Origin of the sequence: Williamwhitmania taraxaci, assembly GCF_900096565.1 — a bacterium.
Classification (GTDB): Bacteria; Bacteroidota; Bacteroidia; order Bacteroidales; family Williamwhitmaniaceae; genus Williamwhitmania; species Williamwhitmania taraxaci.
Map to the genome: position 1 here is coordinate 1 of NZ_FMYP01000020.1, position 56,081 is coordinate 56,081.

The 56,081-nt window shown below is 42.2% G+C and carries 49 protein-coding genes and 1 tRNA gene; 24 read left to right on the plus strand and 26 right to left on the minus strand.

Features of this window, described 5'->3' with window-relative positions:
* Positions 1–125 precede the first annotated feature (125 nt).
* The gene (locus BLS65_RS06905) at positions 126–1,688 is read right to left on the minus strand and encodes an ArnT family glycosyltransferase (protein ID WP_092437311.1); all 1,563 of its coding nucleotides are present in this window, start codon (positions 1,686–1,688) and stop codon (positions 126–128) included.
* A gap of 56 nt (positions 1,689–1,744) precedes the next feature.
* Here BLS65_RS06905 and BLS65_RS06910 point away from each other — a divergent pair, with 56 nt between their 5' ends.
* A complete protein-coding gene (locus tag BLS65_RS06910; protein ID WP_092437313.1) occupies positions 1,745–2,476 on the plus strand; it encodes a glycosyltransferase family 2 protein in 732 nt (243 codons plus the stop codon).
* Positions 2,477–2,600: 124 nt separating this feature from the next.
* Here the strand turns inward: BLS65_RS06910 and BLS65_RS06915 are convergent, their stop codons facing one another.
* Complete coding sequence (locus BLS65_RS06915) at positions 2,601–4,271, minus strand: formate--tetrahydrofolate ligase (RefSeq protein WP_092437315.1); 1,671 nt, start codon at positions 4,269–4,271, stop codon at positions 2,601–2,603.
* A 20-nt stretch (positions 4,272–4,291) separates the two neighbouring features.
* Positions 4,292–5,299, minus strand: a complete 1,008-nt coding sequence (gene gldB, locus BLS65_RS06920; protein WP_125869796.1) for a gliding motility lipoprotein GldB — start codon at positions 5,297–5,299, stop codon at positions 4,292–4,294.
* Between the two features lie 305 nt (positions 5,300–5,604).
* Between gldB and BLS65_RS06925 the strand changes: the two genes are divergently transcribed.
* Both BLS65_RS06925 and BLS65_RS06930 read left to right on the plus strand, forming a co-directional pair.
* Positions 5,605–6,258: a porin family protein gene (locus BLS65_RS06925; protein WP_092437319.1), complete on the plus strand. Its 654-nt coding sequence runs from the start codon at positions 5,605–5,607 to the stop codon at positions 6,256–6,258.
* Positions 6,259–6,455: 197 nt separating this feature from the next.
* Entirely contained in the window at positions 6,456–7,157 is a 702-nt protein-coding gene (locus BLS65_RS06930; protein WP_092437321.1) for a Crp/Fnr family transcriptional regulator, read from the plus strand.
* A gap of 30 nt (positions 7,158–7,187) precedes the next feature.
* Here the strand turns inward: BLS65_RS06930 and BLS65_RS06935 are convergent, their stop codons facing one another.
* Genes BLS65_RS06935 through BLS65_RS06950 form a run of 4 tightly spaced genes read right to left on the minus strand, consistent with a single transcriptional unit; the run spans position 7,188 to position 11,966 of the window.
* A complete protein-coding gene (locus tag BLS65_RS06935) occupies positions 7,188–8,078 on the minus strand; it encodes a glycosyltransferase family 2 protein (RefSeq protein WP_092437404.1) in 891 nt (296 codons plus the stop codon).
* A gap of 58 nt (positions 8,079–8,136) precedes the next feature.
* Positions 8,137–8,904 (minus strand): glycosyltransferase family 2 protein, encoded by a 768-nt coding sequence (locus BLS65_RS06940; RefSeq protein ID WP_092437323.1) that lies wholly within the window; start codon positions 8,902–8,904, stop codon positions 8,137–8,139.
* 4 nt (positions 8,905–8,908) lie between these two features.
* Positions 8,909–11,374 carry a bifunctional UDP-N-acetylmuramoyl-tripeptide:D-alanyl-D-alanine ligase/alanine racemase gene (locus tag BLS65_RS06945; protein WP_092437325.1) on the minus strand — a complete coding sequence of 822 codons (2,466 nt, stop codon included), beginning with the start codon at positions 11,372–11,374 and terminating at the stop codon, positions 8,909–8,911.
* Between the two features lie 10 nt (positions 11,375–11,384).
* The gene (locus BLS65_RS06950; protein WP_092437327.1) at positions 11,385–11,966 is read right to left on the minus strand and encodes a thymidine kinase; all 582 of its coding nucleotides are present in this window, start codon (positions 11,964–11,966) and stop codon (positions 11,385–11,387) included.
* Positions 11,967–12,042: 76 nt separating this feature from the next.
* Between BLS65_RS06950 and BLS65_RS06955 the strand changes: the two genes are divergently transcribed.
* Both BLS65_RS06955 and rsmI read left to right on the plus strand, forming a co-directional pair.
* Entirely contained in the window at positions 12,043–12,783 is a 741-nt protein-coding gene (locus tag BLS65_RS06955) for a hypothetical protein (protein WP_092437329.1), read from the plus strand.
* Between the two features lie 9 nt (positions 12,784–12,792).
* Positions 12,793–13,509: a 16S rRNA (cytidine(1402)-2'-O)-methyltransferase gene (gene rsmI, locus BLS65_RS06960; protein ID WP_092437331.1), complete on the plus strand. Its 717-nt coding sequence runs from the start codon at positions 12,793–12,795 to the stop codon at positions 13,507–13,509.
* Between the two features lie 103 nt (positions 13,510–13,612).
* On the opposite strand, the gene BLS65_RS06965 is transcribed toward rsmI, so the two are convergent.
* Positions 13,613–14,752 (minus strand): DEAD/DEAH box helicase, encoded by a 1,140-nt coding sequence (locus tag BLS65_RS06965; RefSeq protein ID WP_092437333.1) that lies wholly within the window; start codon positions 14,750–14,752, stop codon positions 13,613–13,615.
* A gap of 95 nt (positions 14,753–14,847) precedes the next feature.
* Here BLS65_RS06965 and BLS65_RS06970 point away from each other — a divergent pair, with 95 nt between their 5' ends.
* Positions 14,848–15,561 carry a YjjG family noncanonical pyrimidine nucleotidase gene (locus tag BLS65_RS06970; RefSeq protein ID WP_092437335.1) on the plus strand — a complete coding sequence of 238 codons (714 nt, stop codon included), beginning with the start codon at positions 14,848–14,850 and terminating at the stop codon, positions 15,559–15,561.
* Positions 15,562–15,676: 115 nt separating this feature from the next.
* On the opposite strand, the gene dnaB is transcribed toward BLS65_RS06970, so the two are convergent.
* Both dnaB and BLS65_RS06980 read right to left on the minus strand, forming a co-directional pair.
* Entirely contained in the window at positions 15,677–17,251 is a 1,575-nt protein-coding gene (gene dnaB, locus BLS65_RS06975; protein WP_394331455.1) for a replicative DNA helicase, read from the minus strand.
* Between the two features lie 110 nt (positions 17,252–17,361).
* Complete coding sequence (locus tag BLS65_RS06980) at positions 17,362–18,033, minus strand: hypothetical protein (protein ID WP_092437337.1); 672 nt, start codon at positions 18,031–18,033, stop codon at positions 17,362–17,364.
* A gap of 284 nt (positions 18,034–18,317) precedes the next feature.
* Between BLS65_RS06980 and ispE the strand changes: the two genes are divergently transcribed.
* Positions 18,318–19,142, plus strand: coding sequence for a 4-(cytidine 5'-diphospho)-2-C-methyl-D-erythritol kinase (gene ispE, locus BLS65_RS06985; RefSeq protein WP_317039059.1), 825 nt, complete (start codon positions 18,318–18,320; stop codon positions 19,140–19,142).
* Between the two features lie 47 nt (positions 19,143–19,189).
* Here ispE and BLS65_RS06990 read toward each other — a convergent pair whose 3' ends face one another.
* The 4 genes from BLS65_RS06990 to tgt all read right to left on the minus strand — a co-directional run bounded on the left by BLS65_RS06990 (position 19,190) and on the right by tgt (position 23,523).
* Positions 19,190–19,555, minus strand: a complete 366-nt coding sequence (locus BLS65_RS06990; protein WP_244500671.1) for a biotin/lipoyl-containing protein — start codon at positions 19,553–19,555, stop codon at positions 19,190–19,192.
* Between the two features lie 12 nt (positions 19,556–19,567).
* On the minus strand, positions 19,568–21,112 hold the full coding sequence (locus BLS65_RS06995) for an acyl-CoA carboxylase subunit beta (RefSeq protein ID WP_092437341.1): 1,545 nt from the start codon (positions 21,110–21,112) through the stop codon (positions 19,568–19,570).
* Between the two features lie 192 nt (positions 21,113–21,304).
* On the minus strand, positions 21,305–22,396 hold the full coding sequence (locus tag BLS65_RS07000; RefSeq protein WP_092437343.1) for an LptF/LptG family permease: 1,092 nt from the start codon (positions 22,394–22,396) through the stop codon (positions 21,305–21,307).
* The gene (gene tgt / locus BLS65_RS07005) at positions 22,393–23,523 is read right to left on the minus strand and encodes a tRNA guanosine(34) transglycosylase Tgt (protein ID WP_092437345.1); all 1,131 of its coding nucleotides are present in this window, start codon (positions 23,521–23,523) and stop codon (positions 22,393–22,395) included. Before tgt ends, BLS65_RS07000 begins: the two co-directional genes overlap by 4 nt.
* A gap of 364 nt (positions 23,524–23,887) precedes the next feature.
* Here tgt and BLS65_RS07010 point away from each other — a divergent pair, with 364 nt between their 5' ends.
* From BLS65_RS07010 to BLS65_RS07050, 9 genes are all read left to right on the plus strand, one after another.
* A complete protein-coding gene (locus BLS65_RS07010) occupies positions 23,888–25,018 on the plus strand; it encodes a glycosyltransferase (RefSeq protein WP_170830024.1) in 1,131 nt (376 codons plus the stop codon).
* Positions 25,009–25,614 (plus strand): RNA polymerase sigma factor, encoded by a 606-nt coding sequence (locus tag BLS65_RS07015; protein ID WP_092437349.1) that lies wholly within the window; start codon positions 25,009–25,011, stop codon positions 25,612–25,614. Before BLS65_RS07010 ends, BLS65_RS07015 begins: the two co-directional genes overlap by 10 nt.
* Before the next feature lie 2 nt (positions 25,615–25,616).
* Positions 25,617–26,237, plus strand: coding sequence for a 16S rRNA (guanine(527)-N(7))-methyltransferase RsmG (rsmG, locus tag BLS65_RS07020; protein WP_092437351.1), 621 nt, complete (start codon positions 25,617–25,619; stop codon positions 26,235–26,237).
* A gap of 129 nt (positions 26,238–26,366) precedes the next feature.
* Positions 26,367–26,525, plus strand: coding sequence for a 50S ribosomal protein L34 (rpmH, locus tag BLS65_RS07025; protein WP_092437353.1), 159 nt, complete (start codon positions 26,367–26,369; stop codon positions 26,523–26,525).
* 182 nt (positions 26,526–26,707) lie between these two features.
* On the plus strand, positions 26,708–27,820 hold the full coding sequence (locus BLS65_RS07030) for a radical SAM protein (protein ID WP_092437355.1): 1,113 nt from the start codon (positions 26,708–26,710) through the stop codon (positions 27,818–27,820).
* 47 nt (positions 27,821–27,867) lie between these two features.
* The gene (locus BLS65_RS07035; RefSeq protein ID WP_092437357.1) at positions 27,868–28,746 is read left to right on the plus strand and encodes a PASTA domain-containing protein; all 879 of its coding nucleotides are present in this window, start codon (positions 27,868–27,870) and stop codon (positions 28,744–28,746) included.
* A 33-nt stretch (positions 28,747–28,779) separates the two neighbouring features.
* Positions 28,780–30,720: a T9SS type A sorting domain-containing protein gene (locus tag BLS65_RS07040; protein ID WP_170830025.1), complete on the plus strand. Its 1,941-nt coding sequence runs from the start codon at positions 28,780–28,782 to the stop codon at positions 30,718–30,720.
* A gap of 6 nt (positions 30,721–30,726) precedes the next feature.
* Entirely contained in the window at positions 30,727–31,794 is a 1,068-nt protein-coding gene (locus tag BLS65_RS07045) for an RluA family pseudouridine synthase (RefSeq protein WP_092437361.1), read from the plus strand.
* A 163-nt stretch (positions 31,795–31,957) separates the two neighbouring features.
* Positions 31,958–32,944, plus strand: a complete 987-nt coding sequence (locus BLS65_RS07050) for a D-alanine--D-alanine ligase (protein WP_092437363.1) — start codon at positions 31,958–31,960, stop codon at positions 32,942–32,944.
* Between the two features lie 52 nt (positions 32,945–32,996).
* On the opposite strand, the gene BLS65_RS07055 is transcribed toward BLS65_RS07050, so the two are convergent.
* Positions 32,997–33,200: a CDGSH iron-sulfur domain-containing protein gene (locus tag BLS65_RS07055; protein WP_092437366.1), complete on the minus strand. Its 204-nt coding sequence runs from the start codon at positions 33,198–33,200 to the stop codon at positions 32,997–32,999.
* A gap of 4 nt (positions 33,201–33,204) precedes the next feature.
* Positions 33,205–33,684 carry a (4Fe-4S)-binding protein gene (locus BLS65_RS07060; protein WP_092437368.1) on the minus strand — a complete coding sequence of 160 codons (480 nt, stop codon included), beginning with the start codon at positions 33,682–33,684 and terminating at the stop codon, positions 33,205–33,207.
* A gap of 251 nt (positions 33,685–33,935) precedes the next feature.
* Here BLS65_RS07060 and BLS65_RS07065 point away from each other — a divergent pair, with 251 nt between their 5' ends.
* A complete protein-coding gene (locus BLS65_RS07065) occupies positions 33,936–34,541 on the plus strand; it encodes a DUF4294 domain-containing protein (protein ID WP_139180952.1) in 606 nt (201 codons plus the stop codon).
* A 303-nt stretch (positions 34,542–34,844) separates the two neighbouring features.
* Here the strand turns inward: BLS65_RS07065 and BLS65_RS07070 are convergent, their stop codons facing one another.
* Both BLS65_RS07070 and BLS65_RS07075 read right to left on the minus strand, forming a co-directional pair.
* Positions 34,845–36,251: a sugar transferase gene (locus tag BLS65_RS07070; RefSeq protein WP_170830026.1), complete on the minus strand. Its 1,407-nt coding sequence runs from the start codon at positions 36,249–36,251 to the stop codon at positions 34,845–34,847.
* Positions 36,252–36,433: 182 nt separating this feature from the next.
* Positions 36,434–37,231 carry a hypothetical protein gene (locus tag BLS65_RS07075; protein ID WP_092437373.1) on the minus strand — a complete coding sequence of 266 codons (798 nt, stop codon included), beginning with the start codon at positions 37,229–37,231 and terminating at the stop codon, positions 36,434–36,436.
* A 126-nt stretch (positions 37,232–37,357) separates the two neighbouring features.
* Between BLS65_RS07075 and BLS65_RS07080 the strand changes: the two genes are divergently transcribed.
* From BLS65_RS07080 to BLS65_RS07100, 5 genes are all read left to right on the plus strand, one after another.
* Positions 37,358–38,047, plus strand: a complete 690-nt coding sequence (locus BLS65_RS07080; protein ID WP_244500672.1) for a protein-L-isoaspartate(D-aspartate) O-methyltransferase — start codon at positions 37,358–37,360, stop codon at positions 38,045–38,047.
* 12 nt (positions 38,048–38,059) lie between these two features.
* A complete protein-coding gene (locus BLS65_RS07085) occupies positions 38,060–38,707 on the plus strand; it encodes an MBL fold metallo-hydrolase (protein WP_092437377.1) in 648 nt (215 codons plus the stop codon).
* A gap of 122 nt (positions 38,708–38,829) precedes the next feature.
* The gene (gene gcvP, locus BLS65_RS07090) at positions 38,830–41,697 is read left to right on the plus strand and encodes an aminomethyl-transferring glycine dehydrogenase (RefSeq protein WP_092437379.1); all 2,868 of its coding nucleotides are present in this window, start codon (positions 38,830–38,832) and stop codon (positions 41,695–41,697) included.
* A 194-nt stretch (positions 41,698–41,891) separates the two neighbouring features.
* Positions 41,892–43,157 (plus strand): arginine deiminase, encoded by a 1,266-nt coding sequence (locus BLS65_RS07095; RefSeq protein ID WP_092437381.1) that lies wholly within the window; start codon positions 41,892–41,894, stop codon positions 43,155–43,157.
* Positions 43,158–43,279: 122 nt separating this feature from the next.
* Positions 43,280–43,471 carry a YgaP family membrane protein gene (locus BLS65_RS07100; RefSeq protein ID WP_092437383.1) on the plus strand — a complete coding sequence of 64 codons (192 nt, stop codon included), beginning with the start codon at positions 43,280–43,282 and terminating at the stop codon, positions 43,469–43,471.
* A gap of 68 nt (positions 43,472–43,539) precedes the next feature.
* Here BLS65_RS07100 and sucC read toward each other — a convergent pair whose 3' ends face one another.
* Entirely contained in the window at positions 43,540–44,724 is a 1,185-nt protein-coding gene (gene sucC / locus BLS65_RS07105) for an ADP-forming succinate--CoA ligase subunit beta (RefSeq protein ID WP_092437385.1), read from the minus strand.
* 91 nt (positions 44,725–44,815) lie between these two features.
* Here sucC and BLS65_RS07110 point away from each other — a divergent pair, with 91 nt between their 5' ends.
* On the plus strand, positions 44,816–45,346 hold the full coding sequence (locus tag BLS65_RS07110) for an RNA methyltransferase (protein WP_170830027.1): 531 nt from the start codon (positions 44,816–44,818) through the stop codon (positions 45,344–45,346).
* Between the two features lie 134 nt (positions 45,347–45,480).
* Here BLS65_RS07110 and BLS65_RS07115 read toward each other — a convergent pair whose 3' ends face one another.
* The 7 genes from BLS65_RS07115 to BLS65_RS07145 form a co-directional block, all read right to left on the minus strand.
* Positions 45,481–47,199: a tetratricopeptide repeat protein gene (locus BLS65_RS07115; RefSeq protein WP_092437389.1), complete on the minus strand. Its 1,719-nt coding sequence runs from the start codon at positions 47,197–47,199 to the stop codon at positions 45,481–45,483.
* 76 nt (positions 47,200–47,275) lie between these two features.
* Positions 47,276–47,914 carry a deoxynucleoside kinase gene (locus BLS65_RS07120; protein ID WP_092437392.1) on the minus strand — a complete coding sequence of 213 codons (639 nt, stop codon included), beginning with the start codon at positions 47,912–47,914 and terminating at the stop codon, positions 47,276–47,278.
* A gap of 55 nt (positions 47,915–47,969) precedes the next feature.
* Entirely contained in the window at positions 47,970–50,081 is a 2,112-nt protein-coding gene (locus tag BLS65_RS07125; protein WP_092437394.1) for a prolyl oligopeptidase family serine peptidase, read from the minus strand.
* A 163-nt stretch (positions 50,082–50,244) separates the two neighbouring features.
* Complete coding sequence (locus BLS65_RS07130; RefSeq protein WP_170830028.1) at positions 50,245–52,386, minus strand: polyribonucleotide nucleotidyltransferase; 2,142 nt, start codon at positions 52,384–52,386, stop codon at positions 50,245–50,247.
* 111 nt (positions 52,387–52,497) lie between these two features.
* Positions 52,498–52,770: a 30S ribosomal protein S15 gene (gene rpsO / locus BLS65_RS07135; protein WP_092437398.1), complete on the minus strand. Its 273-nt coding sequence runs from the start codon at positions 52,768–52,770 to the stop codon at positions 52,498–52,500.
* Positions 52,771–52,875: 105 nt separating this feature from the next.
* Complete coding sequence (locus BLS65_RS07140; protein ID WP_170830029.1) at positions 52,876–53,787, minus strand: SDR family oxidoreductase; 912 nt, start codon at positions 53,785–53,787, stop codon at positions 52,876–52,878.
* A 74-nt stretch (positions 53,788–53,861) separates the two neighbouring features.
* A complete protein-coding gene (locus tag BLS65_RS07145) occupies positions 53,862–55,136 on the minus strand; it encodes a DUF2851 family protein (RefSeq protein WP_092437402.1) in 1,275 nt (424 codons plus the stop codon).
* A gap of 98 nt (positions 55,137–55,234) precedes the next feature.
* On the opposite strand from BLS65_RS07145, the gene BLS65_RS07150 reads away from it, so the two are divergent.
* Positions 55,235–55,309, plus strand: a tRNA-Pro gene (locus BLS65_RS07150).
* The last annotated feature ends 772 nt before the right edge of the window (positions 55,310–56,081 follow it).

Genomic DNA, 56,081 nt, shown 5'->3' on the forward strand with positions numbered 1-56,081 from the left:
GCCAAAAGAGTTGATGGTGTCGCTAGAATATGTAATTTTCATCCGCTACGATGTTTTCACCTAAGTAGGTGAAAATATTTTAATCGGGAAAGCCTTGTGATGATTATTATTACAGGGGTTCCCGATTATTTTATGCTTTTATGTTGCGGATATAAGGTATGCTCAAGAATCAAAGCATTGCTATCTTGATAAAAGAAGGTATAGAACAGTGATGGTTCAATCTCTTTACCATCGATACAGGACAGGGAGGTCTTTTCGTTATTGAGGTCGTCTTTTGGAAATACAATATAGCGAATACCAAGACTATCCGCTCTGGAAAAAAATTCTTGCTGGGTTAATTTTCGACCAATTGCACTTTCATGATACTCAAACCCCTTATATACTGCTAAATTATAATTGTCGAGTCCGTCAAACACAAACTGATAAGGAACGAGTATCTTCTGTGTCCGATCTGGAATTCTTGAAAAAACAGCTTCGTGCTTAAGTTGGTAATTGTCATTACGCTTAAAGATATCTATTGCCATTACTGCAAAGAAACTTATGTGTGCAATAACCAGCAGTAGATATATAACGCCGAGACCACTCCTCCATTTCTCAAACAAGCGATGGATTCCAATAGAAATAATAATAGCCATAAATGGTAACAGATAGATCAAGTATCTCTCCGCGATTTGACTTCCTGCAACATTAAGAACTATAATCAGCGTAATTGTGTAAATTAGTAAAGATCGATATTCTTTAAGAAAGAATTGGAAATTGAATATTAACGCAGTGAAAAACAACAACGAAACGCTCCAAACCTTATAACTCCAGAAAAAACGCTGATGCTCGCTCAACAGCTTTAATACAACATTTTTGAGTAGGCCAACAATCCCAATTGATGTGTAATTTGTAGTGTTGTTGTCGGGCCAATTCGTTAGCTGATACATCCATGCTTGGAAGTGTCCAGGTTGCCATAAGTCCCAGAAGTAAAATGCAGACACAATAACTGTGACCACAGAAAAAAGAAGAACTTCGCGATATTTTCGATAAACAATAAGCAGTATGAAGCCTGCAACAGGAAATATTAATCCGTTGAGATGAGTTAGAAAAGCGAAACCCGCACATACACCGGAAAGAGCAACCATTGCAATGTGGCTCTTCGTCCTTATACAATTATCAATAAGGAGGAACGAACTGAATCCAAAGAAAGTTACCCAAATTTCTGGTCTAAAAGTATACCCATACAGAAGTATTAAAGGATTGACAAACAAAACAAACGCAGCAATCACAAAATGCTTATTCGAAGAATCAGGTTTAATATTCTTAAAATACAGCCACGTCACATAGAACAATGCACCCATAAAAAGGACAGTAACTGATCTCAATGGTATAATAGACCAGCCAAAGAGCTTAATCAAACCAGCACCTACAAAAATATTAAGTTTATGGTAAGAGAAGAGCTGAATGTCGCAGCCAAGAAAATTAATTAGGCATGGAATTTTCACCACACCTTCCTTTGCGAGATAATAGGCTTGCTCCCCAAAAAAAGCATCATCAATGTATATATACCTGTTCCACATGGAGCCAAGAAAGACAACCAATCCGAACAAACAAATTATCCCAAGAAACCGAGTTTTAAAAATAAAACTGAATGTTTTTGAGATTAACTCATATCTTTCTACTTTTATCCCCTTATATTTCGCCATTATTCAAAGTATCAGATAACATACAAATATAAGTTAACAAATAATAAAAACACAGCATGTACGTTAGAAAACTCTCAATTGTTATTCCCGCATACAATGAGGGAAACACTATACATCGAATACTTAATAAGGTTAAAACAGTTCAGTTAATTAATGATATACAAAAAGAAGTAATTATCGTAAACGACTGTTCTTCAGATCATACAGAAGAAGCCATACTAGATTATCAAAAACAAAATCCTGAGTTCATCATACATTACTATAAACACGAAGTTAATAAAGGCAAAGGAGCTGCTTTACATACCGGAATTCAAAAAGCCACAGGCGAATATCTAATTATTCAGGATGCCGATTTAGAATACGATCCAACCGAATACAACCTTCTTTTAAGACCCGTGGTCGAAGGACATGCAGATGTCGTATATGGATCAAGATTTCAAGGTGGTAAACCACACCGCATTCTCTTTTTCTTCCATACAATGGGCAACCGATTTCTGACATTTATATCGAATATGTTCACAAACATGAACCTTAGCGATATGGAAACCTGCTATAAACTATTTAGAACTGAAATAATTCAGAAGATTAAGTTGCAGGAGAATCGTTTTGGTTTTGAACCGGAAGTAACAGCAAAAATAAGTCGTGTTCCAAACATACGCGTTTACGAAGTTGGTATTTCATACTACGGTAGGACGTATGAAGAGGGAAAGAAAATAAGTTGGAAAGACGGATTTAGAGCACTCTATTGCATTCTCAAATATAATATTTTCTGCAAAAAACCTTGGTAGTAATGCTAAGCAAGAGCAATAGCCTAATTGCTCAGCATAGATATTAAACTCACCTACGTTACGAAAACAGGAATAAAAGAGGACCTACTTGTCCCCTTTTATTCATAGTTCCATATTGCGATAGTTAAAACAGACCGATAATATTGCCATCGTTATCAATATCGATACTCTCAGATGCGGGAAACTCAGGTAACCCCGGCATACGCATAATATCACCAGTGATTGGGATAATAAATCCGGCACCGGCAGCTATTTCAATATCCCGAACGGTAATGATAAAATCCTTAGGACGACCGAGTAACTCCGGGTTATCGGAGAGTGACTTCTGTGTTTTTGCCATGCAAATGGGCAACTTATCAAGCCCAAGGCTATAGACCTTTCTAAGACTAGCCTTGGCTTTACTCGTATAATCCACAGCCTCGGCTCCATATATCTTTTTGGCAATGGTCTCAATCTTCTTCTCTACGGTCCACTCCCAATCATAGAGTGGAATAAATCGAGAGTTACACAATTCTACCGTTTTTACTACCTTGGTGGCAAGATCAATAGCACCCTCACCGCCCTTAGCCCAAACATCGGCAACAGAAACCTGAATACCCTTGTGCTTACAATAATCTACGAGGAAATCAACCTCCTCATCAGTGTCGGATACAAATCGATTGATAGCCACAACGGAACAAATATTGAACAACTTTATATTCTCAATATGCTTTTCCAAGTTGACAAAACCCGCCTTCAAGGCTTCGAGGTTGGGCTGTTTAAGATCAGCCAACGGCATTTTTCCATGGTACTTTAGAGCGCGGATTGTGGCAACAAGCACAACTGCATGAGGGCTCAACCCGGAGGATAAGCACTTAATGTCCAAAAATTTCTCGGCACCCAAATCAAAGCCAAAACCTGCTTCAGTAACCACATATTCCGAGTAGGATAACCCCATTTTTGTGGCAAGCACAGAATTGGTACCTTGAGCAATATTGGCAAATGGACCTCCGTGAATAATGGCCGGAGTGCCTTCGGCTGTTTGAACCAGATTTGGCTTTATGGCATCCTTGAGCAGTACCGCCATTGCTCCATTAGCTTTTAAATCGCGCGCATAAATCGCTTTTTTATCGAAGGTGAAGCCTATAAAAATATTACCAAGCCGTTCCTTTAAATCATTGAGTCCCGATGCCAGGCAAAGAATAGCCATCACCTCTGAGGCTGCTGTAATATCGAACCCCGATTCACGCGGAATACCCGATGAAGACCCGCCCAAACCCACAATAATGTTACGGAGCGATCGATCGTTCATGTCCATTACGCGCTTCCAGGTAATGGTCCGTGGATCAAGCCCTATATTGTTCTTTTTGCTCTGTATATTATTGGCAATAATTGCAGCCAATAGATTGTGGGCCTTTTCGATGGCGGCAAAATCACCAGTAAAGTGCAAGTTTATATCCTCCATGGGCAAAACTTGGCTATATCCGCCTCCAGTTGCTCCGCCCTTAATGCCAAAGACAGGGCCTAGTGAGGGCTCGCGTAGCACCACAGTCGCCTTCTTGCCAATACGGTTTAACCCCTGCGAAAGACCTATGGAAATTGTTGTTTTTCCCTCGCCAGCAGGCGTTGGCGAGATTGCTGAAACTAAAATAAGTTTAGCACGATGAACCTTTTCCTCGTCGATAAGATGGAGAGGGAGCTTGGCCTTATACTTACCATAAAGTTCCAACTCATCGCGTGAAACACCAAACGAATCGGCTATTTCGCCAATAGGTTTTAGATTGATTCCCTTTGCAATTTCAATATCAGTCATTATAGTAAGTTTTAATTATTAATCTACTGAGGTCGGTATTTAGCCTGCCGAAAGATCTCTTCATAGTCTCGCCTATTCATCAACTTGTATAAAGTAGTGCTTGGGTTCTGCTTCATATAGCTGGAAACGATTCTATAACCAAGCCAAACAGCGGCTCTTCCTGGTGATTCGGGCGAGAACTCATTTGTAAATGGTGCTTCTTTGACTAATCTACTAATGAGCAGGTGATCGGTAGAAAAAAGCATTTTCTTCTCCATCATTGCGGTCCACATAGACTTTTCGTTATTTTGGCACCAGTTCATTTGCTGAGGAGTAAGACCCAAAACAATACTATCGGCAACTTCTGGCAAAAGTTGGGCTGCCAGGTAAATAATGGTTCCCTCATACACCACGCGCGAGATGAGGTTGTTCACCGAATCGGAAAAAGAAAACTCTCCTGTTGTCCAACCGCGAATGGCATCGGATGGAATCCGATTTGGCTCATAGTTGTAAACTAAATAGCGAGGAAAGCTGAGTTCCGAATAGATTCTATTGTCGCGTCCCAAATACTTATCGAGGCCAATAGCCAAAACCGAATCGGTAATGACGATAGATTGATTGAATCCTGCTATAAAACTAATCACGCGTGGAATAGTTTTTTGGGGGAAAGTTTCACGATACTTGCTAAATGCGCTGGAGAGCTGCTTCTCTTGTTCATCCAAATTTGGGAAAACCCTCTGAACGTCGGCATAACCCTTACTCACAACATAATCGTTAACAAAACGCTGCATCATTCCCCCAAATTGCTTTTGGTTAGGACTTCCTAACCCAACCATTTTATAGGTGTACAGCGACAAGAAATTGCCATACTTAGCCTCTAATGGGAGAAGATCCATATAAAGGCTGTCGGGATTCATGGCAAAGAAATCGCGGTCGAATCGATCAATTTTCACCGTCAATGCAACCTTTGGTGAAATAACAAGCCTAGGCTGTTCGTTACTGCAGGAGATAAACAAAATGGAGAAAAGCGCAATGGTTAAATAACGATACATAGTTTCAATTGTTTTCTTTTTCACTTCAAAGGTAAGCCGATTAAGATTATCATGTGTCACATATTTTGTTAAATGGCCTTAAAAAATGCAGCGATGAGATGAGTTATCGGGATCATCGCTAATGGTAACACAGCCAAACAGGAGTGAAATATTAACGTTACCGTAATAAATGCAATAAAACACAAACTATTTTTGGTTAATCACTTAATCTGGCGTAGTTTTGAACTCAGAATAAACATTTCGTTAAGACACTGAGAGATAACGCTCATGTGTAATTTACTAGGTCGTTTAAAAAATATTTTGCTATGAAAAAGATATATTTTATTGCACTCCTTACAATGGTTGGGTTAAGTGCGTTTGGTCAGGAGTACCGATTCGGAATATTTGCAGATCCACAGTTCTTCTGGTTAAAGACGGACAGCAAAAATCTAGAATCAAATGGAACAAGAACCAACTTTAACGTTGGAATGGCCTTAGAGAAATATTTTGCCAAGCGTTATGCTTTTTTAACTGGAATCTCCATGAACGGTGTTGGCGGACAACTTAACTACAATGTAGCCACAACTATCCACACAAGCGATGGCGATAAGGTGTTGACACCCGGAACTGGCGTACTCTATAAACTGCAGTATTTAAGCATTCCACTTGGCCTCAAGTTCTGCACCAACGAGATAGGTTACTTAACCTACTATGCACATGTTGGAGTAACTAACCACGTACTAATTCGCGCTAAAGCAGACATTGACGCTCAGAATGTATCGGGCGAGAATGTACGCGATGAAATTAACCTATATACAGCAAGCTATCAAATTGGTGCTGGCGCAGAATACTCGTTGGGTGGTAGCGCAGCCTTACAACTCGGCGTTACATACTCCAATGGTGTAATTGATGTGTTAAAATCGTCTGACTTCAATGCAATTAGTAGTGGTGTTTCAATTCGTGTAGGAGTAATGTTTTAACGAGTAAGAGAACCCGCAACGAATGCATGTATTTTTAGGTGATACTCAATTGAGGGATATGTATCTAAAAGATGTGGTCAAGAAGATACAGTGCTCCTAAGTGCTCGATGTAGACGTTAGGAATCATGCTAAAAAACATTTTTATTTTAAAATATTGCATACCTTTGTACGAGTAAAACACAATTACCTAAGTAAACATGGCACACTCCGATATAGATCCTAATGTTTGCCTCGAATCAATATACTCTCTCTTTCAGGAACTTACTGATCCTGAGAAAGAGAAAATAAAAGAGACCTTCACGAGTTCGAAGTATAAGAAAAATGAGATTATTTTCAAGGAAGGCGATAAGCCATCTGGCCTAGTATGCCTTATCAAAGGAAAGATAAAACTTTTTAAGGAAGGTGTTGGTGGTAGAGAGCAAATTGTGCGTATGGCAAAACCGGTAAGCATCATTGGGTACCGGGCCCTATTTGCAGAGGAAAATTATATTGCATCCGCCCAAGCCATTGAGGATTGCGTAATAGCGGTAATAGATAAAACTGTGCTGCTTGACATACTCCACAATAATCACCAGCTTACCTTCAGCATTCTTAAATCGTTAGCTACAGAGTTGGGCTTCTCCAATAATCGAACGGTAACCCTCACACAAAAACACATCAGAGGCCGACTTGCCGAATCGCTTATTTTCCTGCGGGATACATATGGATACGAAGATGATGGTGCAACACTAAAAGTATACCTATCGCGAGAAGACATCGCAAACTTGTCGAACATGACAACCTCAAATGCCATTAGAACGATGTCGAGCTTTGCGCAGGAAAACGTAATTGCGCTCGACGGTCGAAAGGTAAAGATCCTTGATGCCCACAAGCTGGAACGAATAAGCGATATGGGTTAAAATTGAAAACTTCAATTTACAAACAGCTTATTACAATCCGATTACACTTTTCGCTCCTTTAATGGAGTAACCAATGAATTTAAGTTTATCGCGGAAGTTCGATACTCGAAATGCAAAGGAATGCTTTGGTTCAACCAGTTTACATGCAGGCGTTCCCATTTGAAGATAGAATCTATAAAAAGCAGAATTTGAAATTCCCCATTTTCTAAAAAACTCAACTCTTCCATTGTTTCGTTTAATTTTCCCGGTAGTTTTGGATATGAAATGATACACTTTACTTTTTCCAATTCCTTTAAAATTACGAACACCAGCCATCCACAACTTCATTGAGATATCGGGGTCGGAATACATTCCGGGAGAGAACTCAATACTAAAACCACCAATCAGATGCCAAAGTTTTCGGTGCATTAAACTGGGAGGCCAAGTTCCACCATTCCAATCGGAAGAAGGAATGCTTGGCAATGCAGCTATCAGTTCCGATTCGCGAAAGGTTTGTACACTCTTTCCAAAATCATACGGCGAAAGGATGCATTTGCTAGAGGATTGAGAGTGTTCAATCATTGTTGAAGAAAAGTAGAAATACTCATCCCCTTGCTCTACAACTTCATTCCAAATCCACTTATCCCAATCGGGACAAACATACATATCATCATTAAGATAAAGAATATAATCTGTATTTGCCAGTGCTGCAGCCTCATTCATAGCCTTACAAATACCTATATTCTCATTACTATGGGAGTAATTCAACCCAATGCTTTTTACCCATTCGAGCGTTCCATCATTTCCGTCGTTTACATGTACAATTATTTGATGCTTGTAAAACGAATTCTTTTGAATACTTTCAATACATACTTTCAAATACGGCAAGTTATTCCATGAAGGTATTAATATGGAAAACTTAATTTCTTGTTCTGAATTCATGCTAAATTGGTTTGTTATAATTAGTAGAGACATTTAATTTTACTGGATGGACTCTGATTTAATTTTTTATTTCTCGCCTCTGTATATCCAACATGTAAACATACTTTAAATAAGTAGAAAATGCAGTCGTTTTAGCAATTACATATCCGTAATACCCATCCAGAAACCCCAACTTAATAAAATACAACTTAACGAATTTGGCGCGTGGGCTTACCAAAATTTTAAAATAAGAACTTCTTTTCCCCTCCTTGAGCGCCTTCATCGCAGACATACTTGCATACTGCAATAATACACTCATATGCTGATGTATACTTTCTGTTGTATAATGAAGCAAATCACCTTTTAAGTGCCGAACAACAGCTCCTTCTTGCATTTCTACACTTTCGTGCACAACCGCACTGGACCAATCACCCTTATACTTATCCCATAATCGTAGTTTAATATCAGGATACCATCCGCAGTGATTAATCCATTGGCCACAATAACTAGTTAATCTATTGAATGAATAACCATCTGCATCCCAATGATGCTTTGCCTCTAAAACTGATGCGCGTAAATCATCCGACAATGCTTCATCTGCATCAAGGGATAGAATTACAGGATAAAGAGCCTGCTGAATTGCCCATGCCTTTTGGGCACCATACCCCTCAAACTTATGCTTTACAAACCGAACTCCCATAGCCGAGCAAATCTCCTCAGTCCGATCGGTAGAGAACGAATCAACCACAACCACATCATCGACAACACCCAAAACGGAGGTTATGCATCGCTCAATATTTTTTTCCTCGTTAAGGGTAAGGATTACCGCTGATATCTTTACTTCCATATCGTTATTCTTGAAAATAAACTCGCTTCACTCGCCGTGAAATACCAGTGAGCACTTCGTAAGGGATAGTATTTAACTTTTCTGCCATTTCGGTAATCGACGGGGTTTCCCCAAATATAATAACCTCATCACCCTCCTCTGCTTTTACATCAGTGATGTCCACCATGCACAAGTCCATACAAATATTTCCAATAATGGGAACCCGGTGCCCTCTTATTAAGAACGAACCAACGCCGTTACTGAGCAACCGATTCAATCCATCAGCATAGCCAATAGGTATGGTGGCGATTCTGGAAGGCCTATCGACCCGCCCCTTGCGCCCATAACCCACCGATTCGTCTGGGGAAATATCTTTAATTTGAACAATCGTGCTTTTGAGCGTGCTTACAACCCGCAATGGATTATTGGGTAATGCGCTAATTCCGTAGAGACCAATACCCAATCGTACCATATCGAACTGAGCTTGAGGGAATCGTTCAATACCGGAAGAGTTTAGGGTGTGTCGGATGAAATCGTAGCCCAACTCTTGGCGTAGAAGAGCGGTGTTCTTCTCAAATATTGTAATCTGTTCCAAGGTAAATGCGTCGTGCTTGGCCTCATCCGCACCAGCCAGATGGGCAAAAACCGATTTTACCAGTATGCTACGCGAAGATTTAAGGGCTGTAATCAGACCCGAAAGGTGTTCCGAAATGAAACCAAGACGATGCATCCCGGTATCCAACTTTATATGAATAGGATAGTCCTGCATCCCCAAATGCTCAACTTCGCGAGCGAAATCGGTCAAGGAGGTGAGGTTAAATATTTCGGGTTCCAGCTTATGCTCCACCATTGTTGCAAAGCTACCAGCCTCGGGGTTCAAAACAAGGATGGGCATGGTAATGCCTGCCTCACGTAGCGCAACTCCTTCGTCGGCAAAAGCAACAGCAAGGTAGTTAACCCGATGAAACTGAAGTACGCTTGCAATTTCGTATGAGCCACTTCCGTAGGAGAATGCCTTTACCATGGCCATCAACATCGTTCCAGGGTGGAGTAGACCCCTGAAATGGTTGAGATTGTGGATTATCGCATTGAGGTTGATGTCCAGAACAGTGGTGTGAACCTTTCGCTCTAAAAAGGCAGAAATACGCTCAAACCCAAAATCTCTTGAACCTTTTATCAGAATGGCCTCGTCCCTAAAATCGGACTTGGAGGCGCTGGCCAAAAACGCCTCCGTGGTCAAGAAGAACTCAGCTGGTTGAGGAAATAGTTTTTCGTTCTTATATATAGCTGGGCCAATACCTATTACCTTAGTGACCCCTTTTGCGACTGCTAGGCGAGAAACCTCCCTATAAAGGGCAACTTCTTCCTTACCGCTTTGCAGTATATCCGAAATAATGAGGGTACGAGCAGAGTGTTGCACCTGGTTCTTTAAGAAATCGAGGGCAATGGTTAGAGAGTTGATATCCGAATTGTAGCTGTCGTTTATAAGCGTACTGCCGTTTACAGCCTCTTTCAGTTCCATCCGCATGGCTACTGGAGCCAAGTTACTCATTGAGCCACGTTCAAGAATATTGCCGTGACCAAGGTAGAGCAGTAGCGCAATGCAATGCAAGGAATTCTCGATGGAGGCGGCGTCGCTAAAGGGTAAGGGAATTTGAAGTTGTCTTTTTTCATAGGTAACTTGAAGTTCAACCCCTTTACCTAAAGACCTCCGAACAACAATAATATCGGCTTCTCCACCCTTTTCAGACCAAGTGAAAAGCTGTGTACCAGTCAGTTTTGTCGCAGCTAAGGCTGCATTGTATACCAAATCGTTATCGACACTACAAATTAAAACCTTTGAATTTTTAAATAAAATTAACTTCTCCCTTACCTTCTCCTCCATGGTTGAGAAGTTCTCCTGATGCGCTTGACCCAAGTTCGTGATAATACCTATTTCGGGGGCAATCATGGGCCGAAGGCGCTCCATTTCACCGGAAAGTGAAATTCCCGCCTCAAATATTGCCAGTTGTGCATTATGCTCAAGCAAGAGCACAGAAAGAGGAACACCCACTTGGCTATTGAAGCTGCGAGGACTACGAACGACCTGAAACTCATCATGGAGTAACTGGTATAACCACTCCTTGACAATCGTCTTTCCATTCGATCCGGTAATTCCAATAACAGGAATATGGTATTGCTTACGATACCACACAGCCAACCGCTGCAATGCATCGAGGGTATCTTCAACTACAATAAAAACCGCTCCCACCATTTTTGCTAGATCGTGAGGAATATCGGAAACGACAAAGGCTCTTACCTCTTTCTCGTATAGGTTAGCAATAAAACGATGCCCATCTTGGTGTGTCCCTTTTATGGCAAAGAAAAGAGCCCCTTTAGCCGAGTTTATAGTACGGCTATCAATAGTAACATAGTCAACCGATGGGTTGGCTTCACCGTAAATAGTTCCGCCAATAGCATTGGCTATTTCAGTGATTTTAGTTGCGTCCATCTTTTATAATCTACTTTTTCTCAGTAACATTTACAAAGCAACTTCGACAGAGCGGTTCGTATGTATCCTTTTCGCCTAACACTACCAGCTTGTCACCAGCTGTTTTTCGGTGCGAAAATTGTGCTAAATTTCCACAGCGCATACAAATGGCATGCACCTTTGTAACATACTCTGCTGTAGCAATAAGTGCAGGCATTGGACCAAATGGGTTTCCCCTGAAATCCATATCAAGCCCAGCAACAATCACTCTAATACCTTGACTTGCAAGATTATTACACACATCCACGATACCAGGATCGAAAAACTGAGCCTCGTCAATTCCAACAACATCAACCTCGGAAACAAGCAGCGAGATATTACCCGAAGAAGTTACTGGCGTGGAGTGAATAGAATTGGCATCATGCGAGACAACTTCCGACTCGGAATAACGAGTGTCTAATTGCGGCTTAAATATCTCAACTCGTTGATTTGCAAACTTAGCGCGTTTCAACCGCCGGATCAACTCCTCGGTTTTTCCACTAAACATTGAGCCGCAAATGACCTCAATCCATCCCCTCCGACAACCATTACTAATTGAATTTTCCAAAAACATCCCGTAGAGTTTAGGCAGATTAGTTACTTTTACAAAAGTAAATTTTCTAGCAACAAGCACACTAATTTTTTTTCAGATGAGCCAAAAAACTATCCTTACTGAAGTAATTGAAGAATTAGAGAAGGCCATCACGGTGGCCAAAAGGATGGAGCACTCCGGAAATCAACCGACAATTGAGGTTGCCATATTGCTCGGAAAGTTGCAGTTATGCTACGAAAAAGTGCTTTTCTCGCAAGGAAAAGCACAACCAATCTATCCCGAAAAAGTGGAGACTATTCATACGACCATTGCAACCGAAGCAAACAAAAAAAATCTCTCAGAGGAGCCTTTAATAGCAAAGAGAACCCAAGCACTCGAGCCCAAACAGTCGTCGAATGGTTCCGTTGATGAGCCTATTATCACGATATCAGACACAAGGAAGAATCCAGTTGTCGAGCCAAACAAACCACAAATAACTAAGGAAGAAGAGCATAAACACACAAGAAAAACAGAAATTCTTGGTGACAAACTCTTATCAGGGAAGCGATTTCTGAGCGATTTTATGGCTGAAAACAAAGATAGACAAGATGTAACATCGAAAATGCAGGCAAAACCGATTAAGGATCTCTCCAAAGCGTTTGGTATTAACGACAAATTTCAATACACCCGAGAACTTTTTAATAACGACAATACCCATTTTCAGAACACCATTATCACCATTAACCAAATGGGATCAATTGAAGAAGCCCTAATACACATTGGAGCGCATTTCGATTGGCAGGCCGACGATCCCATTGTCATCCAATTTATTGATATTCTTCAACGTAGATTTATGTAATTATAGCCCATGGCAAAACTTATTTTAGTTCCAACCCCTATTGGAAACCTCGAAGATATTACCCTAAGGGCGCTTCGCGTATTAAAGGAGGCCAATTTGATCCTCGCCGAAGATACCCGAACAACCGGTCATTTGCTGAAGCATTTTGGTATTGAAGGAAAAATGCATTCGCACCATAAATTCAATGAGCACCAGACAGCCGAGTTTGTTGCAAATAGAATTGCTGCGGGGGAAATGGTTGTACTCGTTTCGGATGCAGGGACACCGGGAATTTCCGATCCAGGGTTTTTGCTTGTCAGGACATGCCTCGAGCAAGGAATAGAAGTTGAATGTCTCCCTGGTGCTACTGCATTTGTGCCAGCATTAGTTAACTCGGGGCTCCCTTGCGACCGATTTGTTTTCGAAGGATTTCTACCCCAAAAGAAAGGTCGAAAAAAGCGCATCGAGAAACTGGCCGAGGAGGATAGAACTATGATATTCTACGAATCGCCATTCCGCTTGGTAAAAAGCCTTACCCAACTTGCAGCCGCATTTGGAGAAACTCGAAAGGGTTCCGTATCACGCGAAATATCCAAGATGTTTGAGGAAACCGTTAGGGGAACCTTGCCCGAGTTGGCGCTTCATTTCCAAAAGAAAGCACCCAAAGGGGAAATTGTGATGGTGGTGGCAGGTAAGCCAAAGCGGGAGGAAGAGGTCGATAGCAACGATTCCGATGAGGACGAATAAAGAAAGGCTGCCAATTGGCAGCCTTTTCTATTGCTATCGCATTAAAGAATTTCAGTAGGAATATCGAAGAATATCTTCAGTGTATTAGCTGCTTTTGTTCACGTTACAGGTCTGCAGGTAGGGGTATTTGGTAAATTGGATGTCCAAGAAAACTCTCTATCTTTTTAAAGTTCCGCTGTTCCAACTTTGTCACAAAGGTAATAGCCACACCATCGGCCTCGGCACGAGCGGTCCGTCCAATACGGTGGACGTAATCCTCTGAATCGTGGGGGACGTCGTAGTTTACCACCAAATCAATCTGGTCTATATCGATCCCTCGCGAAATAATGTCGGTAGCAACTAACACTTGGTAGCTACGGCTGCGAAACAACCTCAATACCTCTTCCCTCTCGTTTTGTTCCAAATCGGAATGAATGCCTTTGGCCGACATTCCAAGCCCGCGCAACTCACGCTCGAGCAACTTAACCTTACTCTTTGTGGAGCAGAAAATAATCACGCTCTTGATTGCCTCTCGGTTGGCCAACAAACGCTTCACCAACGAAGGTTTTTTCATATCCTCAACGAGGTAACAGGCCTGAAGCACATTTTCCGAAGGTTTAGAAACCGAAATGTTTATCTCCTCCGGCTTAATCAGAATCTTCTTTGCAAGCTTCCGAATCTTATCGGGCATTGTAGCCGAAAAGAGAAGCGTTTGCCGTTTTACTGGAAGCTGTTTTACCACAGCCATAATATCTTCATAGAATCCCATGTCGAGCATTCTATCTGCCTCATCGAGGATAAGGTGTTCCAAGTGCTCGAAATTTACATATGGGAAAGCCATGTGGGCCATCATGCGACCCGGAGTGGCAACTACGATGTCGGCTCCAGTGCTCAAGCCGGTTCGCTGCTGTTCCCATACCGATCCATCTCCTCCACCGTATACCGAGAGGGACGAAACTGGACAGAAGTAGCTGAATCCTTCCAACTGCATATCAATTTGAACGGCCAACTCACGGGTAGGAACTAGTATGAGCGTATTAACTCCCTTCGACTCACCGGTACGTTTCACGAGCTTGTCGAGGATCGGCAAAACAAATGCAGCAGTTTTTCCCGTTCCTGTTTGAGCGCAGGCAATCAAATCCTTTCCCTCCATAATCACCGGAATGGCCTGTTGTTGTATGGGGGTTGGTTGTTCAAAACCCACTGAATCCAGCGCAGACTGAACTTCTGCTGCAAAGCCAAAATCGGAAAATTTTTCTGCCATTATCTATTTGTTTGCATTTACGTTGGTGCAAATTTAACCATTATGCAGCAAACTCCATCGAAAGCCCATACCTTTGCTCCTCAAAAAAGAGAAACATGCTACAAAAACTACTCAACAGACTAACTGTAAGACATATATTTTTTGATCTAGATAGAACCCTTTGGGATTTCGAAATGAACTCACGCGAGACCCTCGAAGAACTTTTTTACGAATTGCTAGCTTCAAGAACCAATATGGCTGCCGAAGAGTTCATAAAAATATACCATAAGCACAACGAGCGACTCTGGAGCGAATACCAAAAAGGTGCTATTAAAAAAGAGATGCTGCGCTGGAAACGTTTCCAACTAACCTTTAAAGAACTAGGTATAGTTGACAATGCGCTGGCACAACAGTTCGATAAAGCCTATATTGCCAGAAGTCCTCAAAAAACCAATCTTTTTCCAGGAACCATAGAAACGCTACTATACTTGAGCAAGCACTACAGATTACACATTATCACCAATGGTTTTCTGGAAACCCAGAGTCTCAAGATAGATAACGCAGGCATTACACCGTTCATTCAGCACATGACAACATCCGAAGAAGCTGGTCATCAAAAACCCGAAGCAGGAGCGTTTGAATACTCCCTTAAGAAGACCGGAGCGAAAGTAAAGAACAGCATAATGGTGGGCGACGATCTTGAGATTGATATTGTTGGTGCTTCAAATTTTGGCATGAAGCAAGTGTTTTTCAACCCGGAAAAACAGAAGCACAACTTTCATCCTACGTGGGAGATTGTATCCCTATTAGAGTTGAAGCATATCTTCTAACTTACTTTCATTATGATATTAATTCAGCAAATAACAATAGAAGTCACAACATAACAAGTTATTACAACAAACAACATCATTCTATCTTTATCTTAACGCCAGTTCACCATTCACATTAAAAAGGCACCTCATTGCTAAACCCTGTATTGGCCCCAATATTAAACTCTCCCGCCATGGGGTCATGATCGTCATTCATTTTTGAACGGAATGTCATAGCTCCGGAGGGAAGAGCAGCTGAGGGAGCCTGAGATGGTGAATCAAAACCGTTGGTGTATGGAACTAGGTTATAATCCTCTATATCGGTAAATTTAGCTTGTTCCTTAATAAAGCGTAGCCGAACATCACCAACAGCACCATTACGGTGCTTGGCCACGATAATTTCGGCCATCCCCACCAGTGAATTTCCCTCTTCATCTTCTAAGAAGCCATAATACTCGGGGCGGTGGATAAACATAACCATATCGGCATCTTGCTCAATAGCGCCCGACTCACGCAAGTCGGAAAGTTGAGGACGTTTTGAACCTGTTCGCGTCTCCACCGAACGGTTGAGCTGCGATAGCGCAATAATAGGAATGCTTAACTCCTTTGCGATAGCTTTCAACGACCGTGAGATCATGGACACCTCTTGCTCGCGATTACCTTTGGTTTCAATAGGCCCGGTCATAAGCTGCAGGTAGTCGATAATTACGATTCCAATGTCGTGCTGCGATTTTAACCGTCTACACTTGGCCCTAAAGTCGTAAATGGATAGAGATGGGGTATCGTCAATAAAAATAGGGGCTTCAACTAAATCTCGAATTTTCACCTCGAGCTGAGTCCACTCGTGAGGATCTAACCTCCCAGTTCTAAGTTTTTCCGAAGGAATGCCAGACTCACCCGTGATGAGACGATTTACCAACTGTATCGATGACATTTCAAGTGAAAAAAAAGCCACGCCACGCTTATGATCAATACCCATGTTGCGGGTCATACTTAGCACAAAGGCAGTCTTACCCATGGACGGACGTGCCGCCACAATAAGCAAGTCGGAAGGTTGCCAGCCGTTGGTTAATCGATCCAGCTCAGTAAAGCCAGAAGGGACACCACTTAATCCATCTTCCCGTTTAGATGCTTCCTCAAGCATCTTTAAGGCCTCCTTCACGACAATATTGATTTGAGCAGCCTCTTTCTTGATGTTTCCTTCAGCAAGTTTAAAAAGTTCCATCTCGGCAAAGTCGAGCAGGTCGCTTACATCCGGGCCGTCGTCGAAAGAGCGCTTCTGAATCTCAGAAGAGATGCGGATAAGCTCCCGTTGAATATACTTTTGGGCGATAATCTTGGCGTGAAAATCGATATGGGCTGCAGAACCAACCTTGGAGGTAAGTTGCGCAATGTATACCGGTCCGCCAACCTCATCAAGATCTCCATTCTTGCGTAACTCTTCCGTTACCGTATAGAGATCAATAGGCTCTAGTCGAGTGGATAAACTAGCAACCGCTTGAAATATTTTTTGGTGGGCTTCCTTGTAAAAACTCTCCGATTTAAGCAGATCCATTACCGTAATTACGGCATCCCGCTCGAGCATTATTGCTCCAAGCACTGCTTCTTCTAAATCGATTGCCTGTGGGGGAACTTTACCCATTTCGTAGGCAATCATCTTCTCACCATCGCTGGTTCCTTTTGGTTTTCTGGTATTTGTCTTTAATGCCATAGTCATATTCCTTCCTTGCGAAGGTAGAAAGATAAATCCTTTTTCGGCAAAAAAAATGGCCGTCGTTTCCGACGGCCATCAAAAAACCAACAAGAATAGAAAACAACTGATTAGGAACGAGAAGCCTCGCTTAAACTACTCTTCAACTCGGAAAGCGAGTATTCTCTTGCCTTGTTAGGGTTCGATCGGCGATAAATCAACAACCCAGCGTTGGAAATACTCTCCACCATTCGCCACAAAGACTTAACTAAAGTTTGGTTCTCTCGAACTACCAACTCCTTCTCCCGCTGGAGTTTCATTGTATCGATTTCAATAAAAGTGAGATCAGCAAAGAGAACAGAAACTTCACTTGCATATTTTCTCACTTCGGGAGAAACATCAGACATGCTATCGAACTTACTAATCAGCCGCCGGAGGAGCGTAATTACTGCATCAACTTTGCGTTGCTTAATACTGGTTATTAACAACGTTAAATCGAGATGTGCACTTGTACTGGGTTCATTCTCGGAAATATGTGCATACAAATCGGAGACATGAACAGAAAGTTTGTCAAGGACTAGCCGCTTTTCAGAATTTCGGTTTTCCAGCCGATTTGTTATTGGTCTATCGTCAGCCATCATTTGGGCTGCATCAATACTGCCGGAAAGTTGCTTAATGAAATCAACATTAAAACAATCTGAAAACCGAAAAAAATCCGCTTTGTCACGCTCAAAACGCTTGCGCAATAAAGTAGACATCGCGAGCACTTCCTCTGGATGGAGCAGGTTGGGAACATTTTTCATGGCCTATATGTATTTGTCGATTAAATCCACTAAGCAAAAATCACATCACCCTAATTATTCAGGGGATTGACAAGATACAACATTCGAAGGACAAAATCAAGTCGCAAACGTTTTAAATATAGTGTTCTAATATTTTACAAAGTGTTGAAATAGGCTGAAATCGCACTGGTTTCGACAAAATCATCAGGATTTTCCATTTATCAAAGGTGATATATATCACCATTTATCGAGCCAGATCATTGAATGAACGAACCGGTTGGTAGATATACTCCAAAATATTACATTTGAGAAAAAATACCATGATTGCCTTCCCCAATGCAAAAATAAACCTTGGCCTACGAGTTGTTGAGAAACGTCTCGACGGCTTTCATAATATTGAAACCATATTTATTCCGATTGGCTTAAGAGATATTATTGAGGTAATCCCGTCAAGTTTTACCAGTATTTCTTTTAGTGGACTGGTAGTAGACGCATCGGCAGAAGAGAACCTTTGCATGCGTGCATACAACCTGTTTAAAGCGGATATTGGTTGTGGCAATGTTTCCATTCATCTACATAAAGTAATTCCATTTGGCGCAGGACTGGGTGGCGGGTCAAGCGATGCCGCATTTACCTTGAAGATGTTGACTACCCTATTTCAATCGAACATTTCAACAAGGAAACTGAAGGAAATGGCAGGATTATTGGGAAGCGATTGCCCCTTCTTTATTGACAACCGCCCAGCCATTGCTCAGGGCAAGGGTGAGATTTTAGAGCCTGTATCATTAGCACTCAAGGGGTATCATCTGGTTTTAGTAAATCCGGGAGTGCATGTAAGCACCAAAGAAGCCTATTCCTGTGTCAGACCAAGAAAACACGAAACCTCGTTACTAAGTCTGATAGCAGAACCAGTGCATCGCTGGCAAGGATTAATTTCCAATGACTTTGAGGAATCGGTATTCCAGGCTCACCCTGTTGTTGCCCAATTAAAACAAGAAATACTGAACAACGGAGCTATATACGCTTCCATGTCGGGAAGCGGCTCCTCCGTTTTTGGTCTTTTCGAAAAGCCCCTTATAGGGGCCCAAGAATTATTTCCTAATTACACTACATTTAGTCAAATCCTATAAAAAAGGGCCGTTTCGATTACAAAACGGCCCTCTATGGTAATGTGAGATTAAGCGAATTCTACAAGCAGGGCTCCGTTGGGTATTTTATCCGAAACCTTAACATGGATAGCCTTAATAGTTCCATCGAATGGAGCCTTAAGCATATTGTGCATCTTCATTGCTTCAAAAACAAGAAGTGTTTCACCAGTCTTAACTTTTGCCCCAGTTTTAACTTTAATCTCTAAAATGGTACCCGGTAAGAAGGACTTAATCTCCTTCGGATTAGGTAGCATAAAAGGTTTCTTAGTTTCAAACTTCCGGGTTAAGAAGGTTTTATATTCTCCTCCTTGAATCACCATAGTTGTGCACTTTGCTTTACCAGACTCATCTAGGTTTGCACAAGGATCTGCAACTTTAACTTTAGCTTTTTCCATAGCGCAAATGATTTAAAATGGTGGAATTCCGTGCTTCTTATCGGGACGGTTTACCACCTTGTTAATTGAAACCTCAATAGCGTGGAGTAAGAAACGACGAGTTTCTTCGGGTTCTATCACTGAGTCGATATAACCCTTAGCAGCAGCTACGTATGGATTCGAGAACTTATCCTTGTACTCTTTAATTTTTTGTTGGCGCATTTTATCCGGATCGGCTGCTTCCATTATCTCCTTGCGGAAAATAATATTTGCAGCACCCTCAGGTCCCATAACGGCAATCTCGGCACCTGGCCAAGCAAAAACAAAGTCGGCACGAAGGTGACGAGAGTTCATGGCAATATAACCTCCCCCATAAGCCTTGCGCAAAATCACATTAATTTTAGGCACGGTAGCTTCGCTAAAGGCATAGAGCAGTTTTGCACCATGTCGAATAACACCAGCATGCTCCTGATCGGCACCAGGAAGGTAACCCGGAAGGTCTTCAAGGGTTACGATTGGAATGTTAAAGGCGTCGCAAAAACGGACAAATCGGGCAGCCTTATCAGACGAATCGCAGTCGAGAACACCAGCCAGATATAGCGGTTGGTTGGCTACAAAACCAATAGTATCGCCATTTAAACGTCCAAATCCAATCACAATATTCTGCGCAAAGAGTTCCATTACTTCAAAGAAGTCAGAATCGTCAACCAAAGCACGAATAACATTACGAACATCGTAAGGGTTTGCGGGGTTTTCCGGAACTATTTCGTTTATGCGATATTCAGGTTTAGGCAACTTTGGTTCAAAGCGAAGAGCTTTACGCTTGTTATTCCAAGGAATGAACGTAATGAGCTTCTTGATTTGATCGAAACACTCGGTTTCGCTAGTGGAGAAGAAGTGGGCATTTCCAGAAATCTCACTGTGAACACGAGCGCCGCCGAGTTCTTCCATGGAGATATCCTCACCAAGCACCGTTTTAATAACTTCAGGACCAGTGATAAACATTTTTGAGATGTTTTCCACAACGAATACGAAGTCGGTAAGAGCAGGAGAGTAAACGGCTCCGCCAGCACATGGACCAAGAATAACAGAAATCTGAGGAATAACGCCACTGGCAATCGTGTTACGGAAGAAGATCTCGCCGTATCCCGCCAGTGAGTTAACGCCTTCTTGAATACGAGCACCACCAGAGTCGTTGATACCAATAAGCGGAATGCGCATAGTGAGCGCATAGTCCATTATTTTGGTGATTTTACGTGCATGCATGAGGCCTAGAGAGCCTCCAGCAACTGTAAAGTCTTGAGCAAAAATAGCAACCGGAGATCCATAAATGTTACCCGTACCAATAATTACACCGTCACCGGCAAGGACTTTAGTGTCCATTCCGAAATCGCGGGCATCGTGCTCAACAAATAGGTCATACTCATGGAACGAATCCTCATCGAGCAGGGTTAAAATTCTTTCGCGTGCGGTCATTTTACCCATCGCAACTTGCTTTGCAATGGCCTGCTCACCGCCACCCTGAAGAATTCCCTCTTTTTTCTTTTGAAGCTCGAGAATTTTTTTGTTCTGTGGCATACAAAAATGTATTGGTTAATACTTACTTACCGAAAAAACAACTTCAATGGCAAGTTAAATCCAAACGCAAGGTTACAAAAACCAAGGGGAATAATTGCCAAAACGGGAGTGTTAATTCAGAAAAAAAAACATATTCATTTGTTATTCAGCACTAAAAAGACTTCGTGAAAATAAAGTATTTTCGGTATCAAACTACTTTGGAGCCATGCGATAGAGAACAATCCCCACTCCCATAAATAGGATGTTGGGTAACCAAACGGCCAACAATGGATCGAGGCCGCCTCCAATAGCAAACATCATGGAGAATCGCATAAACAATATGTAAGAAAAGCTCAAAAGTAATCCCATACCAATATGTAGCCCAATTCCTCCTCTAACCTTACGTGAAGAAAGAGACACCCCAATTAAGGTCAGAATAAATGTTGAGAAAGGGTCGGCAAACCGCCTATGCTTTTCAACGAGTATCTCTTCCATATTGTCAGCCCCTTGCATGCGCTGCTGAGCTATATGATTATTGAGTTCAAAATAATTCATGGCTGCAATCTCATCCGTCCTTCGAGAGAAATCTTTTCCCGTAATGTCAACAGTAGTATCCTTTTCCCATCCAGAGGTAATTACCTCGCCCTCGGCACGGATGTCGCGCTCATAGTAATTATAAAGCACCCACTTATTCTTAACCGTATCCCATCGGGCATAATCGGTAATTAATTTCGATTTTAGCTCACCATCAACGAACTTTTCCAACGAAAATTTATAGGCAATTTGGTTCGCTGCACTATAAGATTCAACGTATAGAAAAACCCCAGGCATTATTTGCCTATGAATATCCTGACTGGCATTCACGTAGGGATTCTTAATGTAGAGGGCCTCAAACTCCAACTTTACCCGATTGGCGGGTGGAATTACGAAAAGGTTGAGCAGCAATGTGAGTAATGCTATAATAAACGCGCCTATAAAATAAGGATACATTAAGCGTTTGAAACTAACCCCACTCGAAAGGATAGCAACAATTTCAGTATTGTATGCCATTCGAGACGTAAAGAAGATTACCGCAATGAAGGTAAATAATGCGCTGAAAAGGTTAGCAAAGTATGGAATAAAGTTCAGATAGTAATCAAAAAGAATAGCCCTGAGGGGTGCCTCCTTTTCCATAAAATCATCAATTTTCTCGGCTACGTCAAATATTACAGCAATGCTTATTATCAACGCAATTGCATAAAAATAAGTACCTATGAATTTAAGAATAATGTACTTATCAATAAGTTTAAAACCAAGAACTTTCATAACCGGGTGGTTAGTTTTTTAATCATCATGTTTTTCCAAGACAAAAAGGTGCCCTCCTCGATCTTAAGACGTGCCTCATTCACAAGCCAAAGATAAAAAGAAAGATTATGGATACTAGCCAACTGTGGTCCTAACATCTCATTTGCAACAAAAAGATGGCGAAGATAGGCTTTGGAAAAGGTTGTATCCACATAGTTTGTGCCATCTGGATCGATGGGAGAAAAATCATCTTTCCACCTGAGATTTTTAATATTTATTATTCCCTCTCGTGTAAAAAGCATTCCGTTTCGGCCATTTCGGGTAGGCATTACACAGTCGAACATGTCAACACCGCGGGCAATAGCCTCAAGGATGTTAGCGGGAGTTCCCACACCCATAAGATATCGGGGTCTATCGCTTGGAAGGATAGGCTCTACCACCTCAATCATTTCGTACATAACCTCTTCTGGCTCGCCTACCGAAAGGCCACCAATTGCATAGCCCTCACGGTAAAACTTAGCCGCTCCCTCGGCCGCTTTACGCCGCAGATCCGGGTAAACACAACCTTGAACAATGGGGAAAAATGTTTGGGAGTAACCGTATTTTGGATCAGTACTATCAAAGTGTTTTAAGCCCCTTTCGAGCCATTGCTGGGTAATATCCAACGATTTTGCAGCATAAGCAAAGTCTGCTGTTCCCGGAGGACACTCGTCGAAGGCCATTATTATATCCGCCCCAATTTTCCGCTGAATATCTACTACATTTTCGGGTGTAAAAAGGTGTTTTGACCCATCGATATGGGAGCGGAATTCACAGCCATTGGTATTCAACTTTCGATTGTGGGCAAGTGAGAACACCTGAAAGCCACCACTATCTGTAAGTATTGGCATATCCCAAGCCATAAATTTATGTAAGCCACCTGCCTTCTCCAGCACATCAAGCCCCGGTCTCAAATAAAGATGATACGTGTTTCCAAGAATGATCTCGGCCTTTACCTCGGTCTTTACATCCCGCTGGAGCACACCTTTAACAGTTCCTGCAGTTCCAACAGGCATAAATATTGGGGTTTCAATGGTGCCATGATCTGTTTCAAGCCGCCCCCTGCGAGCTTTACACTCCTTATCCGTTTTTAATAGGGTAAATTTCATGCAATTTAATTTCCTTACATTGTAATCGGATCATTCGCGCAATTACTGGATATGCCTTTTTGATACCATATCCAGCGTGCCGATGTCCTTTGGTTTATTAATCACGAACTTTAACGAAAGTTCTTCAGCAAAAAAAGAGGAGCAAAGATACTCAATATAAGCCATAAGATTGCCCCCACTGTCAATTTCGTACCCGATTCACGCTTAAAACAAAACTCACATGTAACCTCAATCAACAAAACTATATCCCCTAAACTTTACTTAAAACAGATAAAATGGCCGATTCTGAAACGAAAGAAAGGTGAAGCCTTTGGTAATGCCGAAAAACTTTGATAAAATTGCTGTGAATTTTAATTCTCGAAACGTGGAACAACTTCTACTTCAATTGCCATTATATCAAATATTTATACTAATCACTCTTGCCGCGACTCTATTCATTCAACTATTTTATTACCTTTTTTTCTACGCAAGAGTTGCTGTAAAGCGCCAGCCACAGCACTCACGCCCCGACCAGGAACCCGTTTCGATCGTTATTTGTGCCCGAAATGAGGAGGAGAACCTACGTAAGAATCTCCCCCTAATAATGGAGCAAGCTTACCCCGAATACGAAGTAGTGGTGGTTAATGACTGTTCCGAAGATGGTACAGCCGATATCTTAAGCAATTTTCAAAAGCAATACAACAACCTTCGGGTTACCACCGTTAAAGTCGACGAAAAATTCACCCACGGAAAAAAACTCGCATTAACCATTGGGATAAAGGCGGCCCAGCATGAATTCCTGCTACTTACAGATGCCGACTGCTACCCCAACTCCACTAGTTGGCTGCACCTTATGCAGGAAAACTTCATTCCCACATGCAACGTAACCATTGGCTATGGAGCGTATAAGCCTAAAAAAGGTGCACTCGATAAATTGGTGCGCTGCGACACCTTCTTTATAGGATTGCAATACTTGAGTTTCGCACTTGCCGGTATCCCCTACATGGGCGTTGGCCGAAATTTAGCCTACCGGAAATCCACCTTTTTTGCAAACCGAGGATTCGCTTCACACTACCAACTTCCATCGGGCGATGATGATCTATTTGTAAGTGAAGTTGCAAATGGGAAAAACACCCTCGTCGAATATCGCCCGCAAACCATCACGCATAGCGAACAAGTCTCGAATTTTAACGCTTGGACGTGGCAAAAGCTACGCCACTCTGTTACCTCTTCGCGATATAAGAAGGGTATCAAAACACTAATATGGATGGAACCCATAACGAGAGTTTTACTTTTTGCTACTGCAATCTTTCTCATAGCCTTTACACCATTAATCTGGGTAGGCACCGGAGCGCTCGTATTGCGATTCATAATTCAGGCAATTATATTTAAAGTAGCCCAAAATCGGTTGTTGGAAAAGAATTTATTTCTATATTCGCTGGCATATGATTTTGCTTCTCCTTTTCTATATGCGTTTCTCGGATTGAAGAAAACATTTAGCCCAAAATGGAATTAGCGTCAAACCTGTCAGAAAAAGCAAAGTACGACTTCGAACTTGTGAACCAAGCTATAGGAGGGAGTCAGCGTGCCTATTCCGATTTAATGGATCGGTATAAGGATGCTATATACTTTCTACTCCTGAAGATGGTTAACAATAAAAGTGATGCAGAAGACCTCACTATCGAGGCATTTGGAAAGGCTTTTAAAAACCTGCACCAGTATACGCCAAACTATGCCTTTAGCACTTGGCTATTCAAGATTGCAACCAACAACTGCATTGATTTTATTCGCAAGAAGAAGGCAAACTTAGTAAGCATTGATCAACCGCAAGATGCAAACAACCCGGTTCCAATGCCCACCACTATTCAGAGCAACACACTAGACCCAGAAGAGACCTTAATTAAGGAGCAAAATGTTTTGCTGGTTCAAAGTTTAGTGGCACGCCTAAAGCCCCGCTACCGAACGCTCATCGAATTGAGGTATTTCAAGGAATACTCATACGAAGAGATTGCCGATGAGCTAGACTTACCGCTGGGTACTGTTAAAGCTCAACTATTTCGAGCAAGAGAGTTGCTCTACAATATTTTAAAAAACAGCCAGCATAAACCATAACGATGGAAGAAATTATCCGCTATTTCCCCGACCTCACTCAGCTTCAACGAGATCGGTTTACACAACTTTGGCCCCTTTACCTTGACTGGAATAGCAAAATAAACCTTATTTCTCGAAAAGATTTTGAATTCCTCTACACCCGCCATATTCTACACTCCTTAGCCATTGGAAAGGTGCTGCAATTCAGACCGGGAACAAAAATACTTGACGTTGGCACCGGTGGTGGATTTCCAGGTATTCCGCTGGCCATACTATTCCCAGAATGCGAATTTACCTTGGTAGATTCGATTGCTAAGAAAATAATGGTGGTGGACAATATCATCACCGAACTGAAACTTACCAACACAAAGGCAGTAAAAGGCAGAGCCGAAGAAATTACCGGAAATGTCGACTTTGTGGTAAGCCGTGCCGTTGCTCAACTTCCTGAATTTAAAGCGTGGATTTGGAAAAAAATAACACCAGGAGGTAAAAATTCCTTACCCAACGGTATTCTCTATTTAAAAGGTGGCGATTTAAAAGCAGAACTCAAAGGAATCCATGATCCTATTGATGTTTTTGAAATTAGTAGTTTCTTTGCTGACCCCTACTTTGAAACGAAGAAGGTAGTTTATGTTCAGCGTTAGCCACTTATAAAGTGAAAAATAAGAATGTAAAAAACAAAAAGTTTTTTTGCTTTAAAGAAAAAAAGTTTACCTTTGCGAACCCGAAAAGAAGAATAAAAACAGTTTAACGATAGAAAAACATTACCCCCAATGAAAAGGACTTACCAACCATCGAAGAGGAAAAGAAAAAACAAGCACGGTTTCAGAGAAAGGATGTCCACCCATAACGGGAGAAGAGTGCTTGCGTCTAGAAGAGCAAAAGGCAGACATAAACTTACAGTTTCTGATGAGCCTAAGCACAAGGCCTAAGGATTCAACTAAGATAAATGGAAAAGTAAAGGTTGCTACCTTTACTTTTTTTTTATGCCTATTCCAAGGAGTTATTCCTCAAAAACAATGGTGCAAATGGCTATTTTCAAACTCTCTAAAGCATTTTAGATCGAAAGTTGTATCTTTAGCCATACAACAGGCACAAGAATCAATCTGGCTCAATGAACCTAAACCTCTTCAATATTTTTAAGGAAGACAAGGTGGTTGCCCCTGCGCTTAAAAGAATCATTGAAAAGATTCTGTTAGGCCAAAGGATAAACGAAGACGAAGGTATCCTCCTTTACCAAAGTGCCGATATCGGTATGCTTTCGTTCTTGGCTGACGCTGCCAACCAGAGTAAAAATGGACATAACGTTCTGCATGGACAGAGCCTGCATATCGACTTATCGAATGTGTGTGTATACTCGTGCCCCTTCTGCACCTATTGCCAAAAGTTGAATGACACATCCGCTTTTGCGTTGTCAACTAAAAACCTAAAGGAATTACTTCAAACGCGAGGTGGCGACAAAAACTACTCTGAAATAGTTATTTCCAGCGCCTGCCATCCCGATCACACCCTAAACTATTACAAAGAGATAGTTGCATTAGTGCGTAGAACCTTTCCAAAAGCATTTATTCGGGCCTTCTCCGCTACAGATTTATCCTACATCTTTAAGAAGGAGAAAGTTTCTATTTACAATGGTATAAGCCAACTGAAATTAGCAGGAGTAAACGCGGTAAATGGTGGCGGTGCCGAAATATTCAGTAATGAGATCAGAGAAAAAATAAGCCCCGAAAAGATTAAACCAGAGGAGTGGATTGACTTTCATGAATCGCTCCATAACTCAGGCATTCGTTCGAATGCATCGATGCTTTACGGACATATTGAAAGCTACAAACACCGAGTGGACCATATGAGTCGCCTTAGAACCCTGCAGGATAGAACGCATGGATTCCTATCGTTCACCTCATTTAAGTATAAAAAAGAGAACAATAGGCTTTCATCCTTGGGAGAAGCCCCCCTCGTGGAGGATTTAAGAAATTTTTCTGTAGCCAGAATTTTTCTGGATAATTTTCAACACCAAGTAGCCTTTGCGCCAATGCTGAAAGCCTCGAACCTTAGTTTGACCCTCTCTTTTGGAATAAACTGCATTGAAGGTGCGGTAAATCAGGGCAACAAGGTTTATACCCAAACCCTTTCCGATAGCAAACCATACTCGTCGATGGTAGGAGAGATTATTCTCAAATCAAAAAAAATACCAAAAGAAAGAGACGGACTTTACAACGTCCTCTAATCCTTAATACTATTTTTGCACTACTATCGTTTTCAAAAAAACAGACTATGGATTTCAAAGAATATATTAAAAAATCGGCAAAGGCAGCACTTGAGAACTTTTATGTTAAGAACGTTCTTTATGCGTTTGCAGGAATAATAATCCTGCTACTGCTCACTATTATTGTCTTAAATATTTTCACTCGTCATGGAAGAACCTACCCTGTACCAAATCTTTCGGGCCTTACTGTAGAGCAAGCCAACGAACTGACTAACCGCGGCGATTTTCGCCTTACCGTATCGGACTCGGTGTATATTGACAACCGCACTCGAGGGGTAATCGTGGATCAAAACCCTAAGCCAGAGACAGATGTTAAGTCGAAAAGAAGGATTTTCCTTACCATAAATGCAGTTATTCCAGTTATGGTACCGATGCCCAACCTGATTGACCTCTCGAACCGACAGGCAAAGGCCATCCTTGAACAGCAGGGACTACGTATCTCCAAACTATCCTATGCACCCGATATTGCGGCTAACAGCGTTTTAACCCAAAAAATAAAAGGTATTTCGGTTAGGCCTGGAACCAAGGTGCCTCGTGGCTCAAAAGTGGAACTAGTTCTAGGCTTGGGTAGTAATCCTCAGACAGGGGTACCCTTGCTGATTGGTCAATCAACAGAAGAGGCCCAGAGTCGCATTTTTGAATCGTCACTAAACATAGGAACGGTGAAATACGACGAATCGGTAAAGAACTATACCGATAGCTTAAATGCAAAGGTGTATAATCAATATCCTACCGCAACCTCCTCCCCTTCCTTCTTATTTGGGTCTAAAGTCAGTATCTGGCTAACAATAAACAATTCGAGAATATCAACCGAAGGAGCGATCAAGACCAACGATGCTGCTCCAAAAGATAGCACTGAAGACGAAGACCTAAATGCAAATTTTTAATTAACACATTTGGTTATCAAATAATTAATGGATATGGATTTGGGTAAAAAGGCTTTTCTTGCACTGATACTATCAGCCACCACGCTTAACCTGCTGGGGCAAGAGTACCTCATTGGATTATCCGAAGAACCTCGGCAAAACATCAGCGGATTGCGACTAGCCAAAAGTTCACGCAGCGGAGATCCTTACCTCGAAATTCCTTTTTTCGATGATTTTGCAAAACCAGGTAATGCTCCAAATCCTATGCTATGGGCTGATGGCCCCGTGGATGTAAGTCTTACTTATGGGAAAAATCCATTTAGCATAGGCGTGGCTACCCTCGATTTACTGAGTTCAGATGGCAAGTTACACACAAACGCAACCGTAACCCCTTTTATTGCCGACTCATTAACCTCTCACTACATTAACCTAAAGTATCCAGGGGATAATTCTATTTACTTGAGTTTTCAATACCAACCCGGTGGAAATGGTGATATGCCCGAAAAAGAGGATTCCCTAGTGCTTCAACTTTATTCTTCCAGCTTCAAAAAGTGGATTAGAGGTTGGTCTGCATGCGTAGAGAATAGAACAATAAAAGAGTACAACTATTTAACCTCAGAACCAAAAACACTGAGTAGTAGTATTGATACAACATTTCATAATGTAATTATTCAGATAAATAAAAGCGAGTTTCTAACGGACAGCTTTCGGATTCAGTTCTACAACCAAGGTTCGCTCACCAATAACGACTATGTTCCCGGATTAAAGGCCAATGCGGACCAGTGGAACATTGATATGGTATATCTGAATAGTGGCAGAAATGAATCCGATACGGCAATAAAGGATGTTGGCTTCTCCAAACCGATTGGCTCAATGTTGCTTGGCTACGAATCATTACCCTGGAAACATTTTACTCCGGCGGTTCGTGATATCCTCTCTCCCAACCCAGCCTCACTGTGGGTTACCTATTACAATCAAGATCCAATAAATACACTTAATGTTACCCGAGATTTCGATATCACCAACACACTAACTCAAATTCACTCACGGTTTACCGGTGGAGCCGAGAACATTACACCTCTATCTACTTTAGATTACGAGATTCTATACAACTATAACTATACCTCTCCATCGGAGGATTCCGCAGAGTTTAATCTAAAAGCCTACCTCACGTTTGAAACGGCTGTTGACCCGGCTCGCAAGCCATTTATGTGGAACGACACCATCAGTAGAAATCAACTATTTAAGAATTACTACGCCTACGACGACGGGAGTGCCGAGAATGGATACGGTATTTTTGGAGAAGGCTCCGAAGGGGCTCTAGTCGCAATGAAATTCAATTGCTTTGTAAAAGACACACTCAGAGGAATATATGTCTATTTTAATCGAACCAATAGCAATTCAACTGAATCTCTACGATTTTATCTAACCGTTTGGAAAAACAATAATGGATTGCCCGGAGAAATCATTTATAGTCAAATTGACGAAAAACCGATTTACTCAAAAGAACTAAATAAGTTTGTCTACATAAAACTTAAAACCCCAATTGAATTAGATGGTCCTTTTTTTATTGGATGGGAACAAGTTATGCCAGACATGCTGAATGTGGGTTTTGACAGGAACAACATCAACAACGATAAACTATTCTACAATTTACAAGGGGGTTGGCTGAAATCGGGCATTGAAGGAACATTGATGCTGCGCCCAGTTTTTGGACGCGACAATGGTCCCACTACTACTGATATTCCAAGTGAACCTTTTTCGGAAACAACCAAACTTTACCCAAATCCGGCCTCCAATACTATAACGCTCGAAATCGCCGACCAAGATCAAAACGGATATGCACAACTGTATGACCTTACCGGAAGGGTTTTAATGCAAGTTCATTATAATCAACAAGTAGATGTATCCGGTTTGCCTTCCGGGATTTACCTAGTGAGGATTACCAACCAAAGAGGCAAAACAGAAACAAAAAAACTCATTATTTCTCGCTAATTAAGCATGGCAGACGAACCAGTAATTGACGACCTCCTCGACGAAGAAAATGAAGAGCAGCAGGAACTCTACGAGCACTACGGATTTAAAATTGACAAGGGACAATCGCAGCTGCGCATTGATAAATTTCTGACGCAGAAAATAGAAGGCGTATCGCGTAACCGCATCCAAAATGCTGCTGATGCAGGAAACATTCTGGTGAATGGTATGGCGGTTAAATCCAACTATAAAGTTAAGCCACTCGATCAGGTTTCCATCGTAATGCCATATCCCCCAAGGGACACGGAGATTATCCCTGAGAACATCCCATTAAATATTATCTACGAGGACGATCAACTCCTAGTGGTGAATAAACCTGCGGGCATGGTTGTTCACCCCGGTCATGGGAACTGGAATGGAACACTGGTAAATGCGCTGGTATACCACTTCAAGGACCTGCCCACCCACCGTAATGGCGAGGTAAGACCCGGATTGGTACATCGTATAGATAAAAACACATCCGGACTGCTCGTTATTGCAAAAAACGAACTAGCTCACAGTATGTTGGCAAATCAGTTCTTCAACCATACCTCAAAAAGAACCTACATTGCCTTAGTTTGGGGTAATTTGGCTGAAGATGCAGGAACAATTACCGGAAACGTTGGCCGGTGCATATACGATCGCCAGAAAATGGATGTGTTTCCCGACGGGAGTCAAGGCAAGCACGCCGTAACCCACTTTCGCGTTTTAGAGCGTTTTGGCTATGTAAACCTCGTGGAATGCACCCTTGAAACCGGAAGAACTCATCAAATACGTGCACACTTCCAGCACATTGGGCATCCACTCTTCAATGACGAAAAATACGGGGGTAATGAGATTCGTAAAGGAACTACCTTTACCAAATATAAACAGTTTATTCAAAACTGTTTTAAAATAATGCCAAGACAAGCCCTTCATGCCAAAACCCTTGGTTTTGTGCATCCTACCACCAAAGAAGAACTTCTATTCGATTCCGAAATAACCTCGGACATGCAAGAGGTTATTGAAAAATGGAGAGTATATGTAGCCACAAGAGACACCTCCTCCGAAGAGTAGCCCTTCATCAAACGGACTTAAACAAACGGTAACGATAAGAAAAAAAAGCTGGCATTGACCAGCTTTTTTTAATAACTTTCGCACCCGAAAATTTATCAACAGCAGCACCATATTCTCAACAGAGCCAATAGGTAGCTATTACTGTTGAATTAAAAAAACAGTTATGATCAAAAACATAGCAATTCTAGCAGGCGGTGATTCATCGGAATGGGTGATCTCCGTGCAAAGTGCAGCCCAAATCTGTGAAGTAATTGACCCTGAAAAATACGCAGCCTATACCATTGCGGTAAAGGGGTCTACTTGGACTATGACCGACGCAGTGGGTAACGAGCATCACATTGATAAAAACGACTTTAGTTTAAGGCTCGATGGCCATAAACTGACCTTCGATTGTGCATTAATTGCAATTCATGGAACGCCCGGTGAAAATGGAATTCTTCAGTCCTATTTTGAACTTATCGGAATTCCTTATACTACCTGTGGTGTCGGAACTAGCGCTATTACCTTTAATAAGTTTGCCACGAAAACCTTTGCAAGGGAAACGAACATTCACCTTGCTCGTCACTATTTGGCTCGGAAAAATGTGACGATTGATGCCAATGAGGTAATTAACGCTGTAGGACTTCCCTGCTTTGTAAAACCAAACCAAGGCGGTAGTAGCTTCGGGGTAACCAAAGTGAAATCCGTTGATATGCTGCCGCAAGCACTGGTCGATGGATTTGCAGAAGATAACGAAGTACTCATTGAGGAGTTCATCCAAGGGATAGAACTTACCTGTGGAGTATATAAATCGAAAGCGCACAACCTAGTAATGCCCGTAACCGAAATTGCCAGCAAGAAGGAGTTTTTCGATTACGAAGCGAAGTATACCCCAGGTATGTGCGATGAAATAACCCCTGCACGAATCTCCCCAGAAGTAACCGAACTTGTTCAAAATTCAGCATCCATGCTATACGACTGGTTCGGCTGCAAGGGAATTGTTCGAGTCGATTTCATTTATAGCAACAACAATCTTTACCTACTGGAGGTAAATACAACGCCTGGCATGAGCAAAAACAGCATCATACCACAACAGGTAAGGCAAATGGGATTAACAATGTCAGAGGTCTGGGGCTGGGTTATTGAGGATTCAATTCTACTTAAAAGATAAAAAAGTGTTGATTGAATTGTGACTAGAACCATCTGGTCACAATTCACTGCAACTATTCCCTCGTTACTCTCTTGTGTGTGCCGTCGCAAAATGGCATATCCTTCGATTGACCGCAGCCACAAAATTCAACCGAATCGCCATCGATGGCAAGTTTCTTCCCGTCACAAAAAACTTCAAAATTTCCGTAAACCTTAATGGGCCCGTGACCAGGTACTTTAATCTCGGCCGAAATATCTTTACCTTTCTTCTCTTCCATAAGACTATCCAATAAAACCTAATTTAAAATGGGTTCCATCACAAAAAGGAGGATTTGCCGACTGACCACACCTACAAATTGAGATCATTTGCATACTTTTAAGTTCCACCCCCTTTGAACCATATACTTTAAAATGACCAGAAATTACCAGTGGTCCATTCTTCATGACCTGTATTTTTATCGGTTCGTTCTGCTTAAATTCAGGAACGGCATCTTCCTCCGCCTCGCTTACCAACTTTTCGGACGATTCGTTTTCATTCTTCGCCTCATCGTTCCACTTAAATGTAAGGGCACGTGTAGGACACTCGTTTATAATGTGAATAATACGCTCGGTAGAGGCCCCATCCATATCTACCCACGGACGATTCCTTGGGTTGAAAACGGAAATAAGTTGCGTGTAGCAAGTGGAAGCATGAATGCACTCCGAAGGCTGCCAATATAAGGTAATCTCCTTATTGCTATATTTCCTGTTGTTTTTATCCATAAATTCCTTTTGCGTAAAGATATAAAGTTTGAACTACTAGAGATAGAATCCTTACCGAAAACAATCTAAATGTAATACCTCTTTGTTGAAGTGCACTGCATCTGCCCGTTTCATAAAAAGTTTAAAATGAAAACGGCATTTGTGAACAAAGGTTCACCTTCTATGCTAAATTTGTAGTTGAATTCGAATAACTTTTCGAATCAAAACTCGTTTCAATATATGCACCATTAAGTAATACGAAATATAGTAGCGTGAAAAATTATTTGAAAATATTAAGCATTGCTATACTTTGCCTACTTTGGCAAAGTGATACGTTTTGCCAAACAAACAACGATACCATTTTGGGCTATATGGTGCCTACAATGGTAGTTGATGGCGAAACGCTTCCCTATATCCCATTAAAAGAGATTTACATATTCCCACCTGCAAAATTCAAGAATCAAGCAGACTATCGCCGCTACCAAAAGTTAGTGTATAACATAAAGAAGGTATATCCCTATGCCCAAATTGCAAGGCAAAAACTTTACGATATGAACCAAGAGTTTACGCGAATTAAAACGGATCGGGAGAAGAAGGCATACATAAAGAAGGTAGAAGCCGAAATGAAGACCGAATTCGAGGGGCCACTTCGCAGACTCACTATTTCGCAAGGAAAACTATTGGTTAAACTTATCGACCGGCAAACAGGAGAGACATCTTACGATTTGGTTAGAGAACTAAAAGGTCCATTCAGCGCCTTCTTTTGGCAAACCATGGCTAGAGTGGTTGGTTCGAACCTAAAAACAAAATTCGACAAAGAAGGTGAGGACAAAACCATTGACAAACTAATCCTACTGATGGAGAGCGGTCAACTCTAGCTACATCGCTCCGACAATCTCCTTTTCAATTAACGAAACAATATGTTACGAACCTTTGCTGCGGTAAAGATAGAACCGACTAAGGAGTTAGAAAAACTTTTACTTCTATGTAAGAGGCGATTCAGCCCGAGTAGCGTAAAATGGGTGGAACCACAGAACTAACACATCGACCAGTTGGCTAGTAATTTGATTTCACAATTTGAAAAAAAAATTGAAAAACCCTGCGCAGTCGATAGACTCCCAATCAATTTCGACAGGAAAGGGCCAATATACCAACCAATCGAAGTAATTCCCTTGGGGTAACTATATTCCCCGTCCCCGAAAAACGGTAATTAACGTGTATATGATTATTCGAAGGTCGACCAGCAGCGACATATTCTCGAGGTATAACAAATCGTATTTTAACCGTTCTACCATCTGGTCCACACTCTCGGCATAACCATACTTAACCTGCCCCCAGGAGGTTATTCCCGGCTTAACCTTTTGCAGATGTAAATAGTGTGGGGCTATTTTTACTATCTGATCAATGTAAAACTGTCGTTCGGGTCTCGGCCCCACAAGAGACATATCACCTTTCAGCACATTTATAAAGTTGGGCAGTTCATCGATTCGGGTTTTCCGCATAAACCTGCCAAACGGAGTTACGCGAGCATCGCTTTTACTACTCAAAGCGGGGCCGTGCTTCTCAGAATCCAAGCACATACTCCGAAACTTAATCAGCACAAATGGTTTTCCGTAACGACCAATACGTTCCTGAGTAAAAAACACGGGTCCTCTTGAAGTAAGTTTTATAATAGTGGAAACAATTAATCCGAAGGGAAGTAGAGCAAAAATGGCTAAAAAAGAAACTACAAAATCGAGGATAAACTTGAACATCTCCTGCCATGCGGGCATAAGACGGTGGTTTACGAGAATGAGAGGAGTACCCATAATAGAACTCATCTTCACTTTTCCCGTCAAAAAATCGTAGAGGCTTGGGATTACCTTTACCTCCACCCGCTTCCCGTAAAGGTCGTTTATGGCCCGTTGGATTCGCTGTGTCTCCTTATGCGAAAGGGCAATAATTACCTCATCAACACCAGAGCGATCAATCACATCAGATAGCTCATTGAGCGTTCCCAAACAAGGCAGAAAATCTGACAACTTACTCTCTTTCGCCGTTATAGCAACATAGCCTATAAATAATTGTCCCTGAGGAATTTCAAACCCCTCAATCTCATGGTAAAGAGCCTCTGCTTCGGATCCATCACCTACAATAATAGTTTTAAAACCCAGACGTTTATTCCTAATTTGATATATCACAAATGAGTTTATGATTAACCGAGGAGTATAGGTGAAAGCAAACTGGATCCCCAACAGCATACCAAAAGTAAGGTAGAATTCGCGAGCGCTACCGACAAAGTCCCCAAGGATTAAAATAAAGAATAGAATAATCGATCCTAAAATGACCTGACCAACCGTTTGGAAAAAATCGTTAATGCGCGATCGTCGAAATACATCTGTGTAAAACCCGGTAAGAATGTATAGAAGTATCCAGAAAATGGTTACAAACGCTAGGCTGTATAAAAAGTTGGAGTTACATATTTCTATAAACGAAAGGTGCTCACCTCTAAGGTGACTAACCCTAACAAAATAAAATGTACACCACGCACCAATTGCCGATAAACAATCAAAGAGAAGATAGTTAAAGAGGAGAAGCGTTCGTTTCACTACAAGGGCATTTAAAGTAAGGATACAACCGGCTTAACCAAAACAGGCAAATAGAATTAGGCCCTAATGCGCCGTTTTCTCCACAAGAGCAAAAGAAATTTGAAGAGAATCACAAAAATCTGAATTTGTTGTGATGCCCAAACAAATATCTTATTGGGAATGCAAAAGTAACAATTTAAGGTTTAGGCAAGTGCTAAATGAACCTTCATTTCAGAATAAATGCGGATAACTTGTGAGATTGTATCTAACTCCACTACAGAATATCTTCGGGTCGGTGCACTGCAAAGATCAACGAGATGAGAAAGTTGTTGTTCCCTCGACTGAGTGTTTTTAACTACAAAACTTTGTTCAGTTGACCCAAATTTATAGGAACCGAAACTACCAATAAACTGAAAGTCCAAAGAATTCCGACTAGTATTAGTGCCGATGCTGATGGAGATTAGGGAAGTATTCTCAAACTCTAAGTGAAAACCCATGAAAACAGATGAGTTTGACTGGTGTCCACTCGAAACATATCGAACACGTTTTACCGAAAAAGGCACTGCGCTTAACGCACAAGATATTACCTCCAAACAGTAATTTCGCCAAGCGTCTCCGTCTGGAATATCTGCGATTTCGAGAAAGATATTTCCTACCAGAGGAGAACACCCAATCTCAGATGGCAGCTTTAATTCCATTGGCAATCGAGGTATCACAAATACCCCTGCCTCCTCAGCCAGTAATGAGAGGTGGCTTAACTCCGATTGGCTCAAATCAAATGGAGAGTTCAAATAGAGATGAAAACCACGCCTTACAAGATTGCTTAAATCGACGAAGGAAGTTTCCTGTATCGTGTCAATAAATACGGCACCTTGCGAAACATAAGTGGAGGGCAAGTCCGCGATGGAAGCAATGAAAAAGCAATCGAAACCAGATTGAGCAGCATACGCCTTTACCCATTCTACGTTATTCCTGTCCCCGATTACAAAAAGAGTTATCATTTGCTATTCTATCTTGCACAAACTTAACCATTCACAACTGATCCTAGTCATTTCGTCACTATTACTTATCAACCTTTGGGTGTTAATAACTCGAACAGCCCATCGGTAGTGATAATAATCTGAAGAATGGTTCTTATCTTTGCTCAGAGAAACAGAGAAATGACAAACCAAAAACTTTCCGACACATATCGACATAAGGGGCTACGTCAAAAGTTGATGGAGGAACTCCGCAAAAAAGGCATTTACGACGAAGCAGTTCTTACTGCAATAAACACGGTACCTCGACACTACTTTATGGAGAGTAGTTTTCTTGAATTTGCCTATCGCGATCAAGCGTTCCCAATTGGAGCAAGTCAAACAATATCGCAACCCTATACCGTGGCCTTTCAAACAGAACTGCTTCAAGTAAATAGGCACGCAAAAGTTTTGGAAGTCGGGACAGGATCGGGCTACCAAACCGCAATTCTCTGCGAGTTGGGTGCGAAAGTTTTCACTATTGAGCGGCAGCGCGAACTCTTTACAAAGTCGCAGCAGTTGCTAGGCCAAATGGGATACAAGCCGCACTTTTTCTTCGGCGATGGATACAAAGGCAAGTCCGCCTATGGTCCGTTTCAAAGAATACTGGTTACAGCAGGCGCCCCATGCATCCCAAGCGACCTGATTGATCAGCTAGCTGAAGGTGGACGAATGGTGATTCCAGTAGGAGACAACCAAGTGCAAACCATGACGCTGATAGTAAAGAACAATGGAAAAATTGAGACTACTGAACATGGAACATTCATATTTGTTCCTTTGCTAAAAGGAACCGACGGATAATTAATTACAGCTATGATACACATACACCGATTCATTTTCAATCCCTTTCAACAGAATACCTACTTATTGTATCCCGACACAAAGGAGTGTGCAATTGTAGATCCGGGCTGCTACACCCAAGAGGAACGCGACGAATTAGTAGCATTTATCGAATCCAACGAACTAAAGCCAACCTTACTTCTGAATACGCATTGCCATGTAGATCACGTTCTTGGAAATGCATTTATTAAAGGGAAGTATAACCTTAAACTGATGGCCCACAAGAATGAGGTTGAACTATTGCAATTGGCCGTTGAGCACGGATACATGTATGGATTTACAGTAGATACTCCTCCTCCAATCGATACGTTTATTGAGGATGGCCAAGTCATTAACCTTGGAAAAAGCGAAATTCTAGCGCTATATGTTCCTGGCCATAGCGCCGGCAGCCTTGCATTTGTCTGCAAAGAGGAGAAGATTGTTCTTACAGGCGATGTTTTGTTTGCTGGTAGTATTGGCCGAACCGATTTGCTTGGAGGCGATTACGATCAACTAATAAACAGCATCAAGTCAAAGCTGATGCCACTTGGCGATGAGTTTCTAGTACTCTCGGGTCATGGTCCACGAACATCTATTGGAACAGAAGCACTTGGCAACCCCTTCCTCGAGGATAAGTTGTAGTATTCAAAACATACTCAAGAACATGATTTTTCATGATCACAATCGTATGCAATCAAGTTTCTTCTTGCTAATTTTACCCAATAAAATAAACCTCATCCATTAACGCTCAATAAACTAAACCAATGGCTACAGATAGTTTTGTTTCCCGCCATAACGGACCTCGCGAAAGTGAAATCGCTTATATGCTAAAGCAAATTGGCGTATCCTCCATTGAGGAGCTAATTGACCAAACCGTTCCAAAACCAATACGGTTGCCAAAACCAATTGCAATTTCGGAGGGCATATCCGAATATGAGTTTTATAAGAAGATTAAAGCCATTGCAGCCAAGAACAAGATTTTCCGTTCGTTTATTGGTATGGGCTATTATGGCACGGCTACCCCGGCTGTAATTTTAAGGAATATATTTGAGAACCCTAGCTGGTATACATCCTACACCCCATACCAAGCTGAGATCTCACAAGGCCGTTTGGAGGCGCTCATTAACTTCCAAACCATGGTTATGGATTTAACAGGCATGGAAATTGCCAACTGCTCTCTACTGGACGAAGCAACTGCCGCCGCAGAGGCCATGCTCATGATGCATGGGCTGCGTTCGAGGGCTGCCGTTAAGGAAGGGAAAAACACCCTGTTTGTGGATGAGAATATTTTCCCTCAAACACTCGACGTTATCCTAACCAGAGCAGAACCTGCCGGTATCGAAGTTCAACTTGGGAAATATAGCGAAGCAGAACTTGGATCGAGCGTATTTGGTGCCATTGTTCAATACCCTGCCGCCAACGGCGAAATTATCGACTATACCCAGTTTACCGAAGATGCACACAAACAGGAAATTCTGGTTACTGCTATTGCCGACATTCTTAGCTTAGCCATTATAAAAGCTCCTGCCGAATGGGGTGCTGATATTGCAGTGGGATCGACCCAACGATTTGGCGTTCCTATGGGATTTGGTGGTCCTCACGCCGGATACCTTGCTACAAGAGACGCCTACAAACGTCAAATGCCAGGACGTATTATTGGAGTATCCATTGATAGTGCAGGCAACAAGGCACTTCGGATGGCCCTTCAAACCCGCGAACAGCATATCAAACGCGAAAAAGCAACATCCAACATCTGTACAGCTCAAGCCTTACTAGCAACAATGGCAGGCATGTATGCCGTATACCACGGTCAGGAAGGCATTAAGCGTATTGCCAATCATACTCACAATCATGCAGCTCTTGCTGCGGATAAACTAGAGAAGTTAGGCTTTAAGATTACAACAAAGAACTTCTTCGATACCATTGAGATCACACTTCCAGTAGGCATTAAAGCAGAAGACATTCGGAAGATTGCCCTCGAAAAGGAGATTAACTTCTTTTACAAGGCCGATGATAAAGTGCAGATGAGTTTCGACGAGGTTGTAACCCTCGAAGAGATTAACTCCATTGCTGAAATTTTTGCAAAGGCGGCTAAAAAGAGTGCAGAAAAGGCAACCAAGGTAGAAACTAAAGTTGTGTTCGAACCCAAGTTCGCAAGAACCTCCAGCTTCCTATCGGAAAAGGTGTTTAACCACTACCACTCCGAGACCGAAATGATGCGCTACATCAAGAAACTCGAAAGAAAAGACATCTCCCTTACTCATAGCATGATTTCACTTGGCTCTTGCACCATGAAGTTGAATGCAGCAGTGGAGATGCTTCCCTTAAGTTGGTCGGAATTTGGTGCAATACATCCATTTGTTCCATCCAATCAGGCCGAAGGTTACCTTGAACTGATTAAGGAACTAGAGCAAGACTTAGCTATTATCACTGGTTTCCACGCCGTTTCGCTTCAACCTAACTCCGGTGCAGCAGGCGAATATGCAGGACTCATGGTTATTCGTCAATACCATATCCATCGCAGTGAAGGACACCGCAACGTAGCCATTATCCCAACCTCGGCACACGGAACCAATCCTGCCAGCGCAGCGATGGCCGGAATGGATATTGTACTTGTGGCTTGCGATAGTAAAGGAAATATTGATGTAGAGGACCTCCGTCAAAAAGCGGAAGAACATAAAAACGACCTTGCCTGCTTTATGGTGACCTACCCATCCACCCACGGTATTTTCGAAGGCCGAATAAAGGAGATGATGGATATTGTTCATAAAAATGGCGGATTAGTATACATGGACGGTGCAAACATGAATGCACAGGTAGGTATTACCAACCCCGGCTTTATCGGCGCAGACGTTTGCCATCTAAACCTTCACAAGACCTTTGCTATTCCTCACGGAGGTGGCGGTCCCGGCGTTGGCCCAATTGCGGTAGCCAAACACCTTGCAGAATTCCTGCCCTCTCACTCCCTAGTTAAAACTGGCGGTGAAAATGGTATTATGGCTGTGAGTGCCGCTCCGTTTGGCAGCGCAAGCGTGCTCCCAATCACCTACGGCTACATTAAGATGCTTGGCGCCGACGGTCTTCGCAAAGCCACCGAAATGGCTATTGTAAACGCAAACTACCTTGCAGCCCGCTTGCAAGGACACTATACCATTCTCTACAAGGGAGAAATGGGCCGTGTAGGACACGAAATGATTCTCGATGCTCAAAACTTCAAGAAAGAGTATGATGCTGATGCAACCGATATATCTAAACGTCTTATGGATTATGGTTTCCATGCACCTACCCTCTCCTTCCCAGTTCATGATACACTAATGATTGAGCCAACCGAGAGCGAATCGCTTCAAGAACTCGATAGGTTTATCGAAACCATGATTGCTATCAAAGGTGAACTTGAGGAAATTAAATCAGGCAAGGCAGACAAAGAAGACAACGTGCTTAAGAATGCACCACATACTGCGCTAGAAATAACCGCCGATGAGTGGAAGCACCCTTACAGTAGAACTAAAGCTGCTTACCCACTAGCATGGATTGCCGAAAATAAGTTTTGGCCAGCAGTTGCCCGTGTCGACAATGGATATGGTGACCGGAACTTGATTTGCACTTGTGCTCCACTGGATAGTTATAAGTAGATATTCGATTCATAATTATAAAAGAGGAAGGGAGAAACCCCTTCCTCTTTGTGTTTTAGCTAGAAAAACAGAACCGTTTAAGAGTATTTCGCCTTAATGCTATTAAACAGAGAAAGGCTATGCAAATTAGTTTTTCTTAATCAACTCATTGTTATAAATTTGCCAATCAAAACCTAACCTAACAAAATACCACTATGGACAGCAGGGTCGACATTAACGTATGCTCCGAAATAGGCCAACTCGAAGGAGTAATCCTTCATACTCCTGGAGCCGAGGTAGAGAATATGACCCCAAAGAATGCCCAACGCGCTCTTTATAGCGACATTCTTAACCTAGCAGTTGCCCGCAAAGAATACGCTCAACTTTCGGGTGTTCTTTCGAAGGTTTGCAAAACCTATCAAATAGCGGATTTACTCACCAACGTGCTCGTCAACGAAAAGTCGAAGGAGTTGGTAATTGATCAAATATGCCACCTAGAAAACACATACTCCATAAAGGATGAATTACTGGATCTTACTCCTAAAGAACTGGCTCGTCAACTAATTGAGGGCGTTATCCTAAAACGAAATAACTTAACGAAGTTCCTATCGAAGGAGCGCTTTTCATCGAGCCCCCTTTATAACTTCTACTTTACCCGCGACGCCTCAATTTCACTATTAAATGAGGTCTTGATCTCAAAAATGGCGAACCAGGTTAGGCAGCGCGAGGCACTCATAATGCAGGCCATCTTTAATCTCTCGGGAAACTTTAACGCCCACACCATCGATCCCCTCAAAGTGGAAGATAGCAAGCCTATCTTTATTGAAGGTGGTGATGTACTCATTGCCCGGGAAGATATCCTGCTTATCGGAAACGGCACGAGAACTTCATCGCAGGGTATCGACTTCATATTGGATCATCTTCTGTCCCAGAAGGATCAAAAAAAGCGCTATATCCTAGTTCAAGAACTACCGGAGTCACCCGAGTCGTTCATTCACCTCGACATGGTATTTACCTTTCTCGACGTGGATAAGTGCATGGTATTTGAGCCACTAATTCTACAACCCAACAAATACCAAACGGTACAAATCACCATCGAGAATGGTAAGGTTTTAAACATAAAAAATGTTGAAAATCTTGTAGTAGCACTGAAGGATCTTGGTATGGACCTAAAGCCGGTATACTGTGGCGGCAAAAAAGATCAATGGACTCAAGAGCGGGAACAGTGGCATAGCGGAGCAAACTTTTTTGCCATTGCCCCGGGCAAGGTAATCGGTTATGCTCGGAATATCTACACCATGGAGGAGATGAACAAGAATGGCTTTGAAATTATCAGGGCCAAGGATGTGCTCACCGACAGGATCAGCTTAACCGATTATGAGCGTTATGTCATTACTATTGATGGATCTGAATTACCGCGAGGCGGTGGAGGGGCACGCTGCATGACCATGCCGGTTAGAAGGAAACCAGTAATATGGTAGTTGCAAGTTGAGGATATTGATGCAATATTTCTGTAAGCCAAACAGTTACATCGACAAAACATCAAGCACATGAACTTTTCATTTGCCAAACTGTTTTAAGGTAAAACTAATACAACTGGTGTATGAAAAAGAACGTTGGAATGATCGACAAAGTAGTTCGTATTGTGATTGGTGTTGCAATTCTTGCCGCAGGAGTTTACTACCAGAATTGGTGGGGACTTGTAGGAATCATTCCTTTGGCTACAGCCTTTACAGGTTCCTGTGGGTTATATGGACTTATCGGGGTTTCTACGTGTAAAACAGAAAAAAAATAATCATTAAAGGGAAGTCTGGAAATAGAAAAAGCTCGCTTAGCGAGCTTTTTCTGTTTGTGTAGCGGGCTTTATACTACCGATTTTACCAAGTCGGAAGCCTCCTTGAGCGTTATTGCAGAATGAACCTTTAACCCCGATTTATCAATTAAAGCCTTCCCCTCCTCTGCATTGGTTCCTTGAAGTCTTACAATTACAGGGACTCGAATATTTCCGATGGCTTTGTAAGCATCCACTACGCCCTGAGCCACCCTGTCGCATCTTACAATCCCACCAAATATGTTTATCAGAATCGCTTTCACATGAGGATCTTTTAGAATAATCCGGAAACCGGCCTCCACCGTCCGCGCGTTAGCTCCACCGCCTACATCGAGGAAGTTAGCGGGATTTCCGCCAGCCAACTTAATAATATCCATTGTTGCCATCGCAAGACCAGCGCCATTGACCATACAGCCAACATTGCCGTCGAGTTTTACGAAGTTAAGGTTGTATTCACTTGCTTCCACTTCCGTGGGATCTTCCTCGTCCTTATCGCGCAAGTCATTGTATTCAAAGTGGCGAAATAGGGCGTTTTCATCTAAACTCACCTTTGCATCAACAGCCAAGATAAGATCGTCGGAAGTCTTTACTACCGGATTAATTTCGAGTAGCGATGCATCCATACTCAGAAATGCTTTGGCCAGCGAATCGACAAAGCGAACCATGTTCTGGAAGGCCTTCCCTTCAAGTCCAAGGTTAAAGGCAATTTTACGGGCCTGAAACGGCTGTAAACCTAAGGGATGAATTATCTCTTTAAATATATCCTCAGGGGTATTTTCGGCAACGGCCTCAATATCCATTCCGCCTTGTGGCGAATAAACTAATACATAACGACCCGAAACCCTATCAAGCAACAAACTCATGTAAAACTCCTGCACTGCCGAATCACCAGGATAGTAAACGTTCTGTCCAACCAGCACACTCCTAACCAATTTTCCTACCGGTCCTGTTTGTGGGGTAACTAGAGTCATACCAATTATGTCATTGGCAAATTCCGTAACCTCCATCAGAGACGACGCCAACTTAACGCCTCCACCCTTACCTCTTCCTCCAGCATGAATCTGAGCCTTTACAACCCACTTGTTGGTACCGGTGACCGCTCGAATCTCCTCTGCAGCCTTCTCGGCCATTGTGGCTTTTGTAACATGCCGTTCCTCCGGAATGGGTACACCATACCTTTTTAGTATGTCCTTTGCTTGGTACTCGTGAATGTTCATAGTTTAACCGTTTACAAAGTAAATATTGACTCTTAAGATACTGAATATTGAGGGGTGTAAGCTACCTTTGCTGTTCAACATGAGAAATAAAATGCGTAAACTTACAATCAAAGAGTTAAACAGACCAAGTCTAGAAGAGTTCAAAAAGACGGAAAAAATTGGTTTAGTCATTATATTAGACAATATACGAAGCCTAAATAATATTGGCTCTGTATTCCGGACCTCCGATGCTTTTCTGGTTGAAAAGGTTTTCCTCTGTGGAATTTCCACGCCTCCGCCCCACCCAGAGATTCACAAAACAGCCCTAGGAGCCGAAGATTCGGTCGAATGGGAATACTGTACAAGTCCAATGGATGCCATTTCAAGACTTAGCGAGGAGGGTTGGACCATTGTTGGGATTGAGCAAGTAGAGAAAAGCATTATGCTTGGGGAGTTCATCCCTGATAAGGGTAAAAAGTATGCTCTTATACTCGGAAACGAGGTAAAGGGCGTAATGCAGGAAGCTATTGACCAATGCGATTTTTGCCTTGAGATACCACAGCAGGGAACCAAGCATTCTCTAAACATCTCCGTGAGCGCAGGAATTGTGATTTGGCACTTTTACAGCAGAATGATGGAGTAAGTTTCATGGCAGCGAAAAGGTAGAAACTACTTCACCAATATGATTTTCATCTTTACTGATTAAGAATCGGAGCTGAATAACTCCATAAAAAAAGGGAACCCGAGGGTTCCCTTTTCTATATCATATCAAAACGATTATTGAACTAAAGCCTTGAAAGCTTCGTTTTGAAGGAAACTACTAAATTCCATATCCTTCATTGCATAAGCCTTAAGAGAAGCATCCTTACCAACAGCGGTGCGAAGATTGTTAAGAACTTCAACTTCTACACCTTGACGAGCAGCAATAACTGCCTTTAGGTAAAAAGCCTTTCCAGTGTCAACCTTATCCAAGATTTTCTTAGCTTCCTCACCCTTGTTAACAAGGTAAAGACCTAGTCCTTGGTTGAAGGATTCAGAACCACCGAAATAATCGGTTGCTGGCTCATACTTGCCCTTCATAATGCTGATGATTCCGAGGTTGTAACGAACTTCCTTACCAGCATCTACTGCTTCAACGAAGAGTTTTTCAGCTTCGTTTACGTTGCCTTCGATAAGAAGAACAGCGCCCATATTGTTTTTCACAACAGAGTTGTCCTTGTTAATTGCCAATCCCTTTTCGAATTGAGATTTAGCTTCAGCCATATTGCCATTGTTGAAAGCAACAACACCAAGATTATTGAAAGCGCGAATATCTGTAGGGAACTTTTCAGCAGCCTTCTTGTAGATAGCAATTTGTTGATCCTTATTGTCTACAACCTTAGCAGCATAGTGAAGTTCCTCTAGGCTGAGCGAATCCAAAGTGTTAGCAGCAGCTAAAGCTTTAAAATCTGCATCGTTACGACCTTCGGTGCTTACTTCAGCAGCAAATTTAGCACGGCGAAGTAAAGGAAGAACGGTTTCAGCAATTTGAGTATAGGTCTTCGAAATGTTCTTGATTTCTTTCTCACGAACGATAGGATCGCTATACATGGTAAGAACTCTTAATACCAATTCCTTATCTTGAATAGAAGATTTCTCCATTAGAGATTTAAATCCATCCCAATCCTCAGAGGTAGTTTGAACATTAACGATGCTATCAACACCCTTGATTTTTGATTTCTTAAAGAATTCTTTCATGAACTTCTGTGAAGAAGCTCCACGTCCTTTAGAAAGTTTCTCATTCATATCAAGAGGGCCATCAGGAGAAGCGTAAGCAGAAATACCAATTTGCTTAACCTTCTTGGTGCTATCCTTTAGGGAAGCAGCAATATAGTCTTGTATTGTCTTGATTTCGTCTTTCTTCAATTCTTTTGCACGAACAACATCTTTGCTCATTTCGAAAAGAATTTCAGCCATCTTTTGATCGGAAGTGTTCATGACGTAACTGTCTTGAACCATCTTGATCACCTTAGGATCAACTACAACCAACTTGTAGGTTGCGATAACGCCATCAGCAATCTTGTTGTCACCCCAAGAAATGTTCTTGTCGCCAACAATAAGTTTTTTCCTCATTTCAAGAGTAGCTGAACGCATCTCCATTTTGAAAGGGATCTTAACGGTTTGGGTATAGCTTCCACCTGCTTCGAAACGAATTACAGTGTTAGTGCCACCCTTTACAGACTCCCCTTGAAGCATCTTAGACTCGCAAACAAACTCACCACCATCATACTTCAAGACAGGGGTAAATTCAACGGTTGCTTTCTTGTGGAAATACTTTGCAGGAAAGGTAACGGTGATAGTAGCCTCAATAGTATCGGCTTTAGCAACCAGAACTTCAGGTGTAGCCTTCATCGACATTTGAGCTTCAAGCTCCTTCATCTTTTCTGGGCTGGAGCAGCTGCTAAGCGCGATTGCACTAAAGCTGATCACAACAAGATTTAACCAGATTTTTTTCATACTCTATTTTTTTTTGATTGGTTTGTGCGTTATACACTAATAACACTTTGCTAGTGATCAAAAATACAAAAAAAAACTATAACAATACCCTATTTATTCCTATAGAATATTTTTTGTCGAAGATAATATGCCTCAATAGTTCAAAATGTTCAGGATTTGCAACAAAATCAACATTTTGAGATTCAATTACAAGAAACTTGTAGTCAGGGTGTTGTCTAAAGAAACTAAAGTATCCCTCTTGAATTTTTTCAAGATACTCCCCCTTTATCGTCTGCTCAAAATCGCGTCCGCGCCGGGCAATGTTTTTGAGCAAATTTTCTACCGGCAAGTGTAAATATACATACAAATCGGGTTTTGGGAGGGTTTTATATATTATTTCGAATATTTGAGAGAAAAGTTTAAACTCATCATCAGCCAAGGTGGTCTTAGCAAAGATAACGCACTTCATAAAGAAATAGTCGGAAATGGTTACGTTATGGAACAAATCTTGGTGACGCAACTCCTTGTTTAGTTGATTGTAGCGTTCTGCAAGGAATGATAGTTCCAAAGGAAAAGAGTATCGCTCCTGATCCTCATAGAATTTTGGCAGAAACGGATTGTCGGCAAACTGTTCAAGAAATAGGCGAGCCTCAATATTTTGAGCAAGCATAGTGGCCAGTGTAGTTTTTCCTGCACCTATATTGCCCTCAACTACAATATAATTCAATTGATCCATAAAAAAATAGGGGTTGGAAAATCCAACCCCTAAAGTAATTAAAATGGTGAGTCTTTTACTGCTTCGGCGTTATATCCATGTTATAAAAAATGAACGAGTAGATATCTGCCATCTCCTCAATAACAAAAGAGGTTGGTTTTCCTCCACCGTGACCAGCTCGGGTTTGTATACGAATAAGTGCAGGGTTGCTGCTACCACTTTGCTTATCTTGTAGTGTAGCAATATACTTGAAGGAATGAGCGGGTACCACGCGATCGTCATGGTCGGCAGTAGTAACAAGCACCGCAGGATATTTTACATCGTCCCGAATGTTGTGCAGAGGCGAATAGCGGTAAAGATTCTCAAATTGTAAGGAATCATCACTCGAGCCAAAGTCGCCAGTCCATGCCCATCCAATGGTGAACTTTTGGAAGCGAAGCATATCCATAACACCCACTTCAGGAATGGCTACTTTAAATAGGTCGGGGCGTTGATTGATTACCGCACCCACAAGCAAACCTCCGTTACTTCCACCCATAATGGCGAGTCGTTGCGGATTGGTATACTTTTTCTCAATAAGAAATTCGGCAGCAGCAATAAAATCGTCGAATACATTCTGTTTATTCAGTTTTGTTCCTGCCTTATGCCAGTTCTCTCCATACTCGCCACCGCCACGTATATTGGCAACAACGTATATGCCACCATTTTCAAGCCAAGCAATTCGACTTACCGAAAACGAAGGGGTCAGGCTTATATTAAACCCGCCATAACCATATAGCAAGGTGGGGTTATTTCCATCGAGTTTGATCCCCTTTTTGTGAACCAGGAACATAGGAATCTTTGTACCGTCCTTGCTGGGGTAAAATATCTGTTCAACCTCAAATTGAGTAAGATCAGTTTTAACATCGGGGCGGAATATTTCAGTTGCAATGCCCTTCCTGAGGTTATATTTGAAAATTGTGGAAGGATAGTTAAAGGAGGTAAAAGCATAGTAGCCTATGGTATCGTTTCTCTCGGCGTTGAAACCGGAAACTGTTCCAAAAGTTGGGAGTTTTATCTCGCTAATCATTTCGCCCTTGAGGCTATACAACCCAATAATACTATGTGCGTCTTGAATGTAGTTACAGATTAACTTGTTATCGGAGTATGTCACATTCTCTAGAACATCACGTTTTTCAGCAATAATTTCCCTCCAGTTCCCAACATCCACAGCCCTAACATTAATACCAACTAACCTGTACTTAGGTGCCTTAAAATTGGTAAGTACAATAAGGTTATCATCCAAATGGTCAATAACACGGTATTCAAACTCAAACCCGATGGTAAGTTGAACAAAATCTTCGTTACGCTGCAGGTTTTTTATCATTAAACTATTCCCACTGCTCGATTCCGAGAGGTAGAGAATTAAATACTTCTCGTCGTCGGTTACCTGTGTGGTAAAGTTGCGTTTAGGATTCGATGGGTCTTGATAAACGATCTCATCCAGAGCCTGACTTGTTCCAACCTTATGGTAGTAAACCTTGTGGTTCTCGTTTATGTTGGTAAGTTGGCTGCCCGAAAGTGGACCATCGTAACGGCTGTAATAGAAGCCATTCTTAAACCAAGAAATGGCCGAAAACTTCACCCATTTAATCTCATCCATGAGGAGTTCGCCGGTCGCTATATTTTTCACATAGATGGTTCTCCAGTCCGAACCGCCATCAGCAATGGCATAGGCTAAATACTTACCATCCTTAGAAATACTGTATTCATCGAGAGATATAGTTCCATCCTCGGAAAGCTTATTTGGGTCAAGCAGCACTTTGGGAGTGCCCACATCACCATCCTGCATATACAATATGCTTTGGTTTTCCAAGCCGCTATTACGACTATAGAATAGTCGATTGCCACGACGCGAGGGAACATCCATCTTGGCAAAGTTCCACACCTTAGTCAGGTTTGCTTTTAGCGATTCGCGGAAAGGGATTTTAGCCAGATAATCGTTCGTAACTGCGTTTTCGGCCTTAACCCACTCTTCGACCTCGGCCGAACGATCATCTTCGAGCCATCGGTAAGGGTCACTGACCTTCACACCAAAATAGTTATCTACTTGGTCAACCTTCTTCGTTTCAGGATACTTCACGCTATTAAAATTGCAGGAAGTGAAAACCAGCATTAGCGCCGCTACTATCAGCGAAACTCTTTTCATATGCGGATTGTTTATGTTATGCTACACAAAAATACAAATATGTTTTGGTTTTTTAGCTTTCATTCTCATTTAAGAGCCTAACATAAAAAAAAAGGAGGTAAAAACCTCCTTTTCTTTAAAACTATATCGAAATTAATTCTTTCTCTGCATCATTTCTCGGCAGTTATTCTGCTGGTTTTGCAGGAGCCTCAGGTTTTGGAAGGAGTGCTTTTCTTGATAGTCTCAACTTTCCTGTTTTAGGATCGACTTCAATAAGTTTCACTTCAATCTCTTGACCTTCCTTGAGAACATCCTCAACTGCATTCACCTTCTTGTGATCAATTTCGGAGATGTGGAGCAAACCATCCTTACCGGGCATAATTTCAACAAAAGCACCAAAAGCTAGAATTGATTTCACCTTACCCTTGTAGATTTCGCCTACTTCAGGAACAGCAACGATACCCTTAATCCAGCGCATTGCAGCGGCTAGAGCCTCCTTGTTTTCACCAAATACAGATACCTTACCACGACCTTCAATTTCTTCAATGGTGATAACTGTTGCAGTTTCCCTTTGAATCTCTTGAATTACCTTTCCACCAGGGCCAATGAGTGGTCCAATCATCTCCTTCGGAATAGAGATAACCTCGATTCTTGGAACATGAGGCTTATACTCTTCTCTTGGCTTGTCCATGGTTTCCATGATTTTCCCGAGGATGTGCATCCGGCCTTCCTTAGCTTGCGCCAATGCCTTTGCCATAACCTCGTAGGAAAGTCCGTCAACCTTTATATCCATTTGGGTGGCTGTGATACCATCCTTGGTTCCGGTAACCTTAAAGTCCATATCGCCAAGGTGATCTTCGTCTCCGAGAATATCGGAAAGAACCGCCCAACGACCTGTTGCAGTATCAGAAATGAGTCCCATCGCGATTCCAGAAACCGGTTTCTTGATTTTCACACCAGCATCCATAAGAGCCAATGTTCCGGCGCATACCGTAGCCATCGACGAAGAGCCGTTCGATTCAAGGATGTCGGAAACAATGCGGATGGCATATGGATTATCGACACCTTGAGGAATCATATTCTTGAGAGCACGGAAAGCAAGGTTTCCGTGTCCGATTTCTCTCCGGCTAAGACCACGTGATGCCTTAGCATCGCCAGTGGAGAAAGGAGGAAAGTTATAGTGTAGAACAAATTTCTCTGTTCCTTTATTTAATACCTCATCAATAACCTTTTCGTCGAGTTTGGTTCCAAGTGTTACCGTTGTCAACGATTGTGTTTCGCCACGAGTAAAGATAGCAGAACCGTGAGCGGCAGGAAGGTAATCAACCTCGCTCCAGATTGGGCGAATTTGATCGGTCTTGCGGCCATCGAGACGGATTTTGTCGTCTAGAATCATATTACGCATCGCGTCCTTTTCTACCTGGTGGTAGTAACGATCGATAAGCGATTTCTTTGCAGTGCGCTCCTCTTCGGACAGGGTAAGAATATACTCTTCCTTAACCAAACCGAATGCATCGGAACGTTCGTGCTTAGCAGAACTACCTTTACAAATAGCGTATATCTTATCGTAACAGAACTTGTGAATAGCAACCTTGAGTGGCTCATCGTTCACTTCGTGCGAGTATGTGCGCTTAACTTGCTTACCAACTAATTCGGTGAGTTCGATTTGAGCTTGACAGTGAATCTTAATAGCTTCGTGAGCAATCTTGATAGCCTCGAGCATATCATCCTCCGAAACCTCCTTCATCTCGCCCTCTACCATAAGAATATTGTCCATGGTAGCAGCAACAGTAAGGTCGATATCCGAAAGCTTGTTTTGAGTAGCAGTAGGATTCACGATGAATTTACCATCCACACGTCCAATTCGAACTTCGGAGATTGGTCCGTGGAAAGGAATATCGGAAACGGCAAGTGCTGCAGAGGCAGCAAGGCCAGCTAATGGTTCAGGAAGAATATCTCTATCGGCAGAGATGAGCTGAACGGTTACAAAAACCTCAGCATGGTAATCGTCGGGGAATAGCGGACGAAGCGCTCTATCGATCAGTCGGCAAACTAGAATTTCGGAATCGGATGGACGACCTTCACGTTTGAGAAAGCCACCAGGAAACCTACCGGTAGAAGCATACTTTTCTTTATACTCAACCGAAAGCGGCATAAAATCCACATCGGGCTTTGCATCTTTGGCAGCAGTAACAGCAGCGAGAAGCATGGTGTTACCCATCTTAACCACAACGGAACCATCGGCTTGCTTGGCAAGTTTTCCGGTTTCTATCTCAATGGTTCTACCATCACCTAGGTCGATTATTTTTTTAAAGGCTTTATACATCTTACACAAAATACTGGTGAAAGTTCGATTGTCTATAAAAAACGATATTTCCATGCTAACGGCATGGAAATTCGCAAAAATAGGCAATTACAAGAATTGCCCATTTCGTTTTTATTTACGCAGATTCAATGTTTTTACAATCGCACGATATCTCTCAATATCAGTGTCCATGAGATAGTTCAAGTGCCTACGGCGCTTGCTAACTAATTTCAACAAAGAACGCTGAGTGCCATAGTCCTTACGATGTACTTTTAGGTGCTCAGTAAGGTGGCTAATCCTGCTAGAGAAGAGAGCAATCTGGCTTTCTGAAGAACCTGTATCAGTGATCGAAGTCCCGTAAGTCTTGAAAATGTCTTGCTTCTGTTCAGCTGTAAGATAATTCATAACTTTTCAACAATTAAATTTCCCGCTTAAAGTTCGGCAAAGGTAGAAGTTTTTTTTTATTTCCAACATCTTCACCCAAAAAAAATTCTAGCAGATTAAAGGACTCTAGCATATTATATGCTTATCGATCTGACTCTTAACCAACATAAGCCCATCTAATAATGTTGTTGGGCTATAACCTAGAATAGTTCGCGCCTTAGATATATCAAATCCAGTATTCAGTGGTCGAACTGCTTTTTCATCCATTTCGAAAGAAGATACCGGAATAATCAATTGAGGATCAAGACAAAACACGCTAGCTGCCTGAATAGCGAATTCATAGTTGGTAAGTCCTTCTTGGCCGGCAATATGAAAAAGACCCGAATGACCTTCAATGCCAATCTTTATGGATATGTTGGCCAAATCCTCTACCAAAGTGGGGGTTCGAAACTGGTCGTTGGGGACACGATACTCCTTCCCCGCCTCCAGCGCAGCCTTTACCCGCAAAATAAAATTGGAACGGGTAAGGGTAGCCAGAAAGCCGTATACCGAAACGGTGCGCACAATGGCATAGGAGTCGGCATAGGCATTCACCACCTTTTCGCTCTCCCACTTAGTAAAGCCGTAGTAGTTTACAGGATCGGGAGCATCCTCCTCGGTGAGATATGGCTTGCATCCATTAAACACAAAATCGGTAGAGAAGTGAACCAAATGAGCCCCGTAAAGGGTGGATAGCTCCGCGATATTTCGTGCTCCGTCAACATTTACCAGCAAAGCCAACTCCTTGTTCATGACGCACACATCGGGACTGGCAATGGCTGCTGTATTGAATACTATATCAGGTCTTACCTTCAAGAAAAGCCGGCGTAACTCCTCCCGTTTGGTGATATCTACATTAGAAAAAGGATAGGCCAAATGGTTCAACCTATTTTCGCTCGAGGAGCAGAGAAAAACATCCTTTTCACCCTTTCCATGAAGCATATAAGCTATTTTTTGGCCTACAAAACTATTACTGCCAACAATCAGGATTCTTGCCAATTTTCTGTTTTTTTGGGTTCTACCGAAAGAACCGATTCTGTCCCAATCTACTAGGATGAAATCAATGCTCTAAGTTACGCTTTTTTTGTGAGCAGCGTTGCTCCGATCCTACAGTAGAGACATTTTTTTGGTACGCAATAGCCCTTGTAAAGTTGCAGTAACGCCTGTGAATCGAGGGCGTTGGTGGCTGGAATTCCCAAACTTTTCCACTGCTTGATAATAGCATTGTTTTCGGGATCGAGCTTCTCGAGCGCAGTGAGACATAGTTGCTGACCAACCTCATTGCCCATGCTCTTATTAAAGGCATACAGCACGGGAATAAAAGCGTTCAGAATAACCAAAAGAACCACCTCCTTCCCTAGCCCAACCTTTCGCTGCGGCGAGGGATGATTAAACGTGTAATGGGCGCGCCAGTATGATGAAGGGGCGGTGGTAAGAATCTTCGGCAGCTGCTCTACATGGTTGATATTACCCAACCGAGCAAGTAGCGGGAATTCAAAGAACGACAGCGCTGCCAGCTGTGCAATGCGCACGGTTGGAAAGTTGGGAGGCCTTGTTCGGGCAAACTTCCATACAGCTCCATCCATAGGCTTTAGGCCTAACTTATGGCTCAAATAGGCATACTCCTTTTTAATCCGGAGGAAATAGCTGTCACCATCGTCCTCGGCCAGCAAGCCAGCCTGTCCAAACAGGAGCGCCTCCGCTTGGGTAAGGGTGGTGCAATGGCGGCGAATAAGTGCCAACGGGGCTGCCTTTGCAAGCATCTCGAAAGGAAGGGAATTGAGCGAAGTGCCCAAACTCCGGGCAAGATAGCGGTAGAGGGTCTCCTCCCAGTCGCCATGCAGCTGCTCCACCAGCAGGTTAACAGCATTGATGCGCGTTTCCAAGCGCTCTGCGGCAAGGGCGTCGAGCCAACTCTTTATTGAGAGGATGCTCACATCGTTGATAAATGGGGCGCAAGGTATTTTCGAGTCGGAGTATTGCAGCTGCCAGAAACGCTGCATCAGGTAATCGTCCACCTCCACAACAAGGGTTTCCAACTCCCTGCCTTCGAGAGTATAAACGTTACGCTTATACTCGGTAACCACGTGCAGGATTACGTTGTTGTATGCCCTATCGGTATGGTGCCCATGTCGTTCCCAATAGGACGAATCGGTGTGGATCTCCACATTCCCAGCCCATAGCACGCCATCGAGCTTGATTTTGGCATTGAAGAAATCCGGGCCGGCATCGGAATTGATCTCTCCGGGAGAAACGATTTCGACGATTTTCCCCGATATGGTTTTGAGCGGAATGGAGGTGAAAAGCCTATATTTCCAAAGGAATTTCACCAGATCTTCGGTAATCATGGCTCACGCAAGTTTGGAAAGCAACAAGTTACAAAAAAAAGAATTACGGCAGAATACCCAACTGCATATTTTTGTAATCTTGTATTCCGATAACAATTCGGGGTGTAGCGCAGTCCGGTTAGCGCGCCACGTTCGGGACGTAGAGGCCGTGGATTCGAATCCCGCCACCCCGACATAATATAACCTAGGGCGCGAGTCGTTTCTCCTAATGAGAAATAACAGAATACTCTGCTCTGAAAATACAACTTTTTCAACGCAATAAGGAATACAGCAACTCCATTTGCGCTCATTTACTGAGTATTACAAAACAGCGAGACTAAAAAACATGCCATTAATTATATCAAATCACTAATATTGAGCGCTATGGGAATGTGTCAAATTATATTATGCGCTCATTTAATGGATATTATAACACAATCAGCGTATTAATAATACCACAAAATATAGCAAACTACTGATATTGAGCGATAAAGAAATAGACCAAAATTCACTTAACGCTCATTTACTGCACCTTACTCATATTCTAATAGGATAACAAACAGGTCAACTTCCTTATATAGCTAATAATGAACGCTATACATCCAATTGTCGGTCACATGATTTCCATTGAAGTAAGTAATACGACGTATTACAGCAGAATCAAGCGTTGATAAACCTGTATTGTTCGGACTTATGAGGGGAGTGAAAATAGCGGAAATCATGTGTTCTATGTGTTCGAAACATCACATTAACCTATTTTGCAGCGCATTCCATCGAGCACATAGTTTTTTGAGTAGAACACATAAGAGGAGTAGGGAATAAAGAGACAATCTCCCGAGGATGAAGTGCAACCCTAACAAACACAGAGCAACGATTAAATCATGACCCCATACAGCGGCAAAAACCTGCAAAAAGGCTTCTGTTACGGTGGTAAGTTGCTATGAAATTATAAGCATGTGGCCAAAG

Coding starts and splice junctions, on each gene's coding strand:
- BLS65_RS07120 (WP_092437392.1), bottom strand. CDS start 47,914: ATGGATCAATTGAATTATATTGTAGTTGAGGGCAATATAGGTGCAGGA.
- BLS65_RS07050 (WP_092437363.1), top strand. CDS start 31,958: ATGATCAAAAACATAGCAATTCTAGCAGGCGGTGATTCATCGGAATGG.
- BLS65_RS06910 (WP_092437313.1), top strand. CDS start 1,745: ATGTACGTTAGAAAACTCTCAATTGTTATTCCCGCATACAATGAGGGA.
- BLS65_RS06905 (WP_092437311.1), bottom strand. CDS start 1,688: ATGGCGAAATATAAGGGGATAAAAGTAGAAAGATATGAGTTAATCTCA.
- BLS65_RS07015 (WP_092437349.1), top strand. CDS start 25,009: ATGGAATTAGCGTCAAACCTGTCAGAAAAAGCAAAGTACGACTTCGAA.
- BLS65_RS06955 (WP_092437329.1), top strand. CDS start 12,043: ATGAGCCAAAAAACTATCCTTACTGAAGTAATTGAAGAATTAGAGAAG.
- sucC (WP_092437385.1), bottom strand. CDS start 44,724: ATGAACATTCACGAGTACCAAGCAAAGGACATACTAAAAAGGTATGGT.
- rsmG (WP_092437351.1), top strand. CDS start 25,617: ATGGAAGAAATTATCCGCTATTTCCCCGACCTCACTCAGCTTCAACGA.
- BLS65_RS07110 (WP_170830027.1), top strand. CDS start 44,816: ATGCGTAAACTTACAATCAAAGAGTTAAACAGACCAAGTCTAGAAGAG.
- BLS65_RS07085 (WP_092437377.1), top strand. CDS start 38,060: ATGATACACATACACCGATTCATTTTCAATCCCTTTCAACAGAATACC.
- BLS65_RS06995 (WP_092437341.1), bottom strand. CDS start 21,112: ATGCCACAGAACAAAAAAATTCTCGAGCTTCAAAAGAAAAAAGAGGGA.
- gcvP (WP_092437379.1), top strand. CDS start 38,830: ATGGCTACAGATAGTTTTGTTTCCCGCCATAACGGACCTCGCGAAAGT.
- BLS65_RS07035 (WP_092437357.1), top strand. CDS start 27,868: ATGGATTTCAAAGAATATATTAAAAAATCGGCAAAGGCAGCACTTGAG.
- BLS65_RS06935 (WP_092437404.1), bottom strand. CDS start 8,078: ATGAATTCAGAACAAGAAATTAAGTTTTCCATATTAATACCTTCATGG.
- BLS65_RS07115 (WP_092437389.1), bottom strand. CDS start 47,199: ATGAAAAAAATCTGGTTAAATCTTGTTGTGATCAGCTTTAGTGCAATC.
- BLS65_RS07130 (WP_170830028.1), bottom strand. CDS start 52,386: ATGTATAAAGCCTTTAAAAAAATAATCGACCTAGGTGATGGTAGAACC.
- rsmI (WP_092437331.1), top strand. CDS start 12,793: ATGGCAAAACTTATTTTAGTTCCAACCCCTATTGGAAACCTCGAAGAT.
- BLS65_RS07055 (WP_092437366.1), bottom strand. CDS start 33,200: ATGGAAGAGAAGAAAGGTAAAGATATTTCGGCCGAGATTAAAGTACCT.
- BLS65_RS06990 (WP_244500671.1), bottom strand. CDS start 19,555: ATGGAAAAAGCTAAAGTTAAAGTTGCAGATCCTTGTGCAAACCTAGAT.
- BLS65_RS06930 (WP_092437321.1), top strand. CDS start 6,456: ATGGCACACTCCGATATAGATCCTAATGTTTGCCTCGAATCAATATAC.
- BLS65_RS07095 (WP_092437381.1), top strand. CDS start 41,892: ATGGACAGCAGGGTCGACATTAACGTATGCTCCGAAATAGGCCAACTC.
- BLS65_RS07125 (WP_092437394.1), bottom strand. CDS start 50,081: ATGAAAAGAGTTTCGCTGATAGTAGCGGCGCTAATGCTGGTTTTCACT.
- tgt (WP_092437345.1), bottom strand. CDS start 23,523: ATGAAATTTACCCTATTAAAAACGGATAAGGAGTGTAAAGCTCGCAGG.
- BLS65_RS06945 (WP_092437325.1), bottom strand. CDS start 11,374: ATGGACGCAACTAAAATCACTGAAATAGCCAATGCTATTGGCGGAACT.
- BLS65_RS06970 (WP_092437335.1), top strand. CDS start 14,848: ATGCTACAAAAACTACTCAACAGACTAACTGTAAGACATATATTTTTT.
- BLS65_RS07030 (WP_092437355.1), top strand. CDS start 26,708: ATGAACCTAAACCTCTTCAATATTTTTAAGGAAGACAAGGTGGTTGCC.
- BLS65_RS07045 (WP_092437361.1), top strand. CDS start 30,727: ATGGCAGACGAACCAGTAATTGACGACCTCCTCGACGAAGAAAATGAA.
- BLS65_RS06940 (WP_092437323.1), bottom strand. CDS start 8,904: ATGGAAGTAAAGATATCAGCGGTAATCCTTACCCTTAACGAGGAAAAA.
- rpsO (WP_092437398.1), bottom strand. CDS start 52,770: ATGAATTATCTTACAGCTGAACAGAAGCAAGACATTTTCAAGACTTAC.
- BLS65_RS07000 (WP_092437343.1), bottom strand. CDS start 22,396: ATGAAAGTTCTTGGTTTTAAACTTATTGATAAGTACATTATTCTTAAA.
- BLS65_RS07040 (WP_170830025.1), top strand. CDS start 28,780: ATGGATTTGGGTAAAAAGGCTTTTCTTGCACTGATACTATCAGCCACC.
- rpmH (WP_092437353.1), top strand. CDS start 26,367: ATGAAAAGGACTTACCAACCATCGAAGAGGAAAAGAAAAAACAAGCAC.
- BLS65_RS07075 (WP_092437373.1), bottom strand. CDS start 37,231: ATGATAACTCTTTTTGTAATCGGGGACAGGAATAACGTAGAATGGGTA.
- BLS65_RS06925 (WP_092437319.1), top strand. CDS start 5,605: ATGAAAAAGATATATTTTATTGCACTCCTTACAATGGTTGGGTTAAGT.
- BLS65_RS07060 (WP_092437368.1), bottom strand. CDS start 33,684: ATGGATAAAAACAACAGGAAATATAGCAATAAGGAGATTACCTTATAT.
- BLS65_RS06950 (WP_092437327.1), bottom strand. CDS start 11,966: ATGTTTTTGGAAAATTCAATTAGTAATGGTTGTCGGAGGGGATGGATT.
- BLS65_RS07080 (WP_244500672.1), top strand. CDS start 37,358: ATGGTTCTTATCTTTGCTCAGAGAAACAGAGAAATGACAAACCAAAAA.
- BLS65_RS07145 (WP_092437402.1), bottom strand. CDS start 55,136: ATGATTACCGAAGATCTGGTGAAATTCCTTTGGAAATATAGGCTTTTC.
- BLS65_RS07100 (WP_092437383.1), top strand. CDS start 43,280: ATGAAAAAGAACGTTGGAATGATCGACAAAGTAGTTCGTATTGTGATT.
- gldB (WP_125869796.1), bottom strand. CDS start 5,299: ATGTATCGTTATTTAACCATTGCGCTTTTCTCCATTTTGTTTATCTCC.
- BLS65_RS06965 (WP_092437333.1), bottom strand. CDS start 14,752: ATGGCAGAAAAATTTTCCGATTTTGGCTTTGCAGCAGAAGTTCAGTCT.
- dnaB (WP_394331455.1), bottom strand. CDS start 17,251: ATGGCATTAAAGACAAATACCAGAAAACCAAAAGGAACCAGCGATGGT.
- BLS65_RS06980 (WP_092437337.1), bottom strand. CDS start 18,033: ATGAAAAATGTTCCCAACCTGCTCCATCCAGAGGAAGTGCTCGCGATG.